Annotated in this window: 57 protein-coding genes; 33 read left to right on the top strand and 24 right to left on the bottom strand. The window is 37.3% G+C overall.

The features are described 5' to 3' along the window. Positions 1-331: 331 nt before the first annotated feature. The 5 genes from H4J56_RS13355 to H4J56_RS13335 all read right to left on the bottom strand — a co-directional run bounded on the left by H4J56_RS13355 (position 332) and on the right by H4J56_RS13335 (position 4,202). Complete coding sequence (locus tag H4J56_RS13355; protein WP_182215796.1) at positions 332-820, bottom strand: chemotaxis protein CheW; 489 nt, start codon at positions 818-820, stop codon at positions 332-334. Positions 821-835: 15 nt separating this feature from the next. After that, on the bottom strand, positions 836-1,360 hold the full coding sequence (locus H4J56_RS13350) for a chemotaxis protein CheW (RefSeq protein ID WP_182215795.1): 525 nt from the start codon (positions 1,358-1,360) through the stop codon (positions 836-838). After that, positions 1,360-3,480 carry a chemotaxis protein CheA gene (locus H4J56_RS13345; protein ID WP_182259460.1) on the bottom strand — a complete coding sequence of 707 codons (2,121 nt, stop codon included), beginning with the start codon at positions 3,478-3,480 and terminating at the stop codon, positions 1,360-1,362. Before H4J56_RS13345 ends, H4J56_RS13350 begins: the two co-directional genes overlap by 1 nt. Before the next feature lie 5 nt (positions 3,481-3,485). Continuing rightward, the gene (locus H4J56_RS13340; RefSeq protein ID WP_070373857.1) at positions 3,486-3,848 is read right to left on the bottom strand and encodes a response regulator; all 363 of its coding nucleotides are present in this window, start codon (positions 3,846-3,848) and stop codon (positions 3,486-3,488) included. A 78-nt stretch (positions 3,849-3,926) separates the two neighbouring features. Next, positions 3,927-4,202 carry a lipid asymmetry maintenance protein MlaB gene (locus tag H4J56_RS13335; RefSeq protein WP_182215791.1) on the bottom strand — a complete coding sequence of 92 codons (276 nt, stop codon included), beginning with the start codon at positions 4,200-4,202 and terminating at the stop codon, positions 3,927-3,929. 220 nt (positions 4,203-4,422) lie between these two features. Between H4J56_RS13335 and H4J56_RS13330 the strand changes: the two genes are divergently transcribed. From H4J56_RS13330 to H4J56_RS13310, 5 genes are all read left to right on the top strand, one after another. Further along, a complete protein-coding gene (locus H4J56_RS13330) occupies positions 4,423-5,250 on the top strand; it encodes a tetratricopeptide repeat protein (protein WP_182215789.1) in 828 nt (275 codons plus the stop codon). Positions 5,251-5,381: 131 nt separating this feature from the next. Then, positions 5,382-6,614, top strand: a complete 1,233-nt coding sequence (locus H4J56_RS13325; protein WP_182215871.1) for a Xaa-Pro peptidase family protein — start codon at positions 5,382-5,384, stop codon at positions 6,612-6,614. Between the two features lie 166 nt (positions 6,615-6,780). Next, positions 6,781-7,347, top strand: a complete 567-nt coding sequence (locus H4J56_RS13320; RefSeq protein ID WP_182215788.1) for a septation protein A — start codon at positions 6,781-6,783, stop codon at positions 7,345-7,347. A 42-nt stretch (positions 7,348-7,389) separates the two neighbouring features. Then, positions 7,390-7,692: a YciI family protein gene (locus tag H4J56_RS13315; RefSeq protein ID WP_182215786.1), complete on the top strand. Its 303-nt coding sequence runs from the start codon at positions 7,390-7,392 to the stop codon at positions 7,690-7,692. A gap of 71 nt (positions 7,693-7,763) precedes the next feature. Then, positions 7,764-8,165, top strand: a complete 402-nt coding sequence (locus H4J56_RS13310) for a lysozyme inhibitor LprI family protein (protein WP_182215784.1) — start codon at positions 7,764-7,766, stop codon at positions 8,163-8,165. A 206-nt stretch (positions 8,166-8,371) separates the two neighbouring features. Here H4J56_RS13310 and H4J56_RS13305 read toward each other — a convergent pair whose 3' ends face one another. From H4J56_RS13305 to H4J56_RS13280, 6 genes are read right to left on the bottom strand one after another with little or no spacing between them, the layout of a single operon-like run. Beyond that, positions 8,372-9,115, bottom strand: a complete 744-nt coding sequence (locus H4J56_RS13305; protein WP_182215782.1) for a DUF1461 domain-containing protein — start codon at positions 9,113-9,115, stop codon at positions 8,372-8,374. Continuing rightward, positions 9,115-9,819, bottom strand: coding sequence for a hypothetical protein (locus H4J56_RS13300; RefSeq protein ID WP_182215780.1), 705 nt, complete (start codon positions 9,817-9,819; stop codon positions 9,115-9,117). The genes H4J56_RS13305 and H4J56_RS13300 overlap by 1 nt, the downstream gene beginning before the upstream one ends. Next, positions 9,816-10,613: a hypothetical protein gene (locus H4J56_RS13295; RefSeq protein ID WP_182215778.1), complete on the bottom strand. Its 798-nt coding sequence runs from the start codon at positions 10,611-10,613 to the stop codon at positions 9,816-9,818. The genes H4J56_RS13300 and H4J56_RS13295 overlap by 4 nt, the downstream gene beginning before the upstream one ends. Next, a complete protein-coding gene (locus H4J56_RS13290) occupies positions 10,613-10,987 on the bottom strand; it encodes a cupredoxin domain-containing protein (RefSeq protein WP_182215869.1) in 375 nt (124 codons plus the stop codon). Before H4J56_RS13290 ends, H4J56_RS13295 begins: the two co-directional genes overlap by 1 nt. A 32-nt stretch (positions 10,988-11,019) precedes the next feature. Continuing rightward, the gene (locus H4J56_RS13285) at positions 11,020-12,435 is read right to left on the bottom strand and encodes an ATP-binding protein (protein WP_182215776.1); all 1,416 of its coding nucleotides are present in this window, start codon (positions 12,433-12,435) and stop codon (positions 11,020-11,022) included. Next, positions 12,435-13,094, bottom strand: coding sequence for a response regulator transcription factor (locus H4J56_RS13280; protein WP_182259459.1), 660 nt, complete (start codon positions 13,092-13,094; stop codon positions 12,435-12,437). Before H4J56_RS13280 ends, H4J56_RS13285 begins: the two co-directional genes overlap by 1 nt. A gap of 527 nt (positions 13,095-13,621) precedes the next feature. On the opposite strand from H4J56_RS13280, the gene H4J56_RS13275 reads away from it, so the two are divergent. Continuing rightward, on the top strand, positions 13,622-14,113 hold the full coding sequence (locus H4J56_RS13275) for a hypothetical protein (RefSeq protein WP_182259458.1): 492 nt from the start codon (positions 13,622-13,624) through the stop codon (positions 14,111-14,113). Between the two features lie 95 nt (positions 14,114-14,208). Further along, positions 14,209-14,718 carry a YchJ family protein gene (locus H4J56_RS13270; protein ID WP_182215771.1) on the top strand — a complete coding sequence of 170 codons (510 nt, stop codon included), beginning with the start codon at positions 14,209-14,211 and terminating at the stop codon, positions 14,716-14,718. A 298-nt stretch (positions 14,719-15,016) separates the two neighbouring features. On the opposite strand, the gene H4J56_RS13265 is transcribed toward H4J56_RS13270, so the two are convergent. Further along, positions 15,017-15,562 (bottom strand): VC2046/SO_2500 family protein, encoded by a 546-nt coding sequence (locus tag H4J56_RS13265; RefSeq protein ID WP_182215769.1) that lies wholly within the window; start codon positions 15,560-15,562, stop codon positions 15,017-15,019. Between the two features lie 204 nt (positions 15,563-15,766). Between H4J56_RS13265 and xthA the strand changes: the two genes are divergently transcribed. Beyond that, positions 15,767-16,573, top strand: a complete 807-nt coding sequence (gene xthA / locus H4J56_RS13260) for an exodeoxyribonuclease III (protein ID WP_182215767.1) — start codon at positions 15,767-15,769, stop codon at positions 16,571-16,573. A 16-nt stretch (positions 16,574-16,589) separates the two neighbouring features. Beyond that, positions 16,590-17,405, top strand: coding sequence for a 23S rRNA (guanine(745)-N(1))-methyltransferase (gene rlmA / locus H4J56_RS13255; RefSeq protein WP_182259457.1), 816 nt, complete (start codon positions 16,590-16,592; stop codon positions 17,403-17,405). 23 nt (positions 17,406-17,428) lie between these two features. On the opposite strand, the gene yfbV is transcribed toward rlmA, so the two are convergent. Next, positions 17,429-17,860 carry a terminus macrodomain insulation protein YfbV gene (gene yfbV, locus H4J56_RS13250; protein WP_182259456.1) on the bottom strand — a complete coding sequence of 144 codons (432 nt, stop codon included), beginning with the start codon at positions 17,858-17,860 and terminating at the stop codon, positions 17,429-17,431. A 191-nt stretch (positions 17,861-18,051) separates the two neighbouring features. On the opposite strand from yfbV, the gene H4J56_RS13245 reads away from it, so the two are divergent. The 7 genes from H4J56_RS13245 to H4J56_RS13215 all read left to right on the top strand — a co-directional run bounded on the left by H4J56_RS13245 (position 18,052) and on the right by H4J56_RS13215 (position 24,764). Then, positions 18,052-19,266, top strand: coding sequence for an acetate kinase (locus H4J56_RS13245; protein WP_182259455.1), 1,215 nt, complete (start codon positions 18,052-18,054; stop codon positions 19,264-19,266). Between the two features lie 4 nt (positions 19,267-19,270). Continuing rightward, positions 19,271-21,394 carry a phosphate acetyltransferase gene (gene pta, locus H4J56_RS13240; RefSeq protein WP_182230798.1) on the top strand — a complete coding sequence of 708 codons (2,124 nt, stop codon included), beginning with the start codon at positions 19,271-19,273 and terminating at the stop codon, positions 21,392-21,394. 546 nt (positions 21,395-21,940) lie between these two features. Then, positions 21,941-22,321, top strand: a complete 381-nt coding sequence (locus H4J56_RS13235; RefSeq protein WP_182215761.1) for an ACT domain-containing protein — start codon at positions 21,941-21,943, stop codon at positions 22,319-22,321. Positions 22,322-22,335: 14 nt separating this feature from the next. After that, the gene (locus H4J56_RS13230; protein ID WP_182230797.1) at positions 22,336-22,683 is read left to right on the top strand and encodes an arsenate reductase; all 348 of its coding nucleotides are present in this window, start codon (positions 22,336-22,338) and stop codon (positions 22,681-22,683) included. Beyond that, on the top strand, positions 22,680-23,843 hold the full coding sequence (gene dapE / locus H4J56_RS13225) for a succinyl-diaminopimelate desuccinylase (protein ID WP_182230796.1): 1,164 nt from the start codon (positions 22,680-22,682) through the stop codon (positions 23,841-23,843). Before H4J56_RS13230 ends, dapE begins: the two co-directional genes overlap by 4 nt. A 5-nt stretch (positions 23,844-23,848) precedes the next feature. Next, complete coding sequence (locus H4J56_RS13220) at positions 23,849-24,541, top strand: M15 family metallopeptidase (protein WP_182230795.1); 693 nt, start codon at positions 23,849-23,851, stop codon at positions 24,539-24,541. Next, positions 24,534-24,764 carry a hypothetical protein gene (locus H4J56_RS13215; protein WP_182215754.1) on the top strand — a complete coding sequence of 77 codons (231 nt, stop codon included), beginning with the start codon at positions 24,534-24,536 and terminating at the stop codon, positions 24,762-24,764. The genes H4J56_RS13220 and H4J56_RS13215 overlap by 8 nt, the downstream gene beginning before the upstream one ends. A 174-nt stretch (positions 24,765-24,938) precedes the next feature. On the opposite strand, the gene bamC is transcribed toward H4J56_RS13215, so the two are convergent. Further along, positions 24,939-26,024, bottom strand: coding sequence for an outer membrane protein assembly factor BamC (gene bamC, locus H4J56_RS13210; RefSeq protein WP_182215752.1), 1,086 nt, complete (start codon positions 26,022-26,024; stop codon positions 24,939-24,941). A 356-nt stretch (positions 26,025-26,380) separates the two neighbouring features. Between bamC and H4J56_RS13205 the strand changes: the two genes are divergently transcribed. The 4 genes from H4J56_RS13205 to H4J56_RS13190 are packed head-to-tail and all read left to right on the top strand — an operon-like array spanning position 26,381 to position 28,636. Beyond that, positions 26,381-26,908: a glycine cleavage system protein R gene (locus tag H4J56_RS13205; RefSeq protein WP_182222245.1), complete on the top strand. Its 528-nt coding sequence runs from the start codon at positions 26,381-26,383 to the stop codon at positions 26,906-26,908. Between the two features lie 22 nt (positions 26,909-26,930). Next, positions 26,931-27,404 (top strand): thioredoxin-dependent thiol peroxidase, encoded by a 474-nt coding sequence (gene bcp / locus H4J56_RS13200; RefSeq protein WP_182222244.1) that lies wholly within the window; start codon positions 26,931-26,933, stop codon positions 27,402-27,404. A gap of 60 nt (positions 27,405-27,464) precedes the next feature. Continuing rightward, on the top strand, positions 27,465-27,974 hold the full coding sequence (locus H4J56_RS13195; protein WP_070373884.1) for a YgjP-like metallopeptidase domain-containing protein: 510 nt from the start codon (positions 27,465-27,467) through the stop codon (positions 27,972-27,974). 59 nt (positions 27,975-28,033) lie between these two features. Beyond that, positions 28,034-28,636 carry an AAA family ATPase gene (locus tag H4J56_RS13190; RefSeq protein ID WP_182242465.1) on the top strand — a complete coding sequence of 201 codons (603 nt, stop codon included), beginning with the start codon at positions 28,034-28,036 and terminating at the stop codon, positions 28,634-28,636. A 21-nt stretch (positions 28,637-28,657) separates the two neighbouring features. On the opposite strand, the gene H4J56_RS13185 is transcribed toward H4J56_RS13190, so the two are convergent. Next, entirely contained in the window at positions 28,658-29,731 is a 1,074-nt protein-coding gene (locus H4J56_RS13185) for an AI-2E family transporter (RefSeq protein ID WP_182216115.1), read from the bottom strand. Positions 29,732-29,740: 9 nt separating this feature from the next. Continuing rightward, the gene (locus tag H4J56_RS13180; protein ID WP_182216117.1) at positions 29,741-29,986 is read right to left on the bottom strand and encodes a sulfurtransferase TusA family protein; all 246 of its coding nucleotides are present in this window, start codon (positions 29,984-29,986) and stop codon (positions 29,741-29,743) included. 153 nt (positions 29,987-30,139) lie between these two features. On the opposite strand from H4J56_RS13180, the gene H4J56_RS13175 reads away from it, so the two are divergent. The 5 genes from H4J56_RS13175 to H4J56_RS13155 all read left to right on the top strand — a co-directional run bounded on the left by H4J56_RS13175 (position 30,140) and on the right by H4J56_RS13155 (position 35,053). After that, a complete protein-coding gene (locus tag H4J56_RS13175; RefSeq protein ID WP_182216119.1) occupies positions 30,140-30,775 on the top strand; it encodes a hypothetical protein in 636 nt (211 codons plus the stop codon). A 5-nt stretch (positions 30,776-30,780) separates the two neighbouring features. Then, positions 30,781-32,250 (top strand): M48 family metalloprotease, encoded by a 1,470-nt coding sequence (locus tag H4J56_RS13170; protein ID WP_259364976.1) that lies wholly within the window; start codon positions 30,781-30,783, stop codon positions 32,248-32,250. 98 nt (positions 32,251-32,348) lie between these two features. Further along, positions 32,349-32,687 (top strand): arsenate reductase (glutaredoxin), encoded by a 339-nt coding sequence (gene arsC / locus H4J56_RS13165; RefSeq protein ID WP_070373889.1) that lies wholly within the window; start codon positions 32,349-32,351, stop codon positions 32,685-32,687. 64 nt (positions 32,688-32,751) lie between these two features. Continuing rightward, positions 32,752-33,150, top strand: a complete 399-nt coding sequence (locus H4J56_RS13160; protein ID WP_182216121.1) for a DUF2069 domain-containing protein — start codon at positions 32,752-32,754, stop codon at positions 33,148-33,150. 52 nt (positions 33,151-33,202) lie between these two features. Further along, entirely contained in the window at positions 33,203-35,053 is a 1,851-nt protein-coding gene (locus H4J56_RS13155; protein WP_182259454.1) for a hypothetical protein, read from the top strand. On the opposite strand, the gene hda is transcribed toward H4J56_RS13155, so the two are convergent. After that, positions 35,045-35,761 (bottom strand): DnaA regulatory inactivator Hda, encoded by a 717-nt coding sequence (gene hda / locus H4J56_RS13150; RefSeq protein WP_182169642.1) that lies wholly within the window; start codon positions 35,759-35,761, stop codon positions 35,045-35,047. The genes H4J56_RS13155 and hda overlap by 9 nt on opposite strands. Then, on the bottom strand, positions 35,761-36,933 hold the full coding sequence (locus tag H4J56_RS13145; RefSeq protein WP_182222241.1) for a DUF2066 domain-containing protein: 1,173 nt from the start codon (positions 36,931-36,933) through the stop codon (positions 35,761-35,763). The genes hda and H4J56_RS13145 overlap by 1 nt, the downstream gene beginning before the upstream one ends. A gap of 159 nt (positions 36,934-37,092) precedes the next feature. Here H4J56_RS13145 and purM point away from each other — a divergent pair, with 159 nt between their 5' ends. The 3 genes from purM to H4J56_RS13130 are packed head-to-tail and all read left to right on the top strand — an operon-like array spanning position 37,093 to position 39,583. After that, positions 37,093-38,139: a phosphoribosylformylglycinamidine cyclo-ligase gene (gene purM / locus H4J56_RS13140; protein ID WP_070373894.1), complete on the top strand. Its 1,047-nt coding sequence runs from the start codon at positions 37,093-37,095 to the stop codon at positions 38,137-38,139. Between the two features lie 4 nt (positions 38,140-38,143). Further along, entirely contained in the window at positions 38,144-38,815 is a 672-nt protein-coding gene (purN, locus tag H4J56_RS13135) for a phosphoribosylglycinamide formyltransferase (protein ID WP_259364965.1), read from the top strand. 27 nt (positions 38,816-38,842) lie between these two features. Next, complete coding sequence (locus tag H4J56_RS13130; protein WP_182216127.1) at positions 38,843-39,583, top strand: DUF3108 domain-containing protein; 741 nt, start codon at positions 38,843-38,845, stop codon at positions 39,581-39,583. On the opposite strand, the gene H4J56_RS13125 is transcribed toward H4J56_RS13130, so the two are convergent. Continuing rightward, on the bottom strand, positions 39,580-40,380 hold the full coding sequence (locus H4J56_RS13125; RefSeq protein ID WP_182216129.1) for a class II glutamine amidotransferase: 801 nt from the start codon (positions 40,378-40,380) through the stop codon (positions 39,580-39,582). The genes H4J56_RS13130 and H4J56_RS13125 overlap by 4 nt on opposite strands. Before the next feature lie 157 nt (positions 40,381-40,537). On the opposite strand from H4J56_RS13125, the gene fadE reads away from it, so the two are divergent. From fadE to H4J56_RS13110, 3 genes are all read left to right on the top strand, one after another. Next, on the top strand, positions 40,538-42,967 hold the full coding sequence (fadE, locus tag H4J56_RS13120; protein ID WP_182251306.1) for an acyl-CoA dehydrogenase FadE: 2,430 nt from the start codon (positions 40,538-40,540) through the stop codon (positions 42,965-42,967). A gap of 226 nt (positions 42,968-43,193) precedes the next feature. Continuing rightward, positions 43,194-43,907: a TetR/AcrR family transcriptional regulator gene (locus H4J56_RS13115; protein ID WP_070373898.1), complete on the top strand. Its 714-nt coding sequence runs from the start codon at positions 43,194-43,196 to the stop codon at positions 43,905-43,907. A gap of 112 nt (positions 43,908-44,019) precedes the next feature. Beyond that, positions 44,020-45,387 carry an aldehyde dehydrogenase family protein gene (locus H4J56_RS13110; RefSeq protein ID WP_182216133.1) on the top strand — a complete coding sequence of 456 codons (1,368 nt, stop codon included), beginning with the start codon at positions 44,020-44,022 and terminating at the stop codon, positions 45,385-45,387. An 848-nt stretch (positions 45,388-46,235) separates the two neighbouring features. Here the strand turns inward: H4J56_RS13110 and H4J56_RS13105 are convergent. After that, on the bottom strand, positions 46,236-49,019 hold the full coding sequence (locus tag H4J56_RS13105) for an AAA family ATPase (RefSeq protein WP_182216135.1): 2,784 nt from the start codon (positions 49,017-49,019) through the stop codon (positions 46,236-46,238). 245 nt (positions 49,020-49,264) lie between these two features. Here H4J56_RS13105 and H4J56_RS13100 point away from each other — a divergent pair, with 245 nt between their 5' ends. Further along, positions 49,265-50,350 carry a hypothetical protein gene (locus H4J56_RS13100; RefSeq protein WP_182216137.1) on the top strand — a complete coding sequence of 362 codons (1,086 nt, stop codon included), beginning with the start codon at positions 49,265-49,267 and terminating at the stop codon, positions 50,348-50,350. Further along, positions 50,350-51,753 (top strand): hypothetical protein, encoded by a 1,404-nt coding sequence (locus H4J56_RS13095; protein WP_182216139.1) that lies wholly within the window; start codon positions 50,350-50,352, stop codon positions 51,751-51,753. Before H4J56_RS13100 ends, H4J56_RS13095 begins: the two co-directional genes overlap by 1 nt. A gap of 213 nt (positions 51,754-51,966) precedes the next feature. Here the strand turns inward: H4J56_RS13095 and H4J56_RS13090 are convergent, their stop codons facing one another. The 4 genes from H4J56_RS13090 to H4J56_RS13075 all read right to left on the bottom strand — a co-directional run bounded on the left by H4J56_RS13090 (position 51,967) and on the right by H4J56_RS13075 (position 57,287). Next, the gene (locus H4J56_RS13090; protein ID WP_182216141.1) at positions 51,967-52,218 is read right to left on the bottom strand and encodes a hypothetical protein; all 252 of its coding nucleotides are present in this window, start codon (positions 52,216-52,218) and stop codon (positions 51,967-51,969) included. 624 nt (positions 52,219-52,842) lie between these two features. Beyond that, positions 52,843-53,295 carry a hypothetical protein gene (locus H4J56_RS13085; RefSeq protein ID WP_182216143.1) on the bottom strand — a complete coding sequence of 151 codons (453 nt, stop codon included), beginning with the start codon at positions 53,293-53,295 and terminating at the stop codon, positions 52,843-52,845. A 438-nt stretch (positions 53,296-53,733) separates the two neighbouring features. Then, the gene (locus tag H4J56_RS13080; RefSeq protein ID WP_182259453.1) at positions 53,734-54,747 is read right to left on the bottom strand and encodes a M23 family metallopeptidase; all 1,014 of its coding nucleotides are present in this window, start codon (positions 54,745-54,747) and stop codon (positions 53,734-53,736) included. Positions 54,748-55,466: 719 nt separating this feature from the next. Continuing rightward, positions 55,467-57,287, bottom strand: coding sequence for an acyl-CoA dehydrogenase C-terminal domain-containing protein (locus H4J56_RS13075; protein ID WP_182216149.1), 1,821 nt, complete (start codon positions 57,285-57,287; stop codon positions 55,467-55,469). Positions 57,288-57,671 lie beyond the last annotated feature (384 nt).

Below are 57,671 nucleotides of genomic sequence, written 5' to 3'. Positions count from 1 at the left end.
AATTTTTAACATCATTAATAGTGACTGATGTATTAATTTTTTCTTTAGTCAGTTCAATTGGCTGTAATAAATTTATTTCATGGCTTAATAAACAGATAAAGTCTTTATTAGCCCGGATTTTATCTTGCTTATCATTTTTAATAATGCTGCTAATTCCGGTCGTAATACAAATAATTGTTGATAAAACAAATCGCCAACATTGGGTGAAAGTGTCAGTATTTTTTGCCAACTTTGCTGAACTAAATTGATCTGTTTACCTGTCATTATATTAATGCTCTTATTTATTGAGATTGTCGTTTATTCAATAACTATCAACAATTAACGCTGCTTTCTATGTGTTTTGCTGTGAACTTTTTAGGTGATTGTCTACGTCGTAGAGTTCGTCCTGATCTAATAAACTATGACTATCAAGTAAAATAATAAGCCTGTCGTCAATTGACACTAAGCCCTGTAAAAAACAACGATCTATTTTATTACCAAAAGTAGGAGGGACCCGTATTGATTTTTTGTCAAACTTGTACACTTCTGACACGGCGTCGACCACAATACCGACTACCATGTTTTTTTGACTATTTGGCTTTCGTAAAATAATGGTCACTGTTTGCTCATTATATACGAGCGGTTGTTGACCAAAACGTTGGCGTAAATCTATGATAGGTACAATAATGCCACGTAAGTTAATGACCCCTTTGATATAATTTGGCTTGTTCGGTAACTCAGTAACTGAACTCCACACGCGTATTTCTTGTACGCATAAAATATCAACACCATACTCTTCGCCATTTAACATAAAGGTGAGATATTCTTGCTCTTGTTCCATGGTATCTTCCTTTATTTATATTAACTGATGTTTTTCAATTTCTTGTAAAACGTTAACATTGAGTAAAATGACAACATTTTCGCCAACATTTACTAAACCTTGTAAGTAATTTTGTGGTACATAGCCACCAAATGCTGGGGCAGGTTTTATATCGCTAGCTTCTACATTGAGCACATCTGAGACGGCGTCAACCACAAAACCTATAGTGCGCGTTTTGTCTTCGGTTTCCACAGTTAAAACAATCACTACCGTTGTTTCACAATAAATAGCACTACCGATATTAAATTTCATTCGTAGATCAACTATCGGTACAATAATACCGCGCATATTTATAACCCCTTTAATATAACAAGGTGAATTAGGGATGCGGGTTGGGTTTTCCCAACTACGTATTTCTTCGACACATAAAATATCAACCGCATATTGTTCATCGGCTAATAAAAAAGTGAGGTATTGGTCACCACTGGTTATAAAGTCGATGCCCTCTAAGGAATACTCTCCCTCAACTGGCACCTCTGCTGCTAACATTTGAATATCCATTAAGTGTTCACTCCTGTCGATATTGACTGGGTAATTTGAGATTGAACACTTGACTGGTGGTGTTGATTTATTTGTGCTTTTGTTAACGCCATTTCAATAATACCTGGTACATCAAGAATCATAGCCACAGAACCGTCACCCAAAATAGTGGCTCCTGAGACACCTTGAACTTGTTGATAATTATCATTTAAGCTCTTAATGACGACTTGCTGCTGGGCAAGTAAATCATCAACCATTAAACCAATTTTTTGTCCGTCTGCTTCAACCACAACCAACAAACAACTTTCGATATGTTCAAATTCACAAGGAATATTAAATAACTGATAAATAGGGATAACCGGTACATTATCTTCCCTGAGTCGATAAAGCAGCATGTCACCTGAAACACGATTAATAAGCTCTTTTTGTGGCTGCAGAGATTCAACAATAGTAATTAAAGGAATGATATAAACTTCCTTACCCACCCGAACTAACTGACCATCAAGTATCGCTAAGGTAAGGGGTAGGTTTACCCGAAAGGTACTCCCCTTGCCTTGTTCAGACTCGACTTGTATTCGTCCACCTAATGATTGAATATTCTTTTTTACCACATCCATACCGACGCCACGACCAGAAATATCACTGACTTCTTTAGCAGTAGAAAATCCAGGTTCAAAAAGTAAATCAAAAACTTGGCTATCAGACAAGGTGGTTTTTTCATCAACGAGGCCTTTTTCAAGTGCCTTATTAAAAACAGCTTGGCGGTCAATGCCGCCACCATCATCACTAATTTCAATACAAATACTGCCACCTTGATGAAAGGCATTAAGCACAATAGAACCCTTTTCAGGCTTACCATTAGCGAGTCTAACTTGTGCAGACTCAATACCATGATCAACGGCATTACGCACTAAATGTACCAGCGGATCGCCAATTTGTTCCATAACAGTTTTATCGAGTTCTGTTTGCTCACCTTTAAGAATAAGCTCAATTTCTTTTCCTGTTTTTTTAGACAGGTCATGTACTAACCTTGGAAAACGATTAAAAACGAAACTAATCGGTAGCATGCGAATTCGCATAACACTTTCTTGTAATTCTTTAGTATTTTGCAGTAACTGCTCCAACCCCGCATTTAGGCGCTCAACTTTTGATAAGTCAAAATCATTGCCTAACTCAGACAGCATAGATTGAGTAATTACTAATTCACCAACCAGGTTAATTAAACTGTCAACTTTATCAACACCGACTCGAATAGAGCCGAGATCATTTTTAGACTTACCTGCCGGCTTATCTGGGGTGTTTTTTGGCGTAGGCTCAGGAAAGCTGTCTTCGATTGGCGTTGTTATATTAGCCGCTTCATCTTGGCTTGACTCGTCAAGGGTATTGGCTTCAATCACCTCTTCAACGTTGACTTCTGGGATGTGATCTTCTTTGGTAATAATTAATTCACATTCATCTTCAACCCATTCAAAGACTTCTTTTATATCCGCTTCACTGACATTTGAGCACAATGTTAACTGCCAACTTAAATAGAGTTCTTCGGCATCAATATCACTTAATGCTGGTAGGTCTTTAGCATCAGCCACTAAAGAAATTTCTCCTAAATCAGCCAAGGCATTAAAGAGGAGTAGAGGATCATTACCGGTTTGCACTAAATGATGCTCTGGTATAAATTTTATCTGCCACCTTGTTATATCATTGTTATTGTCTGTGGTGTCATCAACATTTATAAGTAGTGCTTCAGTATTCCCATTGCCACTTGAGGCTAATGTTTCCTCTAAGCGCGTTGAGTTTTCAGCTATTTTTTCACTATCACACTCTTGTTCATCTCTTATTGCCTCAATTAACAAGCGCATACAGTCAACAGACTCTAATAATAATTCAACGTCATCTTGTTCAATATTACGCCTGCCATCACGCATTTCATCAAGAAGTGTTTCAACCAAGTGGGTGAACTCTGTGACATGATTAAAGCCAAAAGTACCAGCACCTCCTTTAATGGAATGGGCAGCACGAAATATTGAATTAATCGTTTCATCATCACCTTGCTCTAAATTTAGCAAGCTCGACTCCATTAATTCGAGACCTTCAAAACTTTCTTCTAAAAAGCTTGGAATAAACTGTGTGAGATCTACGCTCATAATAGCTACCTAACAACCCGTTTAATGGTTGCTAATAATTTTTCAGGATTAAAAGGTTTAACTAACCATCCGGTAGCACCAGCTGCTTTGCCACGCATTTTCATATCACCAGAACTTTCGGTCGTTAGCATCAAAATAGGAGTAAACTTAAAAGGGGGTAACTTACGTAACTCTTCGCATAAAGTAATACCATCCATAATCGGCATATTTACGTCAGAGATCACTAAGTCAAACGCCCCACCCTGAGCTTTGCTCAAACCTTCTTGTCCGTCTCTTGCTTCAACGGTTTCATAACCGGCACTTTTTAATGTAAAACTAACCATATCGCGAATAGAGTTAGAATCATCAACAACCAAAATTTTGGTCATAGGTATTTCCTTTTTAAGGTAAATATAAACAGCAAAAGCTTAATAATATTTAGAGGATATCTCACTAAAAAATTGATTCTAAGCATTTAGATATTGATTTAAAATGGCTTCATTAAGCCCTAATTGCTTAACGCTTTCTTGAATAACACGGGAGGTAGAATTCCAATTGAGTACTTTATTTTGTGCTGCGATGTAGGTTACCGCCGCTAATAATAATTGCACACCAACGGTATCTATATGGGTAACAGCGCTGTCGTCAAAAGTTATAACATCATTTTTAGCAATTTCATCGAGTAACTGATTTTTACAGTCATCCACTTGAGCAATGGTTAGCAGAGCCGGTAATATGAACATTTAATCCCTTATAAATTCGTATAAAAATAGAATTCTTAGCAATAAAGATAAACCATAAAAAATTAACTGCAAGTTTATTTTAATAGAAACCCGCCATTTTTTAGGTGTTTAGCATAAATTTATTGCTTTTTTTTTAAATAAACATAAATAAAGTGAGCTTTCGTAATGAATATATTGCTTTCCCTGTTTACAATTATTATGGTTAAAAAAAGGATATGTTTTGAGAACAGCTATGCCAGAAGATAATCAAAAAGTGCCCAGCCAAATATTTCGTTGGTTTGAAAAAATGAAAACTAACTACGAGCAGAGTGTTCAAGGTGTATTAGAGCGATTCGAAAAATATAGTCATAGCCAACAATTAAGAATTGATCTCGCTAATCAATCAAACATTGATAACTTAAAGCAGTCTCATCAAAAACATCTTGACCAACAAAATGCTCATATCAAACAATTAACTGAAGATGCAAGCTATTACAAAAAACAAATCAGTAAACAACAACAAACCATAGAGCAACTTAATAGTCGCTATGATGCAGTGATGAGTTGTTTGTTAACTGAAAAAAGAAAAGACATAGACATTAAAGATATTTTTTCAGACGACGAAGATGAAAACAGCGAGCTTATTGAAGACTTATACTTAGAAACTCACCATAACAAAGCTGTTGATGACCCCTTTAAACAGCAACGGCAAAATGAGTTAAATAATGAGCCCGACATAACGACTTCGCCCTTAAGCGAAAGTGATAACGACTTGTTTGATAAAGCTCTCATAAAAAGACAGTCTGGCGATGTTGAACAAGCGTTTCAATTGTTTGAACAAGCGGCAAAGCTTGGTCATGCAAAAGCGATGGGCGCGATGGGCCGTGCTTTTTTCTTAGCTGAAGGCACAGAAGAAGATCATGGCCTTGGACTTGCCTGGCTTATTCATGCGGCAAATCAAGATCTACCGCAAGCGGTTGCTCGGGTAAAGTTTTTTCAAGACAATAACCCTGAGCTTTACTTACAGGCACTTAATCTATCAGCAGACCCAATATTCCTTAAATATTAATAGCGCGATAACTTGGCTTTTATAACATGTAAAAATAGCCACTTTAGCAATGTATATTGTATAAAATAAACAATTCATGTCATAATAACGAAATAATATACATTACTTTTGGGACGCTAATGACACAAAAAATGACTATAGGTGTAGGAGGCTCTGATGCACAAACAGAGCTAGCCAAACTTAACAATATGACCGGCGATGTTGAGCCTATTTCTTCAAACGAGTTTCAGTTACGTATCGCTAAAGCTCAGCAATTAATGAAAGATAATAATATTGAGGCAACTTACTTAGATGCTGGCACTAACCTCTATTATTTTACGGGCACAAAATGGTATGCCAGTGAACGTATGGTTGGGGCAATAATCCCACAGCAAGGCGAAATTCAATACATTACCCCCTTCTTTGAGGTCAATACCTTACGTCAGTATATGACCATTAAAGGTAAAGTTAATGGTTGGCAAGAACATGAAAATCCTTATCAATTATTTATTGAAACCTTAAAAAATATGGGGATTGACTCAGGCAATATTGCGCTTGACGAGTCAACCGCATTCTTCATTGCTGATGGTATTAAACAATGTGCCGACAGTAGCCCAAACAATTACCAACTGATCAATGCAAAAGCAATTACGGCTGGTTGTCGTAGTGAAAAATCGTTAGCTGAAATAGCGTTGCTACAACAGGCTAAAAATATGACGATGGCAGTACATCAAGCCGTCGCTAAAATATTATATCAGGGGATCAGTACGCAAGAAGTTACTGACTTTATCAATCAAGCCCACATAAAGGTTGGCGCCGCTGCAGGATCTTACTTTTGTATTGTGCTCTTTGGTGAAGATTCATCTTTTCCACACGGGGTAAAAAACCCAAAAACTTTAGACATTAACGATATAGTGCTTATTGATACCGGTTGTCAGTTAGAAGGATACAATTCAGATATCACCAGAACCTATGTTTTTGGTGAAGCTAACCCACGTCAGCGTCAAATGTGGTTGATTGAAAAAAATGCCCAAGCAAGTGCATTTAACGCAGCAATACTTGGCGTACCTTGTGGTGATGTTGATATTGCCGCTCGCGATTATTTAGCCAGCCAAGCAATGGGACCTGATTATCAAACACCGGGTTGTCCCCACAGAACCGGCCACGGCATAGGTTTAGATATTCATGAATGGCCTTATCTAGTTCGCAGTGATAAAACCCCCTTGTCGGTAGGTATGTGTTTCTCTAATGAACCGATGTTAGTGGTGCCAGACGAATTTGGTGTTCGCCTAGAAGATCATTTTTATATGAGTGAGCATGGAGCAAAATGGTTTACTGAACCATCATATTCTATCGATGACCCGTTCGGATTAATGAAGGGTTAGTTAATTTTAATTAAAAAAGTTAATCCTTTCAGTTAATAATTTGTAACGTTTTCGCTTGTATTTCACGTTATTAGTTCACATTAGCCAAATAATTGTTTGGCTAATGCTTAAGCATTGAGTAGAATTAACTCACTTATAAACGAAGGTTGGTTGGAGATTTAATACTATGCACGCTCTGTTTGAATATCTCCCCCTCGTTGTTTTTTTTATTGTTTATAAATTTGTTGATATATATTGGGCAACTGGCGCTTTAATTATCCTTGGCGCCGCGCAAATAATTTACTATCTTTACAAAAAAGAACCCATCCCTAAACGTACCTTAATATTTTTTGTCCTTATTGCGGTGTTTGGTGGGCTAACAATATTTTTACATGACGATACTTTTCTCAAATGGAAAGTCACCATCATCAATTTATTGTTTGCAATCGCACTTATGGTCAGTGATAAGATTTTTAATAAAAACATCATCAAAGACTTCCTCGATGAGTCATTAACTTTACCTGAGAATATTTGGCGTAAATTAAACTTAGCTTGGGCGCTCTTTTTCACATTTTGCGCGATATTAAATTTATACGTCGCTTTTAATTTTGACCAAGACACTTGGGTCAACTTTAAAGTATTCGGTTTAACCGGCTTAATGTTTGTTTTTTCAATCGCCTCAATTTTATTATTATCAAAACATTTACCCGATGATGATGAAGAAAGTGACAGACCAATTGAAGAAAAAAAGTAATCACTTAACCTATATATAATCCTCAAACTTTATGGAAACGACATGTTTTATCTTATTTATTCAGAAGACGTAGAAAATAGTTTAGCTTTAAGAATGTCAGTACGTGAGCAACATTTAGCACGTTTACGAGAATTACAAGACCAAGGGCGATTATTAATGGCAGGTCCTTGTCCCGCAATCGATAATGAAAACCCTGGTGATGCAGGCTTTACAGGTTCGCTTATCGTTGCTGAATTTGATAGTTTAACGCAAGCCCAAGTATGGGCAGATAAAGACCCTTATATTGGCGCGGGTGTTTATAAAAAAGTGACCGTAAAACCTTATAAAAAAGTACTACCCGCATAAAGTTGAGCTATTATTACTTTACCTATGATCCGATGATTAACTATAAACTTATAAATATAATGAAAAGTATCATGAGCAAAACTTCTTTCTATTGTTTAACCTTAGCCCTTTGTTTTTTATCCAATGTTAGCTACGCAAAAAAGTCTATTGATGAATGTGAGCTGACCCAAAAAACAACCTCAGGCTTATCAGGCTGTCTAGACATAGTTAAACAAGCGGTAGATAGAGAGTTACAAACATGGATAAACAATCAAGTGTTCATCCTTGAAGAGTTTGCCTCTGTAACCGGAAGAAAAGCGGCATTAAACATGTTTAAACGCTCACAACGTAATTTTATTACCTTTAGAGAAAATGACTGTCGATGGCAGTACCTTGCTATTTCACCGGGAACGGGTGCGGCTTCTGCCTACAAGAAGTGTTATATTTTAGTGAGTCAAAGCCGTATTAAAGAATTAGAATCAATTAACCCCTAGTACTACTATTTCAGCCCAGTACACTGTTATATAAACAGTTGCTTGGCTGAAATATAACCCGCCTTACCACCAGCGGTAATCGTCTGAACATTGATGATTTTATGCTCGCCAAAACTTGCTTTTAGTTACTGACTTTCAAACAATTCACTTCAATGCTCATCATCATTTATTCCATATATAACCTGTCAACGCACCGACGAACACGATTAGCTGCTAAAGATTTTTGTCATTAATAATCGATAAATTAACATATAAATCCCCGCTGCGATAACACTGAGCGACAATGCTATTGCAGCAAATAAGTCGGGTGCTTTCATTAGGCTACTCATTAATGACTCTTGATAATAAAAAAACCATTGATGATTATCAGGAAAGACCACCGTATGCAGATAGTAAAAGACATCGGTAAAACCAAACAGTGAAAACACAGCTATAAATAAAAAAGTGGGAATAATTACCGCCATATAGCGCTCTTTTTTAGCTGGCTTTGGCTGTTTGAAACGAGATACACCAGCAATCGTAATCAGTAGTAATAAGACATTAATCACTGATATTGTACGTAATTGGTTAATTAAAACACTGACATCTTGTAAATGTACGACCTCAGGTTTGGTCAGTAAAGCGCGACGCTGGTTATCGTTATTGAGATAACTTAACCTTGCCAGACCCTCGCCGTTATTATGAATTTCATCAACTATTTCGTTAAAGCTTTGTAAATGTTGCTCACGACTTGTCTGGGCAAAGTCCTGTTTACCTTGTGTATTCTGTGGTGCATAAGTTTTTATCGTTTGTTCAATATTTAATGGTGAGTACCAAAACTTATAAAAAAAATTAACACTTTTATTGACTTGCCAACTTAGCCCCAGCGAAAAAAGCAATAAGAAACAACAACAACATAGCCATAAGAAGGTCGCTGAGTGGCGTCTATTTAGTGGTAAAATGCGGTTCATTAAAATTCAAACTCAATAGCCGCGCGCAAAATATGATCTTTGCTTTCGCCATTCAGTCCAGTGATAAAGGCGAGTTCCCATTTCAACTGCTTTTGTCGGTCAAAGCGTTGAATTCCCATGAAAGCTGGACCAATACCGACATAATCTTCACCTGAATATAACTCAATTGCGGGTTGAAATTGCGGTAGCCAGCGATAACGATACTGAGCGCGAAACTCCATTTCTATTTCATTTTTAATGTCATTTCCCCACTCGTAAATCAAAAATGCATTAATACTTAAACTGGTCCGCCCTATTTCTTTCTCAAACAGCAAGCCTGAAGTCACTTCCCAACTGTCTTTATTATGTTCTTTTTCAAATTCAAAAAGCATGCCCCAATCCGCCCAATACTGACCTTGCTCCGTTAGCATCCAACGGGTTTCTATTTCGTAAGCAGATAAACCAAAATTTCCATCAATATCGCGTTCGCCAACGATATAAAACTCTACCATCAGGTTGTCAAGTACAGACTGCCCGTAGGCAAAGCGCTGCGCTAAGTCATTGGTCTTTTCCGTTTGGTGAGACAGTAACCGCCATTCAACTTCTTTTTCATTGGGTAACACGTACGGATGATACACTTTATCCACCACTACCCCATCAGCAAAAGCAATAACGCTGTAAAGGTTGTACAAGAGTAACGTTAAAACATAAAATATTTTTTTCATGATACAACCTGCTTAAAGCGAGGGATCCGCCAAAGTTTTTGGGGAAACTGACACCAATAAAGTGCGATAAATAAAGCGCAAAGATAAAGTCCAATTTGTAATAGGGTTGGGCTTGCATCGTAACCAAATAAAGCTTTCAAAAAATGTCCTAATTCAGACTTTTCTCTAACAATAAAATTAACATCAAAAATCATACGACTACTGGGTAAAAAATCAATTTGTAGTAATAAATCGCTGGTTTTATTAAATAAACCACAAGCAAAGAAAACAAAAATAATTTCGGTGCTTCGACCATACAAACGCTCATTGAGAAACAAGCAAAAAAAGTACAATAGTATACTGATACTAATACAAATTCCTGTTCCTAAAACAACGCCAATAAAAAGTGAATTAACCATATCGGTTTGCGACCAATATCCAATAAAGTAAATGAGGAAGTTAGTACCCTGTAGCATAATAACTAACGCGAGTATTGCGCCAGCATACCAAGATAGCTGACTGTTATTGGCGGTACTAACGCTGATATGGGAGCGATGAATAAAATGTAAAATTAGAATATATACAAGAACATGTATACTCGCATAGAACCATTCAAGCCCGGTATCATCAAACATTTGGCTGATCACATCGATATAAATCCAAAGTAGTAACATAAACAAAATACCCAATAGCGCACCACTTATAAGGGTAAGACCACAGAGTTGAAACTTATTTTTAATCGATAACAACAAGGCTAACACCATAAAAATAACTAAACTGTTACTCAAAAACAAAAGCACGGTATTAATTAACATTAAGCACCTCCTGTTATGTTTTGAACAGTAGCTTTACTTGCTTTTTTACGCTCAGGCAACGGGGTAACGATAATGGTCCCTTTGGCACTATTAGGATTAAACTCACCAAAAAAGTTATATTTTCCCTCGGGTAATGGACCAATAAAAATCACCGCTCTTTTATGGGGGAAAATAACCTTTTCTCGATTTAAGTCAAAACTGTCAAACTCTTCAGGGGTTGTATCTCGATTATAAATAACAAGTTTAACTTTTTTGTTTGGTGGAATTTTTATAACCGCAGGAAAAAACAAATGATCTTTCAATTCTACGACATACTCAGCTCGTTCAGCCCAGACACTTGGGCTAAAGATTAAAGAGATAAAGAGGCTAATAATGCTGGTTTTTTTTATAAAAATAGCAGGTGCTTTCACTTATTGTCCTCCCATTCTTGTTCAAACTGATGTAAATGTAAGTCAATCGCTTGAGTCTTTTGTGGAAACCTTACTGACACGCTAAGGCCACCTAATTTCGTCGATTTTGCTAAAATAATACTCGCATGATGTAATTTAACAATATGCTGAACAATCGCTAAACCTAAGCCACATCCTACCACAGTAGAGTGATGGCTATCTCCACCCACACGATAAAAACGATCGAAAACTCGCTGGTATTCGCTGGAGTCAATACCGGGGCCAGAATCTTCAACAATCAGGGTGAAACTGTCTTCATCAATCAACGTTTTTACCAAAATATGCCCGCCTTTAGGAGTATATTTACAGGCATTACCAATTAAATTTTTCACTAAGGTCAATAAAGCAAATTCATTAGCATAAATAATTGTGGCTTCACTTTCTAACGAAATATCATGCTGATGCTGCAATATTTCAGGGTATAAGTCGCTGATCACTTGTTGCAACAATCCTTGTAATTCAAGCTTAGTGACTGCCATGGTGAGTTGATCAGGATTAGTACGATTTAACGTTAATATTTGATCGACAACATGAGCCATTCGGTCAACACTTTGACCTAATTGCATTAACGAAGCCTGCCCGGTGCTGTCAAGGTTTTCACTTTGGGTTATTTGTAAATTGTGAACATTAATTTTGAGCACACTTAACGGCGTTCTTAATTCATGAGCGGCGTCAGAAGCAAAATAACGTTCCCTTGAAAAAGCTGCCGACAAGCGTTCAAATAACAGATTTAGTGTCTGAATAACCGGTTGTAGTTCTTTTGTTGATGTCTCACTAGAAAGCTTTGATAAGTCATTAATTTTCTTTTCTGACAATTCTCGGCGCAAAACAGTTAACGGTTTTAAGCCTTGACGAATCGCCATAAAAATAAACAAGGCAATCAAAGGGATAACTAAAATAATAGGAGTCACAGCAGATAATATAACTTGTTCAGCCAGTGAAAATCTTTGTTCAAGCGGTTGGGCAACCAGCACTCTTAATTGACTTCTTTGCGCCTGTTCGTTTGTTGATGTTTCTATATATACTCGCCAACGCTGTCCAATAAAATTAAGGTCCGTAAACCCTGCAGGTAACTCAGTAATTGACTGTTCAGGAGCATTATCTGTGCGTAGTAATAAAGTATTATTGCTAAAGACTTGATAAGCAATATGGTTAGAAGGGACCACTGTTGCTGCACTTAATCGATTTTCGGCACCCTTGTCAGAAAGAGTCGCAGAGGTCGCTAACAAGGTTTTACCGACAATAACTAATTGCTCATCAAATAAGCTAGTTGCTTGTTCCATACTGGCTTTATAGCCCTGTATGGCAGCAAAAAATGTCATCAAAGTGATGATGGATAGTAAAATAAGGACTAAGTAGCGACGAATCGACATTAGGTTTTATTAACCGTATAACCAACGCCTCTGACTGTTTTTATAAATTGTTCTGGCAATTTTTTTCTTAAGTTGTGTATATGTACCTCAACAGCATTACTGGCCACTTCTTCTCCCCATTCATATAAACGCGATTCAATTTGTTCCCGAGATTGGATTCGACCGGCATTTTCCATCAATGCTTTTAATACCATGTACTCTTTTTTTGACGTTTTTAATTCTTCATCTTTAATAAAGATTTTATGAGCTGCGGTATCAATTGCCACGTCTGAGCAAATAATCAATGCCGACTTTGCCGTGCCTAAACGCCGTTCAATCACGCGAAGGCGTGCTAACAATTCGCTAATTTCAAAAGGCTTTACCAGGTAATCATCTGCACCAAAATCTAAGCCTTTAACTTTATCTTCAAGCGCATCTCTTGCGGTTAAAATAATAACAGGAATACCAAGCTTACGATCACGAGTACGCTTTAGCACTTCCAATCCGTCAATATCAGGCAAACCCAGATCAAGAATAACTAAGTCTTGATCTGACACAGACAATGCTGAAATTGCCGTTTTACCATTATCAACATGGTTAACAACAAAGCCTTCATGACGAAGTGACTGCTGTAATCCCAAAGCCAAGGGTATATCGTCTTCAACTAACAATATGCGCATATTTTTCCTATAACAATTTAAAATGACTATTAACGGTTTTTATATTATCTAGCCTTTTCCAAGGCCGGTTATTAATACTTGACGGTCGAAAACTATCAACAGTGAAGATAAGACTTAACAATGCCATAGGTATGATCGACTCAAGGTGTTTTATCTCAAAGTTATTGTCGGTTATTACAGAAATATTCGCCATAAATAAATGAACGTTAGTAGCGGTTATTCATCAAATGACCTGTTTATTCATAGCGGGGTATTTACCTTAAATATTTAGTGAATGAAAATAACAAACTTTTATTAAGGAAAGCTTAAGAGCTAACAATTGTTTGTCGCTAAGATCCCCTAGCATAGCATTGGGCCAACAAATACTAGCGGTATCTTCAATACTGTTGGTGCTATTTCCCTCATTTACTGGCGTTCATTACATTAGATCCTTCAGTAGGATCAATTAATATTAATCATAAAAAGTGCTTGAATAAACACCAAAAACGATATACTGTACATACGTACAGTATATCGAGGTTTTAAAAATGAATTCAATAAATCACATTAATACCAACAACTTAGCGTTAAAAACTACAAATATGGCTATCAAAAAACACAAATGGTGTGATGTTAGAAGTATTGCTAATGCCATAGAACTATCTCAGCAGTATACTGAAATCTTCAAAAATCATGATTTAGATAACAAATGGATCCTGATGATAAACCCTGAAGAGAAGCCGCTTCAGCAATTGTCTGTTCAAGGAAAAATAGACCCTAAAAGAATCTTAAAAGTTAATCTTCATCAACGTAATATCTCACTAAATACCATTAAAGATGCTTTAGAAAAAGGTCACTGTTCGGCTGTTATTTTGTGTAATGCCACCTTAGATAAATCACAATTAAGCCAACTCACTCAATTCGCAGAAAAAGGACAAACTCAATGCATTATTTTAACCAAGCAAACTCAAAAACGTTTAAACCAGCAACGACTAAAAAATTACGTCACTCTTTCGGATTCTTCTTTATTGTTACATTAATTGAGTTTGAAGCGATTTTGCCGTTATTAAAACAGAAAATAAAATTTTGCTCTGCTAAAATAGATCAACTACTTTTCTAAAATAATGTCGACTTTATGCAATGTCCATGTGGTTCAAATATTAGTTTTCAGCAATGCTGCTGCTTATTAATAAATCAAGAGACCTGTGCACAATCACCAGAGCAATTGATGCGTTCTCGCTATAGCGCCTATGCAACAGAGGCTGCTGATTATATTTATCAGACTTATGCTCAAGCTAGCAGAGCTTTACAATCAATCGCTGATATATCAGCATGGGCCAAAGAAACCAAATGGTTAAAACTAACCATTAATGCTGCCAGTGATTATACCGAGCTTAATGATCAAAATGCTGTAAACGCTGACAATAAAGAGCAACGCTTACCGACGGTTTGCTTTTCGGCTTATTACCAACATCAAGGTGAGTATTTTCTGATGAAGGAAACATCACGCTTTGTTGTTGAAAAGGGGCAATGGAGATATTTAGATGGTGAAGTCAGTAACAATGAAGCGCTGATAGCACCAAAAAGAAACCAAGCTTGCTTTTGCGATAGTAATAAAAAATTTAAACAATGCTGTGGCCGGTAAATTCGACAATTAACAATCAAGTTCTTCCCAAAAGAAACCAGCGATGCTTTTGTCATAGTAATAAAAAATTTAGGCCATGCTGTGTTTGGTAAACTCAACAATCAACAATCAAGTCTCCTGCAAAAGAAACCAGCGATGCTTTTGTCATAGCAATAAAAATTTAGACAATGCTGTAGCAAGTAAACTCAACAATTAACAATCAAGTTTAAACATTGCTCAGGCCAGTAAACTGAAAAAGTTAATCACAAATAACGTCAACACAAACGCACGATTTTATTACTATGCTAATGCAATAACCTTATGCTATAGCATCAAGTAACGGCGCTTTAACGATAGTGTTATGCACGGCGTTAAGCCAACCTTTAGTATCGAATGATAATCTTGAACTGTCGGTGTCTTGCGGCGTATTATTCTTTGTATGATTAAATTTTTTCTGGCAGTACAGCGAGGTATTATTTAATACTTCTTGTCTGATATGCTTTTTATCATCTCGAAAAGCAAGCGGTTTAGGCAACAAAGCATTTGATAAACGTAATTCTGCTAAGTTATTCTGCTGAATAAGTTCTGCTTGATCAAATATTGCTGTGTTGTGATTTTCATTCAGAGATAAAGGTGCTTTATCAGGAAGGTCAAACTCTTTACGTAAGCTTGCATCATTAATCGTTTTAGTGCCAACGACAGTTTTTGGCAAAGAAAATTGACTATGGCTAGGTACGTCATCACTTAACATTGCCAATAATAGTGAAAAGTCAGCTCGTCGAGCGCTGTGCACACTTACATTAAGTTGTTCACCTAATTGTAATTCGTGTACCAGAATTTGACTGTCAACTGACTCTGTAAGCAATGTACTTCAACTTTATTATTTTATCTAAAGCTTATATCGGCAATCCTTTAATTTAGTTGAGTTTAATTTCTATTTATTTACACATTTACCTGTCTATTAAAAAGTTGATGTTAATAAGTACCTAATTCACTTCACTAGCAATTAATAATAACCTTCTCTGATAACTTCTGGTAGCATGTGGAAAAAATCAATATCGAGTCTTTTATGAAAATCATTAGCTTTAACATTAACGGCCTTCGTGCGCGTTTACACCAACTTCAAGCCATCATTGATAAGCACCAGCCTGATATTATTGGCTTACAAGAAATCAAAGTTCATAATGATGCTTTTCCCGTTGAAGCTGTTGAAGCTATGGGTTATCACGTTTATTTTCATGGTCAAAAAGCACATTATGGTGTGGCTATGTTATGTAAAAAAGCAGCCAATATTGTTAAAATGGGCTTTGCTAGCGATACTGAAGAGTCTCAAAAACGTATGGTGATGATTGAGACCACCAATGAACAAGGTGAAAAAGTAACGGTATTAAACGGTTATTTCCCGCAAGGCGATAACATCGCTCATGAAACAAAATATCCCTATAAGCGTCAATTTTATAAAGACTTGATGACCTATTTAAATGATAACCATACCCCAGATGAGCACGTAGTCATTATCGGCGATATTAATATTTCACCTGCTGATTTAGATATTGGTATTGGTGAGCCTAACCAAAAGCGTTGGTTAAAGACTGGCAAGTGTAGTTTTCAACCAGAAGAAAGAGAATGGCTTGCAACTTTAATGGCTTGGGGATTTAAAGATACGTTTAGAGAATTGCATCCAACAAAAGCGGAACGTTATTCTTGGTTTGACTATCGTTCTAAAGGTTTTGTTGATAATCGTGGTTTACGCATCGATGTGGTTTTGGCAACGCACAAGATGGCGGCAACGTGTATCGAAGCCGATATTGATTACGAACTACGTGCTATTGAAAAACCTTCAGATCACGCGCCGATTTGGTCTACTTTTAAGTAGCTGTTGAGTAAATACTATGTTCCTTGCTCAATACGTTTGCCCCATTTGTAAAAAATCATTAGTGTTAGCTAACCAAAGCTATCGTTGTCAGAACAACCATAGCTTTGATGAAGCAAAAGAAGGTTATGTAAACTTATTGCCCGTTCAACATAAACATTCAAAAGACCCTGGTGATAACAAAGCCATGGTTAACGCACGTCGTCAGTTTCTAGATAAAGGCTTTTATCAACCGCTCGCTGATGAATTACAATCTCTATATCAACAATACGGTGATTTAACAAAGCCGGTATTTGATGCTGGCTGTGGTGAAGGTTTTTATACTCAACAGTATGTAAGGCCTACCAACCGTGTTTATGGTATTGACATTGCAAAAAATGCGGTTAAAAATGCCGCTAAAAAATATAAAGATTGTCAATTTAGTGTTGCCACCTTGTCGCAGTTACCTTTTAGTGAAAACTACTTTTCTTGGATCAACTCTATTTACGCACCAATTCTTGAAGAAGAATTCACTCGGGTATTAGCTAATAATGGCTATTTAGTCACAGTAACGCCGGCAAAAAATCATTTAATTGAACTAAAAGCATTAATATACCGAACAGCGCAACAACATGATATGACTAAAAGTCCTATTGAAAATTTAACATTGATTGCACAAAAAGAAGTGAACTATGAGATGAAATTTGCTGAAGGTGAAGATATTATTAACTTATTAGCAATGACCCCTTTTGCCTTTAAAACAACTGAAACCTTACTTAACGATTTAAGAACAAGAAATAGTTTCACTTGCCAAGCTGATTTTTTGATACGTATTTATAAAAACACGGTCAATTAACGTTTAACTCAATTGTTAAGCGGTTAGAGTTTAGAATTTTGTGACTGATGACTGATGTTAAGTAGTTTTGCTAAATCAATAAAACGTGGCTTGTGCAGTGATAACTTTATCGAACCACCCGCTTCGTTGACTCTAGCAACACTTTCTTTGTACCAAGAGGCGAGTGCCAGCGGCAAAAACTTATCGGCTTTAACGCCAAGCATTAACAATGCCTGTAGCGGAATACTTAAAATAAATAAGCTATAAACTAACGCTTGTGGTAATAATGTTATCGATCCTAGGTAAAGTTGCATAATAAAAGAAAACAACGCAATACCCGGTAAATAGCGAAAAGCCAAACGGCAAATTTGAACAGCTTGATACTCGGCAAAATAATTGCCTAACTCTGCTCGCTGCGGCCAAAGTCGCATATATTCTCGACCTAGCTTAATTAGTTCTACTAAACTCATATTCATAAACGACACACTATAACAACGGTTATTTAAAAGATAGCACAAAGTTGTAACTAGTTTTAATGAAGTCTCCCTAAAGTTAACTTCCTTAGTTCATATCAATATTTTAACGCTATATTTGGTCTATAATCATTCCAAATAACGTATTGTAATAAAACAATTAACCACCTAATAAATGAGCATTAAATAAAGCCATGAAAAAAAATCTAATTTTAGTGTTAAATTGCGGTAGTTCATCCTTAAAATTTTCTTTAATTAAACCAGAAAACGGCGAAACATTACTATCAGGACTCGCTGAGCGCTTATTGTCCGAACAAGCAAGCATCAAGATTAACGTTAAGGGACAAAAAAAGCACACGGCTATACCTCATCCATTTGATCATCGAACAGCGATAATGGCTTTAGTTGACAGCTTAGTTTCACAACAATTAAATTTACAAATATGTGCCATAGGCCACCGCGTTGTCCATGGTGGTGAACACTATTGTATGCCAACGTTAATTACTGATGAAGTAAAAAACACCATCAGTAACTTGTCTCAGCTTGCCCCATTACACAACCCAGCAAATTTGATGGGTATTAACGCCGCGGAAACGGTTTTTACTGATGTGCCGCAAGTTGCCGTTTTTGACACAGCTTTTCACCAAACGATGCCAGAAAAAGCTTACATTTATGGTATCCCCTACGCTCTCTATCAAGAGCATGGTATTCGACGCTATGGTTTTCATGGTACAAGCCATTATTTTGTTGCACAACAAGCGGCTAAAACACTCGATAAATCCATTAATGAAAGTAATTTTATCAGTGCTCACTTAGGCAATGGTTGCAGTGTTACTGCGATTAAAAATGGTAAGAGTGTCGATACTAGCTTAGGTTTAACACCGCTCGAAGGAGTGATGATGGGCACACGCAGCGGCGATGTTGATGCGGGTATTATTTTTCACCTAATCAATCAACTCGGCTATACCACAGCGCAAGTGAGCCATTTGTTACATAAAGAAAGCGGCCTATTAGGGGTTTCGGGGTTAAGCAACGATTGTCGTGAAATAGAAGAAGCTTGGTTAAAGGATAAAAATCCACGAGCAAAGTTAGCATTAGATATATTTTGCTACCGTGTTGCAAAGTCCGTTGCTTCTTTTACTGCCAGCTTAACATCAATCGATGCCTTAATATTTACCGGCGGTATTGGCGAAAATTCGACGCTAATTAGAGCCAATATTATTGATCAATTGAGCCTACTTAATTTCTTTGTTGCAACTGATAAGAATAATGCCTGCTGCTTTGGCAAGGCAGGTAATATCGGTACAAAAAACTCTCGTCCTATTTTAGTCATTCCAACAAATGAAGAGTGGGTTATTGCCGAGCAAACCTCACAACTTTTATTTAATAACAGCTCAACTAAGGAATAAAGTCATGTCACATAGAATCATGTTGATCCCAGTAGGTTTTGGCGTTGGACTTAGCAGTGTTGTGCAAGGCTTACTTCATGCGTGTCAGCAAAAAGGTATAAATGTCGGCCATTTTAAACCAATAAGTCAACCCGCTCGTCGTTTATTAGCTCACAAAAATAATACGGTTCAAAGTAAGCTCAATACTCCAAATTTAGGGACTTCGGTATCATTAGCTTATGTTGAACAACAAATGGGCGATGGCAAGCATGATATTGTTTTAGAAAAGATTGTTGGAGATTTCAATCAATTTGAAAAACAACATGATGTGGTGATTATTGAAGGACTGATACCAACGACACGCCAACCTTACGCGGGCAGAATCAACCGAGATGTTGCTCAAGCCCTATCAGCAGATATAGTCTTGGTGGCAGCGCCCGATAACGATAGCGCTGAAGAGTTTGAGGACCGTTTAGAAGTTAGTGCGGAAACTTTTGGCGGAATAAAAAACAAACGCCTTATTGGTTGTATTATTAATAAGATTAATAGTCCCGACAAAGATGAGTATGGATTACTGCCTCGTGAAAGTGATTTTAATAGTGAGTTCGATCTTGCTACGCTAATTAATTTATCGATATTTAAAAATCGTCATTTTGACTTGTTAGGTACTGTCTTATGGGAAATGGACTTAATCGCGCCACGGGTCATGGATATTTGCAATTATCTCAATGCTGAAGTGTTAAATGCAGGTGATATGTCGCATCGCCGTATCCGCAGTATTAGTTTTTGTGCACGCAGCGTTGGCAATTTAATGAGCCATTTACAACCAAGTCGATTAATTGTTACTCCTGGAGACAGAACCGACATTATTATCGCCACCTGTTTATCGGCTTTAAATGGTACAAAAGTGGGCGCATTATTATTGACTAACGGCTATAAACCCAACGAACAAGTGATGACACTTTGTCAACAAGCTTTAGACGCTGGCCTACCGGTGCTTTCTGTGCCTTGGGATACTTGGCAAACGTCTCGTCATTTAATGAACTACAACCCAGAAACCCCTGCAGATGATATTCAACGTCATGAAAAAGTAAGAGAATATATCGCTGATAACTTGTCTGCGAATTGGTTACAGCAACTGTCTGAAAATGTAGCACAAAGTAGCCAAATGTCTCCACCAGCATTTAGGCATAAGCTCACAGAACTTGCTCGTAGTGCAAATAAACTCATTGTTTTGCCAGAAGGCACAGATATCAGAACCATTAAGGCTGCTGCAATATGTGTTGAACGTGGCATTGCTCGTTGTCAGTTACTGGGCGATAAAGAAAGTATTTTATTGATTGCAGAGCAACAAGGTATTCAATTACCAGAAGGACTATTAATTACCGACCCCAACTTAATTCGAGACCACTACATTGCTCCTTTAGTTGAGTTGAGAAAACATAAAGGATTAACCGAAGTGGTCGCAAAACAAGAACTACAAGACAACGTGGTCTTAGCAACAATGATGTTGCAACTCGGTGAAGTGGACGGTTTAGTCTCTGGAGCTATTAATACCACTGCAAATACGATTCGCCCTGCCCTGCAATTAATTAAAACGGCTGAAGGAAGTTCATTAGTTTCATCTGTTTTCTTTATGTTATTACCTGAGCAAGTTCTAGTATATGGTGATTGTGCAATAAACCCTGAGCCAACTGCGGAACAACTCTCTGAGATAGCGATACAATCTGCCGACTCAGCAATAAAGTTTGGCATTGACCCTAAGGTAGCCATGATAAGTTACAGCACGGGCAGTTCGGGGGTTGGTGCCGATGTAGAAAAAGTAGCAAAAGCAACCAAACTCGCGCAAGCAAAACGACCTGATTTGATCATCGATGGACCGCTGCAATATGATGCCGCCATTATGGAAAATGTTGCCAAGAAAAAAGCGCCTAACAGCCCTGTTGCGGGTAAAGCCAATGTCTTCATTTTTCCTGATTTAAATACCGGTAATACCACCTACAAAGCGGTACAACGTTCTGCACACTTAGTCAGTATTGGGCCAATGTTACAAGGCATGCGAAAACCGGTTAACGACCTTTCCCGTGGTGCTTTAGTCGATGATATCGTCTATACAATTGCCTTAACAGCCATTCAAGCAAAAGTATAGTTTACTCAGCTAAAAGGTTAGTTTATTAACCTTTTAGCTTATATTTTTATTGGCTTGAGACTGCTTTTATATACAGTTGACTATTTTAATAACTATTTATAATTCAATCAATTTTTAGCCACTAGACAAAAAACAACCAGCTAAAATTAACCTTTAAAAACATAAAGATAACCATTAAAGCAATAGTTACCCACAATGATACCCACAGCTTTTGTGGATATCATTAATAACTACTGATGAGGATTTAACAGGTTAACCAGCAAGAATACATTAACTTTTCCACGTTTGATGCTGTTTTTATAAATAACAAGTTATTATTGCCATAAAATACAATAAAATCTAAATAAACATCATATTATTTATCTATTATCAAGCGATGGGGAGTCGCGAGACAAGATCAAGTAAACTTGCTTTATCTTATTAATATCTGCTGTTCATTGCTAAAGCAAGGCATTGACGATACTTAATCTGTTTAAGATAACTATCCTTGCTTTAACAATTAGCCAGTAAACGCTATAGTGACCTTTTTCCTAATGGTCACGTTCAATGAGCACTCTTACCCTCAAATTACTTGAAGAAACGTTTGCTATTCATAGTTTAGCCAGCGATATCGAAATACCAAAAGCTGTGTTTGATGCGCCAATCTTTTTTATTGCAAAAACCTATGAAGAAACATCCATTGTATTACCTCAAAGTATCAACATTGTGAGTGATGAGGTTGAAAAAGACTGGCAAGCACTTGAAGTTGTCGGCCCATTGGATTTTACGCTAACGGGTATTCTATCGAAAATATCAACAATTTTAGCCAAAGAAAAAATCAGTATTTTTGCTATATCTACTTTTGATACTGATTATATTTTAGTAAAATCAAATAATGTATCTCTTGCAACCACTGCATTGATATCTAACGATTACCAAATAATTTAGTTTTAGGGATGTTCATGACCACTATTTACGGCATAAATAATTGCGACACGGTTAAAAAAGCAACGAAATGGCTTGATAAACAAGATATTGAGTACACTTTTTTTGATTTTAAGAAACAAACATTAACGCCTGAGTTACTCAATGAATTTGTCAGCAACAGCTCTTGGGAAGTTTTACTCAATAAACGTAGTACCACTTTTAGAAACCTACCCGAAGCGATTAAGAGCAATTTAACTGATGATGTTATTTTCCAAGCAGTTTTGGCTCAACCGACCTTACTCAAAAGACCTTTAATCGCTCATAACAACGCCTTTGAAGTGGGTTTTAAAGAGCCAGTATATCAAGCACTATTTTTATCATGAGTAACTTAAAGGCAGAACATGACGTTATCATGTTAGCGAAAGACTTAATTGCCCGCCCGTCAGTAACCCCTGAAGATTTTGGTTGTCAAAAAATGATGTCAGAGCGTCTAGGCGTTTTGGGATTTAACAATGAAACCATGGTTTTCGAAGATACGACCAATCTATGGTCGAGACGCGGCACGACTGAGCCAGTATTTTGCTTTGCCGGTCACACTGATGTTGTTCCCGTAGGTAACTTAGCGCTTTGGCATACTCCCCCTTTTGAGCCAACCATTATTGATGGCATGTTGTACGGGCGCGGTGCTGCAGATATGAAAGGCAGTTTAGCCGCAATGCTAATTGCTACAGCACGCTTTGTAAATGATCATCCCGACCATAAGGGCTCAATAGCTTACCTTATTACCAGTGATGAAGAAGGGCCTTTTATCAATGGCACCACGCGTGTTATCGATACGCTTGAAGCTCGTCATGAGAAAATTAACTATTGTATTGTTGGTGAGCCAACCAGTTCAGATAGGGTCGGTGATATCGTTAAAAATGGTCGCCGGGGCTCTATCTCTGGTGAACTAATCATTCACGGTAAACAAGGCCATGTTGCCTATCCTGACCATGTAAAAAACCCTATCCATTTAGCTATGCCTGCTTTAGCCGAACTTAGTCAAATGCACTGGGATAACGGTAATGCCTATTTTCCTAAAACGAGTTTTCAGTTATCAAACATCGAATCGGGTACTGGCGCAACTAATGTTGTACCTGGTCATTTAACCGCATGGTTTAATTTACGTTTTAGTACCGAATTAAATTTTCAAAATATTATCGATAAAATTGATGCTGTCCTTATTAAACATCAATTAACCTATGAAATTAAATGGACATTTAATGGTAAGCCGTTTATTACTGAACCTGGCGCTTTGCTTGACTCTGCGGTAAAAGCTATAAAGACAGTCACCAATATTGATGCTGAATTATCAACATCTGGTGGCACTTCAGATGGCCGTTTTATTGCCCCTACGGGTGCACAAGTGATTGAACTTGGGCCGTGCAATGCCACTATTCATCAAGTCAACGAGAGTGTCAGCTGTAATGATTTAATTTTACTTACTGATATTTATTATCATACACTGGTTAATGCACTCACTGACCCAACAACCACAGCTTAACTTTAATGACTGAAATATTAACTAACAGACAATTAACTGGCCACGACAATAGCCATATTACTTGGTTAGATGACCAGACAGGAATTCATCACCAAGCGTTAACTGCATGGCAAGCTATGTCTGATGAAGCAAAGTTAGCAGGCTTTGATCTGAAAATTGCCAGTGGATATAGAAACTTCACTCGACAATTAACTATTTGGAACCGAAAGTTTTCAGGTCAGCTCGCGATTAAAGATAAGCAAGGGTCAACCCTAGATATTAATAAAATAACGGAACAAGAAATTATTCAGGCTATTTTATACTTTTCGGCACTTCCTGGGGCAAGCCGTCATCATTGGGGATGCGATATCGATATCTATGCTAAAAATTTATTAGCTGACGATGAAAAGCTACAGTTAGAACCATGGGAGTTTGCTGTTGGGGGGCCTTTTTATGCATTAAACCAATGGCTCACTCAACATGCTAGTCGCTTTGGCTTTTACTTTCCTTACGATAAATTTCGCGGTGGAGTCGCTATAGAGCCTTGGCATTTATCTTATTGGCCAATAGCGCAACATGGAGAAAGGTTATTAACTGAGAACCTGCTTAATTCGGTTCTTTTAAGCTCAGATATCTTGGGGAAAGAAGAGATTCTTCAGAACCTATCAACTATTTATCAGCAATATATTCAAAATGTTGGGAGTATTCACTATGGATAATTGGTTAGTCATCGTTATTATTATTGCAGCTTTCGCCTTAATAATTGGTAATTTTAGTGTTGTTCAACAAAATGCTAATACACCTTTACGAAAGCAAGGCTTAAATGATTTAGAAGAAACACTGCCGCGCAGTCATAACAAAGCCCATAAAATGCCAACTATCGTTTCAGCTGAACCGATAGAGTCAAAAGAAAAAAAGCGAAATAGCCATTTAAATCGATGAAATAGCCAAGCAGTCTATTTTAAGAAAGATTAAGTCTTGATAAAGACTGACTTGAACAACTACCTTTATAATTTCAAATACCATTAAGATACACTGTAGATAATTGACTTGTAAAAAAAACGCCGCTAAAAAATTTAGCGGCGTTTTATTTTAAATAAGCACGATTAAAGCAAGTTAAAAAGCATCTCTAAAAGATAAGCCTCTTTCCATTACTGGAAAAATACGTTCTAGTACTTCAACGGGTAAAGGATTACCATCAGCATCATAGATAGTTACTGAGGTCTTACCTTGTTCGTCGTTAAGTACAAATTGGTACTTAGCTTGGTCAAGATCAATAACAGGAACGTCATCTCCCCATATAACTGACCATAAGCTATTTTCAGGCTTCGCAAAATCAACAAAGTATATTTTCTTACTTTCATTAAGATCTGTTATCTCAAAGCCATAATCTGTAAAAAACAATGGCATATTTGACCAAAGCATTTCAATATCAATTTCAGCAATATATGCTGGCTCTGCTTGAGCGTTTTCACCAATAGTGACAAATTTTTGATTAGCTCGCATTAAACGGTTTTCACGTTGCTGCAATCGATATTTAAAATCAACCTGAGCAACAACCTCATTAAGCATCGCCATTTCTGCGCGTTGTTTGTCAATGATGTCCATTGTTTTACTTGCGCCGTTCTTGTCGGTACGCATGTAATCAATTAATTTAACACTTAAAGCGACACTTCGACCATGAGGTTTACTTTCAAACTGATAGTTAAAGCGCATGCTCTCACTGCTATCTACCGTTTTAAATAACCAATAACCAGAAACGTCTTCTTCATGGTACCAAGCCGACTCAAATACATTATCATCAGTACCGATAGCCGTTAACTCTACACCATCACTCGCGAGTTGCTCACGCAGTGCTTCAGTGATGAAGTCTTTCAAATCGGTATCTTCTAATATTTGGTCAAACCAAATTTTAGCGTTCATTGTACCTGGAACAACACGTGAAGATGAAGCGACAGGAAGAACCAATGAAGGCGCTCTAACATCAACATCTTGGCCAATTGGCCCTTTATTATTGATGGCGTCTGAGATAAAAAACTTTGCATTAACTTCAGGCTTATTCAAACCTGTAGGAACACCTATTTGTTTAGCTTCTTTAACTTTGGCGTATTCAAAATCGCCCATAGCGCTTTTGTTATTAACACTGCCACAACCTGTTACTGCAAGACTTAACAAGGAAAAATAAAATATACGACGATTCATTAACACTCCTGAGGATACAATCTGAATCTTTAAAAGTTGGTTCTTATATTGAACTGACCATAAAAGTTAACTTTGAAACCATTAAATGTAGATTAAATGTAGACAACGAAAACTTTAATCTGCTCTTTGAGTAAATTATCTGTATTAAGTTCCAATATTATCTATAGATTTTATTGATCAGCATATACAAGTATACTATCAGACAAATTAATGGGCACCATGGTACTTGGCTGTTTTTACAAACACAAGAATTCAACTCGAAAAATAACAAATAAATATATTCTCGCTTTAATAGCGGTTTTTATCTGCTTTAAATACGTTACAATAGCCACTTTTTTAAACTACTTAGGCTAACTATGTCTCAATATTTAGTACTCACAGCAATGGGCGCAGACAGAACAGGAAGTGTAAGTGAGCTCACTAAGCTGGCGAGTAAATGCGGCTGTAATATTATTGACAGTAGAATGGCGATATTTGGCCTAGAGTTTTCTTTGATTATGTTATTAAATGGTAGTGCGAAAGCGATTAATCAAATTGAAAATAAGTTACCTGCCGTGGCAGTCAAGCTTGAATTAACCACCATGATGAAAAGAACCTCTGGTTATAAAAAAAGAGAGTTCACCCATCATTATCAAGTTGATTATGCCGGTATCGACCAACCTGGTTTATTAAAAGCGGTGACCGCATTTTTTGCCACCCGCAATATTGACTTATCATCGTTAAAATCAGAAATTGACCCCGTCACTAATCAAATGCGCGCGACCATTTTAATAGCCTTAACCGAAGACACAAGTATTGCACAGCTAGAAAGCGACTACTTTGAACTCTGCGAACAAGTTGATGTGCAAGGCTGCATTAAAAAAGTGAATTCAAACCTTATATAAACTACATACAAGCAGGATACCCATGAAAACAATAACTGTTGGCGAAACCGCACCACTATTTACTTTACTTGATGAAAATAGCGATAAAGTCGCTTTAGCTGATTATATTGGTAAAAAACAAGTACTGGTCTATTTCTACCCTAAAGCCATGACCCCAGGCTGTACTGTGCAAGCACAAGGCCTAAGAGACAGTAAAAGCGAACTTGAACAATTAAATACAATAGTCTTTGGCATTAGTCCCGACGAACCGAAGAAGTTAGTTAAGTTTTGTCTGCGCGATGCATTAAACTTCACGTTATTGTCAGATGTTGATCACAGTGTTGCTGACGCCTTTGGCGTATGGGGATTAAAGAAGTTCATGGGAAAAGAATACGACGGCATCCACCGTTTAAGTTTTTTAATTGGCTTAGATGGCAAAATTAGCCACGTATTTAATAAATTCAAGACAAAAAACCACCATGAAGTTGTTTTAGACGTTTTAAACACTAACGACTAAAAATTAACCGTAACGGTTAGCTTATTTGTTTTAGGCTAGCCGCATAAATAGAATGCTATAATGCCTGCTCCTTTAAAATACCTTTCAGCCTATTCTTTAGATATTCAACATAAAGTACAAGCAATGATAACGGCCAAGAAGTTATCTGCCTATTTGTTGGCAAAATACCCTGTTACCCATCAAATATATAATGATAAAGCCCTACGCAGCTATGTAATGGATATTAAAAATCAGTACTTAAAGAAGTCTGAACCATTAAGCCAGATAAAGTACGACGATAAAATTCATGTTATTAATAACGCATTAGGCCTGCACACTTATGTATCAAGGGTGCAAGGCAGTAAGCTGAAAAGTAAAAATGAAATACGCATTGGCGCTTTATTTAAAAAAACGCCAGAAACATTTTTGCAAATGATCGTTGTTCACGAACTTGCCCATTTAAAAGAAAAAGATCATAACAAAAATTTCTATAAACTTTGTCAGCATATGCAAGCAGATTATCACCAAGTAGAACTAGATTTACGCATTTACTTGACCCAAGTAGAGTTATTTGGCGATATTTACAATTAAGCTTGAAGCCTATTTTAACGCAAGCTACAGTATTGAAAATATCCTTATAATAAATGCTAATGAATATTACTCATGTAAAAAAACGTATCGTTCTTACTGGCGGCCCTGGCGGCGGTAAAACCACAGCGATTGATCTTATTCGCCGTGAATTTTCAGGAAAAATAGCGACCGTCCCCGAAGCAGCAACGATGATTTTCAGTGGCGGCATTGCTCGTTCAAATAATAATCATGTACTAAAAACACAACAAACTGCTATTTTTAATTTGCAAAAACATTTAGAAGATATTCAACGAGCGACTTTTGAGCACAGTATTATTTTATGTGACCGAGGCTCTTTAGACGGCCTAGCTTATTGGCCAGGCAATGATGATGAGTTTTTCCAAGCGATGGATACCACGCTTGCTGATGAGTTGGCACGTTACGATGCGGTCATTTTTTTTGAAAGTGCAGCAAAATCAGGTGAAAGTATCAAAAGTAATAATCCCATTCGCAATGAATCAGAAAAAGCGGCTATCATTCTTGACGATAAACTACAGACTATTTGGTCACAACATCCTAATTTTAACTTAATCCACAGTGCTGAATCTTTTATCAATAAAGTTATGTTTGGTATCACGACCATTGAAGAAATTATCGAGCAGTATCAAAAAGACTCAGGGTAAAGTTTACCTTAGAGCACCTCTTTAAGCGGTACCCTGTTCAGGAAAGTCACTATTTGATGGCCAAGCATTTAAAACGGCCTTAACTAAAGTTGCTAGGGGAATAGCAAAGAATATTCCCCAGAAACCCCACATGCCGCCAAATAAAATAACAGCAACAATAATCGTTACTGGATGGAGATTTACCGCCTCTGAAAATAATAATGGCACAATAATATTGCCATCAATAGCTTGAATAATACCGTAAGCTATCATTACATAACCGAATTCGCTACCGGTGCCAAATTGAAATAAAGCCACCAACAAGACAGGAAAAGTGACGATAGTAGCGCCTACATATGGCACAAGTACAGACAACCCCACTAAAACACCAAGTAATACCGCATAATTTAGGCCGAGGACGATAAAGGCTATGGTCGATGCAGCACCAACAATAAGGATTTCAATCACCTTACCACGAATATAATTCATGATTTGTTGATACATCTCATCGCCTACTTTCGTCGCCATTAAACGTTCTTTAGGAAGAAATGAGGTAAAATTTGAAATTAATACTTTTTTATCTTTTAGAAAGAAGAACACCATTAACGGCACTAAAATTAAGTAAATCATCAAAGCAACAATATCAGAAATAGAATTAAGAGACGCTTTTAAGGCAACTTGTCCCCATTCAATTAACTTATCATTGACGGCAGAAATTAATGTTTCTATTTGTCCGGCATTAATTAAATCAGGATACAACTCGGGAAGCGTCAACAAATAGGTTTGTCCCTGAGACACCATTTGCGGTACTTCTTGTAATAAATTACTACTTTGTTGCCAAATAACGGGCATTAGCCCAAGAATACCGACTAAAGAAATGCCGATAAACCCCGCTACAACGATACCCACGGCAAATGTTCTTGATAAGCCAAGACGGACTAGACGATGGACAGGTAAATCTAATAAAAAAGCGATCGCAATAGCAACAAAGACCGGCATAAGTAAGTTATTAAATAAAAAGACAAAAAGAAAGGCACACAAAAGAATAACCATTAAAGTTACTGCGTTTGGATCAGAAAACTTACGTTTATACCATTGAGAAAATAATGAAACCATTTATATAACTTACCTGTTGGATGAAAGGGGTTGAGGGGCTTTACTAATAAAAAGTTCAAGGGTGTCTTTTTCAAGCCAAGACTCTTTATAGTGGTAACCTTGTTTCGTTAATAGTTTAGGAATATCCTTGATAGAGCCTTGGTCAGATATTCTCAGTAAACAAAAATCAGCATTCGACATTTTTTTTAACAATAATCGCAATTGTACTAATGGCACAGGACATTTTTCCGAACTGGCATCATATTCATAGATCATCACTACATACCACTTAAAAAATCATCAGATAACAATAATTGTCACCAATAACAGTAAACAAACCTTTTGTTTGATTATCTAATTTGCGACAATTGATTACAATGTTATTGTATTATTTATTTTGATTTGTTGGCAAATAAGTACTGAGGTGAAATGAAAGAGTTACCGATAACAGCTAGTTTAAAAGAAATTACTGCTCATAAAAAGAAACTTAATTGGGGTGATGTACCTGCTATCTATCATATGGCGGCATCTTCAATTAGTGATATGGACGGGATTTTAACGCATGGTTTTGATAGTGCCTATAAACAATTATTTGATAAACGTAATTGGAACTATGCCTTTTTAGAGGCGACGGCTGATAACGATGGCACTATTAACGTTACCCAAAAGCCAAAAATAGCCTTACGCCATTGCTATGATGAACAAAATTATGAACTTCACTGTTATCCGATAGTCAAAGGTGAACGACTCTATACACCATTATCACAAAGTGCCTTATGTCCATTTGTGCAATGGTCACCCGAAAACATGCAAATGCTATTTAGGATCAGTAGTTTAATTTCCTTTATCGTTTTTACTTTTAAAAGTGGTGATCCAGCAGATTTAGCGTTAATAAAGTACTCACATAAACGTGTGCAAGAGCTAATAGCTCAACTGAGCCAATCATTTGAAATAGTCGATGTAGTGGGTTATTCCATTGCAGATTTTTGTAAAGAGTTATATCGAGGAAAACCAAATTTCACGATAGCTGATTTACTTGATACACCGGATATAAATACGGAATAATTAATTTGCCTTATAAACGTAAGCTTAAAATAAAATCATTATTATTTACCTGCGCATTAACAACATTAGTTGCTAGCCCATACGGCTTTTCCCAAGAAAATAATAAAAATAAACTTCCTGAAATTGGCACGGCTGGATTTAGCGTTCTATCTGTTGATAAAGAACGCCAGATAGGTAACGCAATGATGCGTCATATTCGCGCTTCTCAGCCGTTGGTCAATGACCCTGTTTTAATCGAATATATTAACGATTTAGGCAACCGTTTAGTCAAGAATGCCCAAGATGTTAATTACAGCTTCGAATTTTTTATCATTAGAAATAAAGAAATCAATGCCTTTGCCTTTTTTGGGGGCCATGTTGGTATTCATAGTGGCTTAATTACCCTCGCTGATACAGAGAGCGAACTAGCCTCAGTAATCGGTCATGAAATATCTCATGTAACCCAGCGTCACTTGGCCCGAAGGCTTGAGGCTCAAAGTAGAAATCAACCACTAGCCACTGCAGCATTAATTTCAGGGGTATTACTGGCATTAGTTAACCCATCTGTTGGTATGGCTGCATTAACCACAACAATGGCGGCGTCAAAACAATCAAGTATTAATTTTACCCGTGGCAATGAGCAAGAAGCCGACCGTGTTGGCATTGCCCTACTCGCACAAAGCGGTTTTGATCCGCAAGGTGCCCCCGATTTTTTTGGAAAAATGGCAGTGAAATATCGTTATACTTCAAAGCCACCAGCAATGCTATTAACTCATCCGGTGCCTGAATCTCGCATTGCCGAAGCGCGTGTCCGTGCTCATGGTTTAGAAAGTCGTCCTTCAGCTCCTAGTTTAAACTTTGCGCTCGCAAAAGCGCGTATTCAAGCGCGTTACGAATCAACGGCCCTGGAAAACATTGCAACTTTTGAAGATAGTATAAAAAAACAAAACTACACTTATAGAGCCGCTGTTGACTATGGCTTAGCTTTATCATTATTTGAAAATAAAGAGTATCAAGCGGCTAAAAAAATACTTGAAAGATTGCTCATTGAAGATAAAAACAATCTATTCTATGCAGATGCACTAACCGATGTTTATATTAAAACAAAAGAAGTAAATAAAGCGCTGACTATGCTCAGTGCCCTTAATTTATTGATGCCAAATAACCAAGTTGTTACCTTAAACTTTGCCAACGCTCTCGTTGAAAACAGTCAATATTCAGAAGCTGAAGTACTTTTACAAGACTACCTGTTAGTTAAACCAGGTAATTTTATCGCTTATGATATATTAACGACTGTCTATGAAAAACAAGATAAAAAAGCACTGATGCATGCGACAAAAGGCGAAATCTTTGCACTTTTAGGGGCATACTCTCGTGCGGTCGACGAATTGCAAACAGGGTACAATTTTACAGATAATCAACCGTTAGTCGAAAAACGTATCAAAGCACGAATATTGCAATTTCAAGATCAAGAACAAAAACTTAAAAGACTATAATCCATATTACAGAAACGTTTAGAATAGGTGCTATAACGGCCTACTCTATCGATTAACCCGTAAAATTATTTAATTTTAGCACCCATTGAGATCTAACCATGTTAACGATTTATCATAACCCTCGCTGTTCTAAAAGCCGCCAAACCTTGGCGTTGATTGAAGAAAACAACCAAGAGGTTTGCATTGTAGAGTATTTAAAAAAACCACTGGATGAAAGCACTATCCAGTCACTTTTATCACGTTTAAATGTTTCCCCTATTCAAATGATGCGCACTAAAGAAAGTGAATTTAAAGAACAAGCATTAGCTCAAGCAACTGACAAGCAACTCATTGAAGCTATGGTGAACACCCCAAAACTTATTGAGCGACCAATTGTTACTACGCAAACGAAAGCCATCATTGGCCGACCTCCTGAAAACGTTTTAACACTCTTTTAATTTCAATTTAAAATTTAATTCAACAAGTTAGTGAAACAATTTGCTAACCAGCAGGATACCTTTCATGACCAAGCCACAAAGATTTTCAACATCAACATTTAAAAAAATAACCTTAATTGGCTATTTTTCTTTATTATTTTTTATGCCGCTTTGGCTAATCTATTTAAACCCTTCACAAGGTTTGTCGCCGATATTAAGCTTATGCTTATTCACAGTACCACTGTTATTTCCTCTAAAAGGTTTGCTGGCAGGTAATCCTTATACCTATGCTTGGTCGAGCTTTGTCGTTATGATTTATTTCCTACACAGTTTAACCACGCTGTGGGTATCTCCAGCAGATGTAGTTTGGGCATCATTAGAGCTTATATTTGCAACAATGATGTTTATTGGTGGCAGTTATTACGCGAAATATAGAGGTCAAGAACTAGGCTTGAGTATTAGAAAAGCTAAAGATAAAGCGTAACGCTTCAATAAGACTTTTATAACGTAACCACCATTATAGTTAAGGGCTGAAAATGAAAAACATTCTGCATATATTACTGCTAATACCTATTTTATTTGCTTGTAACAATAATGGTGAGGTCACTAAAATTATCACCGTCGACGATGAAGTGAAAATTTCTCAGGCGGTCGAATTAGTTTTACTCGCTCCCTCGAGTAAGGTGACTGACATTATTTGGACGCAGACGACTGGCGAGCCAGTGGTGTTCTTGGCCTACACCAGCAAGGTTATCGCTTTCACACCTAACACCGCAGGCGCATATAGTTTTAATGTTTCATTTACACTAGAAGATGGTAGCAGAGAGTCACTTAACCACTCTCTTAGTGTAACCAATGAACAAGGAGAGATTTCTGCGCGTCTGGGTCATGCTGCTCTAGAAGGTAGTAAAGTGTCATTGCGCGCTTCGTTAACAAATAAGCTTTTAAGCGATAGTTTAGTTTGGCAACAAACTGCCGGTCCAGAGGTCAATTTTACGGCTGAAAATACCCAGGGTGATTATGCAGTATTCTTTAATGCGCCGGAAGTTACTAGGGATACGGTAGTAGAATTCACCGTATCCTCAGGGAGCTATTCTGACAAAGTAGCGGTACTTATTGAAAATGCTGAACCTGTCCCAACTTCAGATAATACCGCTTATACTGAGCGTTTAGCACGGGTATTCCCCTTTGTTGCAAACTCGTCTTATGCCGATGTACTCGTCGATTGTGTTTATAGTAATAAAATTAACTTTGCGCGAACATGTGCATTTAATACCTTACCATTAATTGCACATGATACGACCACACCAACGGTTGATGACATAATGGACCGAGTGATCGTTTCTCATTATTGGATGGGAAAAAGATTTCGAGAATTCCTTGAAAATTATGACCCCTACAATGATTTCAAAAATTTACTAAGAGCAAATACTGCCATTGTAATTTCTTATGACATTAGACCCTCATATTACTGGGTGGTCAGTGGCGCGATTCACTTAGATGCTAATTATTTTTGGTTGACCCCTGATGAGCGAGATACCATAAATCAAGCACCTGACTATAGAGCGTCCTTTGGTGGAGATCTTAATTTTGCTATGCCTTGGCGTTATGTAAAAAATAATAATTACACCACTACTTTTATATCTGAAAATGACCGGGTTACTCGCCAACCTAACGATGTTTTATACAGTTTAACGTCTTTGATGTACCACGAACTTGCCCATGCCAACGACATTTTCCCGAGCACTAGTTGGTCAGCTTTAAACCCAGACCAAACAATATTATCAGCCGCACAACAGATAGCAGATAATAGTGGCTTTAAATCTGATCAGCTAAACAACACCCTTCCCTTACTGGGTGAGGAAATGTACGCCTTAGCTCAGGTACGTTTTCAGGGGGTTGACGCATCAAAAACACAAAACGCTTATCAACCCAGCGATATTAAAACGTTTTTTAGTGGCGAAGCTGCGCCTCAGTTTTATAATTACTCAAGTATTCGCGAAGATTACGCTATGCTTTTTGATGGTTTTATGATGAAAACTCGCTTTGATATTAGTCGAGATGTCGCTATAACTAACGCCCCTAAAATTGCGAATGAAAATTATATCGTTAATTGGGGACAGCGCGGCCGTATTGGCGATGAAAATATTAAACCTCGAGTATTATATGCCGTAAGTCATATATTGCCGGAAGTAAGTGACATTGAAAACTTAGTAAATAATTTACCGAGTCCAATCATGATGAACGCTGGTGAAAGTTGGGCTAATAACTTAAATATAAGCCCCGTTAACAAAGAGCAAGCAGGATTGCAAAACGTTTCTGCTCAACCCAAAGATAGACGCTTTATTCAGTATGAGTTTTATGAAAAGCCCAGCCCTTTAAAATAAAATAGCTTTAATAAATGGGATGGTGATTTTTCGTTGTTCTCTTATTGATGCTTCGTCAAGCTCGGCTAAAGCTAAGATCAAGTGACTCATTTCACGTGATAAGTGACTCAGTAAGTATTTAGCCACTTCATCACTTAATAATAAACCTCGTTGTTGCGCTCTAAATTTTAAGGCGATTAACTTTTCTTCATCATCTAGGGGTTTGATTTGCTCTGTCATTCCCCAAGATAATCGAGAGACTAAATCGGCTAAGCCAAGTTTCAATTGTGAAACACTTTGATCTCCAGTAATAATCAAGCGTTTATTATGCTCAATAACACGGTTAAATAAATCAAAGACCGCTTGTTGCCAAAGCTTGTCCCCAGCAATTAATTGCACATCATCTAAGCAAATCAAATCAATATTTTCTAAACCATCAAGTACTTCAACCGACAACTGTTTTAATTCAGAAAAAGATAAACAAACGGATGATAGACCTAATTTCTCAGCAAAAGTACAACTGGCATGAAGTAAATGTGATTTACCAACACCTGACAAGCCGAATAAGTAAAAACTATTGACGTGCGCAGACTCTACCGAATGTTGACTGGCTTTAATAAACGACTTTAACTGCTCAGTTGCCGAATAATTAGCAATACTTTGGAAACTTGAAAACGTTTCATCATCGGGTAATTGAACTGACAAGGTTAATTGAGAAGTGACTTTCACTAGGGTTTCCAATAAAAAACAGGGACAGCACCGACCACTTTTTCGGCAAGCGGGTCATCAAAAAGGTCTAATTGCTTATTCAGCTTTAATGAAGCGAGAAAGGCTTGTCCTGAACTTTTTAAAACCAATTCAAAACGGCGATTTTTCCCCGAAGCGCTGAGTAATTTTACCGATTTAACTGATGATAATTGTTCAAGAAATCGCTCTAATTCAATAAAGCTTTTTAGTGATGATATATTGGCAACATCAATAATATAATTGTTATCAATATCACTATTTAAAGCATATTTTTGATAAATTATATCACTAATAAGAGAAAGCGCAGTTTTTAATAACTGGTCAGGAGCGTCACCGTAGCTGATTTCACCAAAGATTTGTCCGGTGATTGTATCGCGATTGTAGCCTTGGGCATCGGCGATAAAACTCCAGTCTAGTGCGTATTGTTGACGTTCTTTTTGGCATAAAAAACAATCATCAACCTGTTCATCACTTTCTTGTTGAGGTAATAAACTACTGTTTGATAAACGAATAATTATTATAGATTCTGGATTATAGCGCAGTGATGCCATTTGTACTTGTTTGGCAAAGCGTCCCCAAACATCAAAAGTAGAGATGGTATTTACATCGGTTAAGTCCATTAAGGGCATTAAAATAGGTAAGCCCCTTAACGCTGAAAATTGTTCGACACTATTAGGTAAATTGTAACTCACTTGTGGTGTTGCATTATTGGAAAAAGACGAGTGGCTTGCATTAGAAATAGTCGTACGGCGTAAACCATTCTCTTCAACGAGCCACAATAAAATTTGTGGCCGTAAACTTCCCCAAATTGGGGCGTTGGCATCTTCAAACAACTGATTAATTTTGCTTTCGTCAAAAGTAACTAAAAGCTCAGTCTGCTCAGCATTACGTTGATAACGGTATTTTACAACATAGCCACTGACATTTCTAAGGCCACTTTTTATGGTTGAGTTGGACAACAGCGCTTGTTGTCCCCCCACTTTAAGCACCACCGCGCTCATTGCTTGTTGCAAGGCGAGCTTTCGCTCTGAGTCGGTTTGTGAGTTAACGATAACCTTTGCGTTGTATAAGTTTTTAACTTCAACAGCCAAAGCGGTCATTGAAGCAAAGAAATTACTTAAAACAACAACTAATACAATAAGATATCTAAGCATATTTTTTAAGTTGATTATTTTTATGTATAAGATCTTATCATAGTGTTAATCATTTTAAACACTAATAAAAAATAATTTATTATAAAGATTTTCACCACGCCATTGCGCTGGTAGAATGCGCCATTAAAGTTCTTATGCTAATTAATTGAGGTTTCCCCCGTGAGCGAACAAAAACAGTCTCTAAGCTATAAAGATGCTGGCGTTGATATAGATGCAGGTAACGCCCTAGTAGAAAACATTAAAGGTGCAGTAAAACGTACAACTCGTCCTGAAGTGATGAGTGGCTTAGGTGGTTTTGGCTCAGTATGCCAATTACCAACCGGTTATAAAGAACCTGTAATGGTTGCGGGAACAGATGGCGTAGGTACAAAACTACGCTTAGCAATTGATTTAAACAAGCACGATACCGTAGGTATTGATTTAGTGGCTATGTGTGTCAATGATTTAATCGTTCAGGGTGCTGAACCTTTGTTCTTTTTAGATTATTACGCGACAGACAAACTTGATGTAGATGTTGCTTCGGCAGTTGTTGCTGGTATTGCTGATGGTTGTGTATTATCAAACTGTGCTTTAGTTGGCGGCGAAACCGCTGAAATGCCAGGTATGTATCACAAGGGTGATTACGACATCGCTGGTTTTTGTGTCGGTATCGCTGAAAAATCCCGTTTAATTGACGGTACAAAAGTAGCATCAGGCGACCAATTAATTGCCTTAGCTTCTTCTGGCGCGCATTCAAACGGCTTTTCATTAATTCGTAAAGTATTAGAAGTTAATAAGACTGATACCAACGAATTATTAAATGGTAAGTCAATCGGTGATCATTTAATTGAGCCGACTAAAATTTATGTTAAATCTGTTTTAGAATTACATAAGCAAGTTGACATCCATGCCTTATCACATATCACTGGCGGTGGTTTTTGGGAAAATATTCCTCGTGTATTACCAGAAAGCGCTCAAGCCATTATTGACGGTAACAGCTGGGAGTGGCCAGCGATCTTTAACTGGTTGCAAGATAATGGCAACATTACTACCCACGAAATGTACCGTACCTTCAACTGCGGTGTTGGGATGATCATTGTTGTACCTGCTGCTGACCTTGCAAAAAGTATTGAAATTTTATCGGCTCACGGTGAGAATGCATGGCACATTGGTGAAATCGCTGATATGCAAGCAGGCGCTGAACAAGTTGTGATTAATAAAGGTTAATTCTATGCCATCAAGTAACATGCAAGACAATAATTTAACCAGCAATATTGTTGTGCTAATCTCTGGTGGCGGCACTAATTTACAGGCGATTATAGACGCCTGTAAAGCTGCAGATTATCCAGGAAAAGTGGTTGGGGTTATTTCAAATAAAGCCGATGTATTCGGCTTAACTCGCGCTAAAAACGCTGGCATAGCCCATTGCGTACTTTCTCATAAAGATTTTAGCAGTAGAGAAATTTACGACCAAGCGTTGATCAAGCAAATTGATTTATACCAAGCTGATGTTGTTGTTCTGGCTGGTTTTATGAGAATATTAACACCTGAGTTTGTGCAACACTACCAAGGTAAGTTAATCAATATTCATCCCTCTTTATTACCTAAGTATCAAGGTCTACATACCCATCAACGGGCGATTGATGCCGGTGATACTGACCATGGTGTTAGTGTACATTATGTTACAGAAGAACTTGATGGTGGCCCAGTAATATTACAAGCGAAAGTACCTATTTTTGCCGGTGATACCGCTGAGGAACTTGCGCTAAGAGTTCACGAACAGGAACATAGAATTTATCCCTTAGTGGTAAAATGGTGTTGTAATCAGCGCATTTCTATGCACAATGATACTGTACTTTTTGAAGGTAAAGCGCTCCCTGCTTCTGGCTATGCGAGTGAATAAATAAAATATTAAATGATAGGTAATTAAATGCTGAATAAATTATGTTGTATTGCTCTAGTATTAGCCTCACAGAGTAGTTTAGTTTTCGCCAATGAAGCAAAAACCACTCAAGCAGAGCAACATGTTATTCAGCCTTTTACTGCTAAATATAATTTGATACGTTCTGCTGATATTTTAGGTAGTGCGACAAGAACGTTAGAATACTTAACACCTGAACAAGCTAAATATAGTTATAAAACAGATATTGAATGGTTAATATTTTCAGATAACCGTCAAGAAGTATCACTCGTTAAACTCGATCACCATAAGGTGACACCTCAGCAATATAATTTCCAACGAGACGGCACCGGACCTGATAAAGAATATGCTTGGCAGTTCAATATTCAGAATAATATTGCGAAGAACCTCAAAGACAATTCAGAGGTTAATATTGATTTTCCTGTCAATATTCAAGACTCACTCAGCTATCACTTGCAGAATCGTTTAAATTTAATTAAAAATCCTGAGCAAAAACTTTTTGTGTATCCGGTGATGAATCATTCGGGTAAAGTTAAAAATTATGTTTACCAGTATGATGGTGAAGATGAATTAATGCTGCCTTTTGGTATGATAAAAGCGGTTAGATTAAAAAGAGAAGTCATTGAAAAGAAAAAAATCACCTACGCTTGGTTCGCTCCAGAGTTAAATTACTTGTTGGTTAAAATACAACAAATAAAATCTGATGTTGAACAGTTTGATGCACAATTGACTTCACTTGAAGAACATTAATATTCAACCTTCAACACTTCTTGCCCTGAAGCAATAGACTCACCCAGACAAAATAAGTGCCACTGCCCTTTGGTCATTTTGTGCCAAGTTTCATTATCCGTTAATGGCTGAGTGGCGATAACCGTAACTACATCATTTTCTGTGGTTTCTTCGGTGAAATTAATAACTACTTCAGCATCAATCAAACTGGCTTTACCAAACGGCGCTCTACGTGTTATCCAATGTAGGTTATTTGCACAATAAGCAAATAAATACTGGCCATTGGTGATATTGACATTAAATACACCCAGCGCATTTATTTTGACACTCAACTCGGCGATAAATTTAAAGAGTACCGTTGCTGCTGGTTCTTTATCCGCAAACTTAAAATGAAGTTGGTCTAAGATCCAACAGAACGCGTGTTCGCTGTCGGTAGCGCCAACAGGAATGTGTAATTTAACAGGCAGTTCAACCTGGACATTCTTCAATTGTCCATTATGTGCATAAGTCCAATTTCTTCCCCACATTTGACGGGTAAAAGGATGAGTATTCTCCAAAGAAATACCGCCAGAGTTTGCTTGTCGAATATGACAAATAACCGCTTCACTTTTTATTGGATAATTGGTGACTAACTCGGCAATCGGTGATTGTGAACTTGGTAAAGGGTCTTTAAAACTTCGACAGCCTTTACCCTCATAAAAAGTAATGCCCCAACCATCCTTATGCGGCCCAGTATTTCCACCACGCTGCATTAAACCACTAAAGCTAAAGCAAATGTCAGTGGGGACGTTCGCACTCATTGCCAGTAATTCACACATAAATTAATTTCCGAATAGATAATTAACGTTATTATCCTATAAATAAGGTTACAACGATAAATATATTTGTAATTTATTGTACATAGATTTAAGCTAAATACATGGTCAGACCTCTTTATTTTTATCTTTAGGTTTTTATTTTTTAAAAGGAAAATTAATGGAACAATTTACATGGTTCATTTATGCCGTTATTTTAACCGGCTTCATGGCATACACCCGTGCCGCGCTCTCAACTTTTACCTTAAGTTTTGCCGCATTAATGGCGGTAGGTACTATCTTTGATGCACTGTCATTTTTCAGTTGGATAATATTTGCAATCATTGCATTGCCCTTGAATATATCTGACTTTAGAAAACAGTATATTACTCACCCTTTACTAAAAATGTTCAGATCTATCATGCCGCAAATGTCGAGAACTGAGCAAGAGGCTATCGACGCTGGTACTACATGGTTTGAAGCAGAGCTATTTCGTGGTAACCCTGATTGGAAAAAACTGCATAACTATGAAACACCCCGCTTAAGCGTTGAAGAGCAAAGTTTCTTAAATGGTCCCGTAGAAGAAGTTTGTAAAATGACCAATGATTGGCAAACGACTCATGTCGATGCTGATTTATCACCAGAAGTTTGGCAGTTTTTGAAAGATAATAAATTCTTCGCAATGATTATCAAAAAGAAATATGGCGGCTTAGAGTTTTGTGCCTATGCACAGTCACGAGTTTTACAAAAATTATCAGGGGTGAGTGCCGTACTAGCAAGCACCGTTGGAGTTCCTAATTCTTTAGGCCCAGGTGAATTATTACAACTTTATGGCACAAAAGAGCAGCAAGACCATTACCTTCCTCGTTTAGCGGTTGGTGATGAAATTCCCTGCTTTGCGTTGACTAGTCCGGAAGCCGGTTCAGATGCTGGTGCGATCCCCGATGAAGGCATTATTTGTCACGGTGAGTTTGAAGGTAAAGAAGTGCTTGGTATGAGATTAACTTGGGACAAACGTTACATTACGCTAGCGCCCATTGCCACAGTACTAGGTTTGGCTTTTAAACTAAAAGACCCTGACCATTTACTGGGTGAAACGGTTGATTTAGGCATTACCTGTGCATTGATCCCTACAGACTTAGAGGGTGTTATCACTGGCCGTCGTCATTTCCCACTTAATGTTCCTTTTCAAAATGGTCCAACACAAGGTAATGGTGTCTTTGTGCCGCTTGACTATATTATTGGTGGCGCAGAAATGGCAGGTCAGGGCTGGCGCATGCTTATGGAGTGTTTGTCTGTTGGGCGTGCTATTACACTTCCTTCTAATAGTGCTGGTGGTATAAAGTCACTTGCACTTGCTACAGGTGCTTACAGTAGAATTCGTCGTCAGTTCAAGATCCCTATCGGTAAAATGGAAGGTATTGAAGAACCCCTTGCTCGCATTGGTGGCAATGCTTATTTAATGGATGCGGTAACTACCATGTCTACAGGTGCTATCGATTTAGGTGAGAAACCTTCGGTAATTTCAGCCATTATCAAATATCATTTAACTGAAAAAATGCGTATTTGTGTTAACGATGCAATGGACATTCACGGCGGTAAAGGTATTTGTATGGGCGAAGGTAACTACCTTGCTCGTGCCTATCAAGGTGCTCCGATTGCAATAACCGTTGAAGGCGCAAATATTCTGACACGTAGTTTAATTATTTACGGACAGGGAGCTATTCGTTGTCATCCTTACGTTTTAGCGGAGTTAGCCGCAGCAAACCAAACTGATGATGTTATTGCATTAAAAGAATTCGATCACGCCTTGTTTGGCCATATTGGCTTTGCCATTAGCAATGTTGTCCGCAGCCTTTGGTTTTCATTAACTGGCGCTAGAATTTTAAAGGCACCTTTTCGAGACGAAACCTCTCGTTACTATCAGTTGCTCACTCGCTTTAGTAGTAACTTAGCTATGCTATCAGATATATCGATGCTGACACTGGGTGGCGATTTGAAGCGCAAAGAGAGAATTTCGGCGCGTTTAGGTGATGTACTTAGCCATTTGTATTTGTCTTCGGCAACCTTAAAGCGTTTTAACGACGAAGGTCGTCAGCAAGATGACCTACCGCTTGTACAATGGGCACTTGAAGATAGCTTGTATGAAACACAGCAAGCTATTGACGCGTTGATCAGTAACTTTCCTAATAAGATAGTGGCACTGTTTCTAAGAGCTATGATCTTTCCAGTGGGTAAATGGTTGAAAAAACCTTCTGATATTACTGACCATAAAGTTGCACAGATATTACAAACACCTGGTAAAGCTCGAGAACGCTTAGGACAAGGTCAATATTTAAGCCGAGATCCAGAAAATGTTTTAGGTCAACTTGAGCAAACGTTAGATGACATTATTGCTTGTGAACCAATATTTAAGAAGGTTTGTCAGGCTATTGGTGAAGATCTGCCTTTTTATGCCCTCGATGAAGTTGCTAAAAAAGGCTTAGCCGTTAATGTTATTAACGCTGTAGAAGCCGAGTTGTTATGCAAGGCTGAATTGGGCAGAAAAGTCGCTATCAATGTAGATGACTTTGACTCTGACGAATTAAGAGCACAGTCCGCTAGTCATTAATTTATCAACACGCCATAGAAATCGCCTACAAGGATGTAGGTTTCAATGTGTTTAAAGCCGTATTATCATCATAAATGAGCCCAGCAAACGTGTTGGACTCATTTTTTTTATCGTTAATGTCTTCACAAACTTTATAATTCTAGCGCCCACCTATTACTTTTTGTAACAAAAAATGCTGATAATTTTCCTGCCTAGATTGAAATACCATTAAAAATAAGTTAACTTTATGTTAACTAAAATTATACGACAAAATAATATGTTTTCTACTAAGGAAAGCCCCACTGTAAAAAGACGGAGCAAAGGTGAACAAACACGTTTACTGATATTACAATCAGCCATTGAAGTATTAGCAAAAAATGGAATAAAAGGCACGACTCATCGAGCCATAGCGAGTCATGCAAATATTCAACTCTCTCTTACCACCTATTATTTTAAAGATATACAAGAGTTAGTTCATCAAGCATTTACCTTGTGTTCTTCACAAATCACCACAAAAACAAGCTTAGCTTGGCAGCCTGCCGTTGAACTACTCGCCAATGTAAATAAAACAAGTTTACGTAAAATAAGTGAAAAAGAAAATTTACGTAATAAACTTGCCATAATGGCGACCCAATACTTAGTAAAAAGAATAATAGACTCACCCGTAGAGCTCGCTGTTCAACAATTACTCTTTACCGAAGTACGCGTAAACCGTAAATTAGCCCCTTTAGCTGAGATACACCGTGCGGCCTCGTTAAAACCCATTATTAAGTTATGCGAATTTTTTAATGCTCATGACCCACATATCGATGCTGATATTATTGCGACGGTTTTTACGCAAATAGAATACCGCAATATCAATGTGCCTGTTGAGCAATTAGATACTGATAACATTCAAGCCATCGTTAGCCGAGTCATTGGTTATGCAATGAACTTAAAAAGTTTAGCACTTACCTCTTAAAAGATAATTATCTGATTGTTTTGTAGATGAGCTGTAAATGTTGTAAATTTGTTTCTATATCTGGTCGTACCAATAAAGCTATAAGACTCAATAACAACAATAAGGTTTAAATATGCCCTACCAAGCATTACTCACAAAACACAGTCAGTATTTTGATACTAATGTCACTCGAGATATTTCATGGCGTAAACAGCAACTACAAGCTATAAAAAAACTTGTTATTGAAAACGAAAAAGATATTTTACAGGCTTTACAAGATGACCTTGCAAAACCGACTCTAGAAGCTTGGATCACTGAAATATCATACATAACCAGTGATGTTGACCACACGTGCAAACACCTCAATAAATGGGCTAAACCAAGGGGCGTTAGTACCCCAATTGTGGTACAACCGGGGAAATCATTTATTAAACCCGAGCCACAAGGCACTGTATTAATTATTGGCGCGTGGAATTATCCTTTACAATTAGTATTGGCCCCTTTAATTGCCGTTATTGCTGCCGGTAATTGTGCCATCATCAAGCCTTCAGAGCTTGCTCCTGCTATTTCTGCACTTATTGGCCAACTTATTCCTAAGTATTTAGATAATAACGCCGTTAGTGTGGTTGAAGGCGGTGTTACAGAAACAACCGCATTACTTACCTTAAACTTTGATCACATTATGTATACTGGCAATGGTCAAGTCGCTCGTATTGTCATGGCCGCAGCCGCAAAGCACTTAACGCCAGTGACATTAGAGCTTGGCGGCAAAAGTCCTGTTTACGTCGATGAAAGTGCAGATTTAACAATAACAGCACAGCGTATTGCATGGGGCAAGTGGATGAATGCAGGGCAAACCTGCATAGCGCCTGATTATCTATTAGTAAAAGAAAACCTAGTTGAGCCATTAACACTAGCGTTGAAAGCTCAAATAACCGCTATGTTTGGTGAAAACCCAAAAAATAGCGACAGCTATGGCCGTATAATTAACCAGCGCCATTGTCAGCGTATAGCCACTTATTTTAACGATGGTAAAATTATGGTTGGCGGTGAAAGCGATATTGAAAGCTGCTATATCGCGCCAACTATTATCATTAATCCCGCTTTAGATAGTCCTTTAATGACAGAAGAAATTTTTGGCGCCATTTTACCTATCGTCACTATTGAAGATTTTGATCAAGCAAAATCATTTGTCAAACAAAGAGAAAAACCACTTTCTGCTTATATCTTTAGCCGTAACAACGAGCAAGTAGCACAATGGGTAAATGAAATAAGTTCGGGGAGTCAATGTATTAACGATGTAATCATGTTTAATGCAGTACCTGACTTACCTTTTGGTGGCACTGGCCCTAGCGGTATTGGCCAATATAGTGGCAAAGCCGGTTTTGATAATTTTAGTCATCTAAAGTCAGTACTCAAACGCCCTTTTATTAAAGATATCCCGGTACGCTTCGCACCTTATTCAAAATGGAAACTTAAATTCTTACGTTTCATCCGATAAAAATCTCCCTAAATGTTTCTCAGAGGATGAAATATCTTACATCCTCTGCCACCATTTTTAATCTATCTACTCACTAAAGATAATAAAAAAAAACGCTTTTATCTGCTCGTATCTAGTTTAGCTAGCTGGTTTAATTACCCGAATTAGATGATAGTGTGAATAGACATGACTAATTAGATTTTCAGACACTAAATGAGATTGAAGAATTTTTCTTATATTCACTAATGCCACTTTGAAGACCTAAGGTTTTAGTACCATAACGACAGCTGATGGACAGTAAGCGGTCATAAATTGAGAGTAGAATCACTATACCTAGCGGTCACAATGAGCCTGAAGCAGACCTCCAAAGGTGCCATTCGTATTATGCCACTCATTAACGGTTATGAGTCCAGTTGTAGTGGCTAATGATAAGTACCCTGTTTTAGTATTAATAAGTGATCCCATAACTTTCTCTTAGTCGTTGGTAAGGTAATTGGTACTTATGTAAATGTTGATAAAAAAAAATGCGAACAGCTTGTGTTTACTGGGGTATCGCAAAATTCACATTAAAATTAACAGCTACATATACAGTTACATTAGCCGCAGCTTAAACCGTGTCATTGGTAGAAAATTAACCAAGTGTCACAAAGTACCAAGTAAGCCGTAATTTTTGCAACTCAACTTAATGATCCTATTATCATTTTTATCGCGTTGTGACTCAATGCGACAAATTTTCACACTTAGGTTATTTTAAGCTAAGCACAGTCATTCCCGAGGTATCTGATCGAGTTCTAGGCTTTACGTTTGTGTTTTAGCTTTAATTTTTGCTTTAAATAACGGGCCTCGATAAGCCCATCCGAGGATGGTAATTATTTAGCTAACAAGTCCATAAATTGCATTTCAGACAAGACTTCCTTATCAAGCAAAGCCTTCGCTACAGCGTCAATATGCTGCCAATGCTGCTCTACTAATTGTGAGGTTTTTAAGGTCGCGTCTTTCACCCATTGCTGAATCAGTTTTTCGGTGTGTACTTGAAAATATGTATCTCCGCCCCATTCTTGCAATGCGGTCACGTCCATATTATAGCTATCGGGATGCATACCATATTTTGCAATAGCCGACCAAGCCGACCACATGGCATTTTTTAAATCGCTACTGGCGCCAGTATCTAACCCTTCATCACCAAATTTCTTAACCTGAGCTGCTCGACCTGCTAATGCTACACAAGTACGAGAAAACCAAAATTCCTTGGTATAATCTATATGCTGATCTGTACTGTATGCCACCATTCCCAATGATTGTTCTCGTGGTACGACACTAATTTGCTCAATAATTCGTTCTGGCATTAAAAATTTAGAAATAACCGCATGCCCCGCTTCATGATAAGCGGTTTCTGCTAGCGTTTTTTCACAAGAGTCCAGTGAGCGCTTAGCACCATATTTCAGAATATTAACTTCTTCAACTAAAGTACTTTGATCTATTTTACGATTCCCTTCGCTCAATGCACGTAATACGGATTCTCGGTGAATCTTTTCTAGATCAGCACCACTTAAACCGGCCGTCAACGAGACGATTAATTCCACGTTGATAGCGTCGTCATAGCCCTCATAACGTAAAAATTTATTGATAAACCAACGACGGGCATCTTTATCTAAAAAGGGTACATGTACATGTAAGTCGAGTCTTCCTGAGCGCAATAAAGCATCATCAAGTTTTTCTAATCGGTTAGTGGCGGCAACAATAAAGACAGGTGCACTGGCTTGATTAAAACCATCAATTTCGTTAAGTAGCTGATTTATCAAAGCATCAGCTTTAGGACCGGCATCACCTCGTTTAGGCAGCGCATCAATTTCGTCAATAAATAAAATACACGGTGCATATTTACGCACCCGTTGAAATAAAGGTTTTATAAAACTACCCGATAACAATTCATTGCCAGAGCAAGTAACCATAGGTAAACCGGCTTCACTTGCTAATGCGCGAACTAATGTGGTTTTTCCGGTACCAGGCGGACCAAAAAGCACCATACCTTTAGGTGGTGAAACGCCAGCTTGGCTGAGCTGTTCACTATGACGGAGAATATTAATAGTTTCTTTTAGTCGGGCTTTAATGGTGTCATGACCGGCAATATCAGCAAATTGGATCTCTGGCATATCCAGCACAATCCCCCCACTTTCACCAACATCTTCTATGTGTAGCAATCGCTCACGACTTGGTTTAGAAAAGGTGAGCGTTAAAGTTTTGTCAGTTAAATGACAAGATGACTCTAAGAATAAAACTTCGTGACGAATTTTTAACGCTTGAATTTGTGCTTCGCAGGTTTCATTCCTAAGCAAGGTAGCGATATCATTATCGAGCACTATAGATACCTGGTTAAACTCTGTTTGTGGGTTTAATCGAACAAAGTCTGTTATCGGATCAAGTACTTTTCCGGTTATATTAGCTTTAATATCACGAATATCAAAAAATGGCGCAAAAGTTGTTAGTAACACTCTAACAGTATTGTCGTTAACCGGTTGAAATTGGATCTGACTTTTTTCATTGAAGTGTTTAAGATCAATCGCGAGTTGTTTTTCTACTACCTGTGTTAGCTCTGCTACACCAAGTGTTTTAAATAAAACAATACTACCTTGCGATAATCTAGACAGTAATTCAGCGGGAATAGCTTTTACTTCTCTACCCTGTTCAATTTTTATTTCGCTACGCAACTGTGTGATCATCGCCCCACGCGCTTGTTCGGGGTTGTTCTTAATACTGCTAAGATAATCTGGCTTGTTATAAACCGCACTGCCTAAATTAGAAGTAAACACGACAATCGTTTGCCTAAAATCAATATCTTCTTGTGAGTATTCGTCGGTAATAAAACCGGCAGATAACATACGTAATAACGCTAACAATACCTGTATGTGAGCTTTTTCAAATTCGTCAAACACTATCACAGATTTAGGGTGTTTTTTGACAAAAGCAGTGAGATCACCGGGTGCAGAATCATCGTAAGTTTTCTTTGCTCCTACCAAGCCAAAACTTTCGTTACTATTAGTATATTGAGTCATATCAAACACTTTACATTGATAGTCATCTTTTAGGTGGTGAGCAAAACGCTCAGCTAAGAAGGTTTTGCCACAAGCTGGAGGCCCCGCAAAAAAGAACAAGCCTTGTGGTCGGCTTTGTTGAGGTTGCCATAATCCTTTAACCATACTATCGATTAAATATTCTATAACGTGCTCTTGACCATAAACTTCGGCCTGCAAGGTTTTTTTAAGTTGTTCAAGCGCTTTAAGGTTATCACGATAATCAGAAGGAGCATCCGGTAAACTAAACAACTCAATATCATTTATCCAGCTATCGCTTGCTGCTATGGGTTTAATTTTATCAAGTAGTGATGAAACCTGTGAAGAAAAAGGTATAACAGGGTGTTTCATCATCTCTTTTATTACCCCTTGTCGTAAATTACTTCGGTTTTTATCCGTTAACAGCTCAACAGTAGGGGCTACCGGTAACAACATGTTATTAAATTTTTTATATATTTCGTTTTTATTATCTATTGAAAAAGGTATAAGGCACTGGAAAGCAGATAAAATGTGTTCACGATTTATCTTGTCACTCTTTTCGTTGAGTGAGATATATTTGGTAAAAAAAAGTAATGTTCTCACGAGGTTCTTCCCTGTTCGTGTATATCAAGCATAATTAATGCTATCACGAACTGGGGGGTTTAACAGTACTTGCCTGCTATCCGGCGATAAACTTTGTTAATGAGGGGGAGAATCATATACTTTAAGTTAGTGCTGTTATTTTTATTAGTAAAATGAAATACTTATTGTACATCTGGTATTCCTCAAAGGAATTCACCATTTTGTTGTCACTAATGGCATAACTTTATTATTGAAAGGATTCATTTATGAATTTAAAAAAAACTTACTCTGATCTTCTAGCCGATATCGCAGAACAACATGAAGATTGGTCTGCGACCTCAGAATCTCCCTTCACCATCTCTCGCCAAGCTGAAGAAAAAGTGCGACCACTGTCAATCTCTGTATTTGGTAGTGAAAGTAAAGCCCACTTATTTTTTAACTTATATAACGATAATGCACTATCTGAATTAGCTAAGAAATTTTTACGCGTTCAAAATAAAGATAAAATTCAAACGAATGATGAAGAGTCAGGCTTGGTTATTATTATTGATTCTGATGGTTTTGCCGTGGTTTACGATGCAACCAAAACCAATATTGAAGATTTTACACCACAATTTGAAAACATTGCTGAAACAGCTGATGCTCTATTAATGACGGTTGTGGCTGACGCGTACCAAACAGTTGAAAATGCTGATGTTCCTTCAATAGAAAACACTCAAACGGAACAAGTTGAAAAACCGTCAATAGAACATGTACTTAAACAATATTTTACCGAAAAGGATTATAAATACAAATACCAAGAAGATAAACAACGGTTTGTTTTAGGCTTTAACACAGAACATTACCTAGACGATAACGGTGATCCTAGTTTTAATGTTGTGCTTGATTATTCAGACAAAGGGCTATTGCGCTTTTTAACGCCTTTTTTGTATAAATTTGATTTAAATAAAACCCAATACAGTTTAATTGCTTCGGCGGTTGCATGGTTTCAATTTAGATACAAATTTTTGTCAATGTCACTTGATCCTAGCGATGGTGAACTAAGAATTTCTATTGATATTCCTCTAGCAGACGGTGTTTTACACAAAAGCCAAGTTCATAGAATTATGTCTTTCATTTTACAATTTACCGAAGACAGCTATCAAGAATTATTTTCTTTGATGTTAAGTGAGCCCAATGAAAGCGAGAAAAAGCTCAAAGAGATAATTGCTAACTATAAGCAAGAAATAGAAACAGGCCGTTGGTTAAAATCACTTGAAGATAAGATGCAAGGGATAACTGAAGCACAAAAACAAGCTATTGAGAATATTCTAAATCAAAGTGAAAGTTCGACGGGCAAAGGTGGAATATAATGACGAGCATTCCCAAAAAAAACACCTTTCATATGTTCAAGCGGGCGCTGTTTAATCCTGTTGGTGAATTAATATATCTAACACTATTTTTTGGTGCTGTTACCTTTGCTTTTTTCTGGTTGACGATAAAGTGGCAACTGTTACCTACATCGCTCCTACAGCCTTATTTAACCCAAGAGAGTACTGGTCTTTTTGATGCGCTTGGTGGATGGGCGTTAGGTTTTGCCGGGGCATTGGTTGCTATTCGTATCGCCGGTGTCGCAAAAAAAATTCAAGAGAATGATTCTATACGAGAGCACGTTAACCTTTGGGAAAAACATGTCGACCGTATTTCAGAGTTAAACTCAAAATTAACCCGCTCTATTACTGATACTAAAAGAGCTTGTGCCGCGGTATTACTATATACCAAGGAAGTGAGCAGAGTAAATAATACACTGACGCTAAATAATGCTTTTACGTCGATAATAAAGCAAACAAAAAAACCTGAAGACATAGCAGATCAACTTCAAAAGACGCTTGAAGAAAAGCTTGAAATACTGATAGAAACTATTGAAGAGGCTTTTAAAGATTCCGTCTATCGTTCTGTATTAGGCCTTATTTCAAAGACTAATCCATGTTCTGATAAATCAAGGATCCGTGATGAAGATTTTGCCTCACGATATTTTCAAGACCAAGCAACACGAGAAGATTTGATCAATATAGTCAGTAAAGACACCGAGTTTTTTAATATATTAGAGATTATTAGTAGTCTAGGTGCAAAAAACTTTGGTATAGGCTTGATGGAATTACGTGCTATGCCATTGTTTGAGCACTTCTATAAAGATCTTATGCGTATTACATCTTTTCAGAAAGAGGATAGTAAACAAGATAACAACCATCTTGAAATAGCTGATGCTGCTTGGATATTACTTGGTTTATTGCTTTCTAGAAATAAACCAGATAATTCATATATTAGCCAAAATGATGGTTTTGTGATTCTGGCTTTAATTCTTGGTTCTCTTCCTACGGAAGAGGTCATAAAAACGTATCTAGATACGAAAAAGCCCGAAGTATTTGACGATTACTCTGCCGAAGGTCGAGCCTTTATGCAAAGGGAGATTAGCGAATTGGCAAAGCGCTTATTTTACGTAAAAGCGGAAGAGTTATCAGAAATCAGTAGCTTGATAGAAAAATGTAATAACAATTTAAGCTATTTAGATGTAATGACAAAAAGTACAGGGGTGAGCTCAGAACAGAATAAAGCTAAATTGATAGATGAAAATAGCGATCTAAAAGGTACAGCATCAACACTTGACAGCTTCGAGCAGTCAAAAGACAAAAGAATCCCAACAAATACGAAAAGTTCATCGGCAGACAGTAAGAGTAATGACTCAAAAGACAGCAACTCTTCAGAAAAACAATAATTAAAATACATTATTTTAGAGGTCTTATTTAAAATGAATAATACAGCCAACCATTGGGTTGGCTGTATTTCTTTAGAACACATATTTAAAATCCGCAAAAATACTAAAAACCTAGTTCAGGGTTAGGTTTTAGCTAAACTTTCAGTTTAAGCTCAGGTTAAAAAAAGATTATCTAACCCTAAATGATAGGTCATGGTGGATAACACTATTTGACTAAAAAATAGCGTAGAAAATCCAACGATTACTAAAACACTTGCATAACCTTTTCAGCCCACATGCTCTTGGGGCTATGGAAGCAGATAAAAAGTTGATGCGTTTATGAATAATATCTTTATCACTTGCATGCTTGACCTGTTCCGATAATGCGGCATATATTTGAATGGTATTTTTTACTTGTATTACACTAGCACCATTTTCAATGGCATATAAATCACAAGTTGGCTCGCAATCTAATGCAAAAATCATCGCGTAATTTATCTTTATTAATAACCCACACTTTACTAAACCATTGCACAATTAACTTACGTAAATTATCACGATGTAAGCCGTGCCATCTTTCATAGGCAACAATGACCGCTATGTCGGAGCAGAAGTCATAAGGGCATCAAAGATGCTAACGACTGCTTTAAGTCTTGGAGCTGCACTTAGCAAAGCAAACTCTAACGTCAACGATGCGCACTTTTTTGACGTTAGCTTTTGGTGAGGGCAAAGCTACCAGTGATCATTGTTCTAAGGTCACTAGTTGCCACATTACAGACATTAGGATTCAATCTGCAACGTTAATTTGGATTAGATTTTTGCATGGATAGCGCCCTGTAAAGGGGGAAATTGTAGCTGGCTAAGGTGTGAAGCGGAGCGGTACCTGCCAACTGTAATTTGTCCCACTTGAATAGCTTATAGTTCTACCAAGCCACTTAATAAAGTAACTTGCTTTTATATTAAGTGGAACATGCTTCTATTGGTTACGAATATTAAACAAAAAAAAGCCCCGCAAATTGCGAGGCGAAAGGTTTAATTGGTTGGGGAATCAATCAAACTACGTGTTAATAAAAGTCAAAACCGATATTACACATTTAAAAAATAAAAAAATTAGCTTTTGTATTTTTTAGCAAAGCGAACTATGTTTTGGCCATTACAAACTATGTATCTAACATCACTGTAATTTTCATTAACGAAGTTAAAGCCATTAATCGCCGCATCTGCACAAATTTTTGACGCCTTATTTTTATTTGTTGTAACAAATTTATATTGTGGTTTTGTTACAACTAATTCTATTTCTGCAATTTTAGCTACTTTTTTAGGCGTTTTTGAAAACTGAATTAATGATTTACCGTTACATTGGATAATGTATTGAAGGCCACTATAGTTAATACCTAATTCTTTGGCTTTATCTTCTGCTGAAGTTAAGCCATTTTGCGCTGCAGCTAGACAAACTTGAGTTTCAGCTGAATAGTCAGTTGCGATAAACTTTACATTAGACGTTGTCGCAAATGTGTTTAAAGAAACAATGGCAGTAAGTGCTGGTATAAGTAAAGTTTTCATAAGTACCTCAGAAATTTAAAAAGTTTGGAATGCTTTAATTACCGACGAGTGTATAGAGCTAAAACTCTAATGTAAATAAATTTCGTAATAAAACCACTATTTCGTGATTTTATTTGTGTTTCGCTGTGCTTTGTTCTTTTTTTACGTCATTTAATTACAATACGGTGTTAATCTAACTATATTTAAAGGGATATTAGTAAAGGCTATCGTTTGAAAGGAAGGTTTTTAGCAGGAATTGACTTACCACCGCTTATGTATAAAGTGAAATAAAAGGGGTCAGAGTCGTTTTAAATGAACTATATTGGGGTAGTCGGTTTATGATTACTTTTGCCACACAGCTGACATCAACCTGTGAAGGCTTTAAGTTGATTTGGATTAGATTTTGTATTGGTAACGCTCAAAATCGGCTGCGTTGCACGACTTGTTAGCCCGATAGACTTAAAAAATATCATTTCTTTTATAAAACACTGGTTTTTGTTTACTTATTTTGAAAGATATGGGGACAGGTTTGGTTTTCGGGTCCATAAAATTTATGGCTGTCATTGCTTGTATGTGTAAATGAGGCTGAGAGGTGTTCCCCGAATTGCCTATCTTTGCGATTTCTTGCCCGATTTTAACGCTATCTCCTTCAGCTACTAATAAGCTGTTATATTGAAGATGCGCCATTAGTATAAATATATCAGTTTCTGTTTTAATGACCACATGATTACCCGCAATATTTTGTCGATCGGTCTCACCTATCTTTTGATCTGGAAGTGAATTTTCAATTGATACGATCACTCCATCGACGGGAGAAAAAAGAGATTTACCAAACGTCTTATATTTCTGTAAGTCAGTTATTTGTTCAAATGGTAGCTTTCCATCTTCAGGAGCCAAAATATCCATAGCGTATTTTTGCGACCCTACAAAATGGTGATGGTTTATTAACGGACTATTGCCACCATGAAAAACATACCAATCGCCTTTGAATGGAGGAATCAGTACAATACTATTAGTAGATTTTACCGGAAAATATATTATGGCGAGCTGATAAATTAAAAAAATCAAAAATATGGAAAGGGTAACATTGAGCGACTTACCTATTTGTTTCCGAGGCACCCAATCCAAAAGACAGAGTGTAACCACTGAACCCCATATCATGACTGTGATGACAGTAAAATCAGTAGACGAAAATTGAATCGGTATAACTGCTGTGTAAATACAATAGCCAATAATAATCCAAGTCGCATTCCTTAGAAAACCCTGACGAAGGTAAATGCCCGATCCTTGCCCTCTATATGAAAAACCCCAATCAACCTGTTTTTTTACAAGAGAAACAATAAACGTCACTATCATGGTTATTGCAGATAAGAGCAGGAATACAAATAAGTAGTTCATTAGCATTCCTGATAGCGTAGAAAACGCTAATAGAACAACCGGTAAACACAATACAATCAGTCTAAATTTTTTCATCCCATCTCCTTATGGCAGTGATTTCGTGGTCAACAGCTTATTATGGATACTTCTCAGTAATGTCAGCCCCATAACCTTAATTTAATTCGGAGTAATATCCCACAATTTCAATCCTTTAGATACTAAAAGTGTTTGGTTTTTGTAAGTGCTTGGATATTACTGAGACTCCTTAGTAATATGACAGGAATGATTCATTAGAAAATATATCGCTAAATTTATAACTGTAATGTCCGCTGTGAGCACAAAGTGATCGTTAATACTTTTCAGTCTCGACAATTTCTCAGCGAGCATCAACCCGTTGACTAAAGATAGATTTGGTTCGAAAATATCATCTACTGAAGGTGTTGATTCTAATGGTCCTACTTGTCGAGATAACCTCATTTGTAATGTCTATTCACATAGCGTTTTCTAGTAATCGCTGGATAAATAAAGAGCGACGACTATTATTCGCAGTTTAACCAGTTCGTGTGCCAATAAAAATACAAGCCCAACAGATAGTCGTTCTAATGTATCCCATCTAATGATGAAAAGTAAAATAGCAACAGCCACGGTAACTTCAGAGATACGACAGTTAAAATACTTCTCGATGACATGAAGTTGCCATAATGAAGATAAAGGGTTATCGCTATTTAGAGGTCTTTAGAGGTCATTTAAAATGATAAAACCTTTTACAGAAAACTGTAAAAGGTTTTATTGGTGGTTATCTTAACAGTCAGTGTTTATAAAAATGACAACAACTCTTCGTCTAACTGCATTAACGTTTTAGGGTCTGCCATCATGGTGATTGCTAACGATTTAGTTCTTGGCAACATGCGCTCAAAATAAAACTCTGCGGTTTTAATTTTTGCACGGTAGAAGTCTCTGTTCTCAACATCAGTTGCTAATTTTTCATAAGCCGCCTGCGCCATTTGTGCCCAGAAATAAGCCATAACGATGTAACCAGAATACATTAAATAGTCAACCGAAGCAGATCCGACCACATCGCGGTTTTTCTTTGCTTTTAATGACAAACTTAACGTGTTTTTCTGCCAGCCGGCAACAGCTTTGCTCAATGGCCAAATAAATTGATTCATCTGACGTTTATGAGGGTTACTTGAAATCATGCTTTTTTCTTTACAAAAGCCTAAGACTTCCATGGTAAAGTGTTTTAAATACTTACCGCGATTTAATAAGATTTTACGTCCTAATAAATCAAGTGCTTGGATACCCGTTGTTCCTTCATACAAAGTAGCTATACGTGTATCACGAACAATTTGCTCCATACCCCACTCTTTGATAAAGCCATGACCACCAAATATTTGTAAGCCATGATTTGCACTTTCTGAACCTAGTTCAGTGAGGAATGCTTTTAGAATTGGCGTAATAAAACCTAAACGGTTATCAGCTTTACGGCGTTGCTTATCATCTTTCAACATTTGGATGTCGTCAACTATCTTCGCCGTATAATAAATCATAGCACGGCCACCTTCAGTGATCGCTTTTTGCGTCATTAGCATTTTACGAACATCAGGGTGAACAATAATTGGGTCAGCAACTAATTCAGGTTTTTTAGCACCGGTAAGTGAACGCATCGACAATCGTTCTTTTGCGTAAATTAACGAGTTTTGATAAGCAAGTTCTGCAGCACAGATACCTTGTAAAGCGGTACCAACACGTGCGGTATTCATAAAGGTGAACATACATTCTAAACCTTTATTTTCTTTACCGATAAGTACGCCTTTTGCACCATCAAAATTTAAAACAGCGGTAGCTGAACCTTTGATACCCATTTTATCTTCAATAGAGCCACAAACAACATTGTTACTTTCGCCAATGTTACCTTGTTCATCAACTTGCATCTTAGGAACAATAAATAATGAGATACCACGCGTACCTTTTGGCGCATTGGGTAATCTTGCTAAAACGATATGAACTATGTTTTCAGTTAAGTCATGCTCACCAGCTGAAATAAATATTTTAGTACCACTAATACTAAATGTACCATCATCGTTTAACTCAGCTTTTGTTTTAACTTGACCTAAATCTGTACCACATTGTGGTTCAGTTAAACACATAGTGCCGGTCCAAGTACCTTCGGTAAGCTTAGTTAAGTAAAGCTGCTTCTGTTCTTCAGTACCGTGTAACTGTACCGTATCCATAGCACCGTGGCTTAGACCAGGATACATAGCCCACGACCAGTTTGCCGTACCCATCATCTCTGACTTTACCATGCCTAGCGAAGCAGGAAGCCCTTGGCCACCATGTTCAACAGGGTGAGACAAACTCTGCCAACCACCGTCAACATATTTCTGATAAGCTTCTTTAAAGCCTGTAGGCGTGGTTACTTTACCATTATCAAAAGTACAGCCTTCTTTATCGCCACTTTGATTTATTGGTAATAATTCATTTTCACAGAATTTTGCACACTCTTGGAATATCGCATCAACCAAGTCAGGTGTCGCTTCTTCAAATTCTGGATACTGCTTATAATGGTCATAATAATTAAAGACATCTTCAAATAAAAACTTCATGTCTGTGATCGGTGCTTTATAACTGAGCATGTATCTCTCCAGTGCTTTTTAAACTATTTATTTAACTTCTTTCGAATATAACAGAAAACCAACTGGTCATACCACTGTTTTTTGCTAATAAATATTTATATATTTGTAAATAGAACTTAAGTGTAGAAGACAACTGAATTTATTGAAGGGAATAAGTGTGTGCAATTTTAATTAATAATAAAAATTTAAGCTTTTCTATATAAGAAATAAATAGCATATTAACAATAATATTAGCTCTGTAGCTTGTATTTTAAGCCGTGATAACAACAATCGCTGCAACAGGCTGCTTCGCATATAGGAAGGAAATCAAATTGAACGGTTATATGTTTAGTCATTTGTTTTATAGAATTTGAGGTCTTGAGGTCTTGAGGTCTTGAGGTCTTG

This window comes from Colwellia sp. BRX8-4 (genome assembly GCF_014077345.1).
Classification (GTDB): Bacteria; Pseudomonadota; Gammaproteobacteria; order Enterobacterales; family Alteromonadaceae; genus Colwellia_A.
This window is presented reverse-complemented; position numbering and strand designations above follow the sequence as displayed.

Coding starts and splice junctions, on each gene's coding strand:
- H4J56_RS13100 (WP_182216137.1), top strand. CDS start 49,265: ATGAATTTAAAAAAAACTTACTCTGATCTTCTAGCCGATATCGCAGAA.
- H4J56_RS13320 (WP_182215788.1), top strand. CDS start 6,781: ATGCACGCTCTGTTTGAATATCTCCCCCTCGTTGTTTTTTTTATTGTT.
- H4J56_RS13160 (WP_182216121.1), top strand. CDS start 32,752: ATGACCAAGCCACAAAGATTTTCAACATCAACATTTAAAAAAATAACC.
- H4J56_RS13275 (WP_182259458.1), top strand. CDS start 13,622: ATGAATTCAATAAATCACATTAATACCAACAACTTAGCGTTAAAAACT.
- H4J56_RS13215 (WP_182215754.1), top strand. CDS start 24,534: ATGGATAATTGGTTAGTCATCGTTATTATTATTGCAGCTTTCGCCTTA.
- rlmA (WP_182259457.1), top strand. CDS start 16,590: ATGTTCCTTGCTCAATACGTTTGCCCCATTTGTAAAAAATCATTAGTG.
- H4J56_RS13125 (WP_182216129.1), bottom strand. CDS start 40,380: ATGTGTGAATTACTGGCAATGAGTGCGAACGTCCCCACTGACATTTGC.
- H4J56_RS13080 (WP_182259453.1), bottom strand. CDS start 54,747: ATGAAAAAATTTAGACTGATTGTATTGTGTTTACCGGTTGTTCTATTA.
- H4J56_RS13325 (WP_182215871.1), top strand. CDS start 5,382: ATGACTATAGGTGTAGGAGGCTCTGATGCACAAACAGAGCTAGCCAAA.
- bcp (WP_182222244.1), top strand. CDS start 26,931: ATGAAAACAATAACTGTTGGCGAAACCGCACCACTATTTACTTTACTT.
- H4J56_RS13280 (WP_182259459.1), bottom strand. CDS start 13,094: ATGCGCATATTGTTAGTTGAAGACGATATACCCTTGGCTTTGGGATTA.
- yfbV (WP_182259456.1), bottom strand. CDS start 17,860: ATGAATATGAGTTTAGTAGAACTAATTAAGCTAGGTCGAGAATATATG.
- H4J56_RS13335 (WP_182215791.1), bottom strand. CDS start 4,202: ATGTTCATATTACCGGCTCTGCTAACCATTGCTCAAGTGGATGACTGT.
- H4J56_RS13130 (WP_182216127.1), top strand. CDS start 38,843: ATGCTGAATAAATTATGTTGTATTGCTCTAGTATTAGCCTCACAGAGT.
- H4J56_RS13310 (WP_182215784.1), top strand. CDS start 7,764: ATGAGCAAAACTTCTTTCTATTGTTTAACCTTAGCCCTTTGTTTTTTA.
- H4J56_RS13110 (WP_182216133.1), top strand. CDS start 44,020: ATGCCCTACCAAGCATTACTCACAAAACACAGTCAGTATTTTGATACT.
- H4J56_RS13190 (WP_182242465.1), top strand. CDS start 28,034: ATGAATATTACTCATGTAAAAAAACGTATCGTTCTTACTGGCGGCCCT.
- H4J56_RS13285 (WP_182215776.1), bottom strand. CDS start 12,435: ATGTCGATTCGTCGCTACTTAGTCCTTATTTTACTATCCATCATCACT.
- H4J56_RS13355 (WP_182215796.1), bottom strand. CDS start 820: ATGGAACAAGAGCAAGAATATCTCACCTTTATGTTAAATGGCGAAGAG.
- H4J56_RS13245 (WP_182259455.1), top strand. CDS start 18,052: ATGAAAAAAAATCTAATTTTAGTGTTAAATTGCGGTAGTTCATCCTTA.
- H4J56_RS13185 (WP_182216115.1), bottom strand. CDS start 29,731: ATGGTTTCATTATTTTCTCAATGGTATAAACGTAAGTTTTCTGATCCA.
- H4J56_RS13085 (WP_182216143.1), bottom strand. CDS start 53,295: ATGAAAACTTTACTTATACCAGCACTTACTGCCATTGTTTCTTTAAAC.
- H4J56_RS13180 (WP_182216117.1), bottom strand. CDS start 29,986: ATGATCTATGAATATGATGCCAGTTCGGAAAAATGTCCTGTGCCATTA.
- H4J56_RS13115 (WP_070373898.1), top strand. CDS start 43,194: ATGTTAACTAAAATTATACGACAAAATAATATGTTTTCTACTAAGGAA.
- H4J56_RS13315 (WP_182215786.1), top strand. CDS start 7,390: ATGTTTTATCTTATTTATTCAGAAGACGTAGAAAATAGTTTAGCTTTA.
- H4J56_RS13235 (WP_182215761.1), top strand. CDS start 21,941: ATGAGCACTCTTACCCTCAAATTACTTGAAGAAACGTTTGCTATTCAT.
- H4J56_RS13095 (WP_182216139.1), top strand. CDS start 50,350: ATGACGAGCATTCCCAAAAAAAACACCTTTCATATGTTCAAGCGGGCG.
- xthA (WP_182215767.1), top strand. CDS start 15,767: ATGAAAATCATTAGCTTTAACATTAACGGCCTTCGTGCGCGTTTACAC.
- H4J56_RS13195 (WP_070373884.1), top strand. CDS start 27,465: ATGCCTGCTCCTTTAAAATACCTTTCAGCCTATTCTTTAGATATTCAA.
- pta (WP_182230798.1), top strand. CDS start 19,271: ATGTCACATAGAATCATGTTGATCCCAGTAGGTTTTGGCGTTGGACTT.
- dapE (WP_182230796.1), top strand. CDS start 22,680: ATGAGTAACTTAAAGGCAGAACATGACGTTATCATGTTAGCGAAAGAC.
- purN (WP_259364965.1), top strand. CDS start 38,144: ATGCCATCAAGTAACATGCAAGACAATAATTTAACCAGCAATATTGTT.
- bamC (WP_182215752.1), bottom strand. CDS start 26,024: ATGAATCGTCGTATATTTTATTTTTCCTTGTTAAGTCTTGCAGTAACA.
- H4J56_RS13345 (WP_182259460.1), bottom strand. CDS start 3,480: ATGAGCGTAGATCTCACACAGTTTATTCCAAGCTTTTTAGAAGAAAGT.
- H4J56_RS13305 (WP_182215782.1), bottom strand. CDS start 9,115: ATGAACCGCATTTTACCACTAAATAGACGCCACTCAGCGACCTTCTTA.
- H4J56_RS13175 (WP_182216119.1), top strand. CDS start 30,140: ATGAAAGAGTTACCGATAACAGCTAGTTTAAAAGAAATTACTGCTCAT.
- H4J56_RS13295 (WP_182215778.1), bottom strand. CDS start 10,613: ATGTTAATTAATACCGTGCTTTTGTTTTTGAGTAACAGTTTAGTTATT.
- H4J56_RS13205 (WP_182222245.1), top strand. CDS start 26,381: ATGTCTCAATATTTAGTACTCACAGCAATGGGCGCAGACAGAACAGGA.
- H4J56_RS13155 (WP_182259454.1), top strand. CDS start 33,203: ATGAAAAACATTCTGCATATATTACTGCTAATACCTATTTTATTTGCT.
- H4J56_RS13340 (WP_070373857.1), bottom strand. CDS start 3,848: ATGACCAAAATTTTGGTTGTTGATGATTCTAACTCTATTCGCGATATG.
- H4J56_RS13300 (WP_182215780.1), bottom strand. CDS start 9,819: ATGAAAAAAATATTTTATGTTTTAACGTTACTCTTGTACAACCTTTAC.
- H4J56_RS13270 (WP_182215771.1), top strand. CDS start 14,209: ATGCAATGTCCATGTGGTTCAAATATTAGTTTTCAGCAATGCTGCTGC.
- H4J56_RS13220 (WP_182230795.1), top strand. CDS start 23,849: ATGACTGAAATATTAACTAACAGACAATTAACTGGCCACGACAATAGC.
- arsC (WP_070373889.1), top strand. CDS start 32,349: ATGTTAACGATTTATCATAACCCTCGCTGTTCTAAAAGCCGCCAAACC.
- H4J56_RS13075 (WP_182216149.1), bottom strand. CDS start 57,287: ATGCTCAGTTATAAAGCACCGATCACAGACATGAAGTTTTTATTTGAA.
- H4J56_RS13230 (WP_182230797.1), top strand. CDS start 22,336: ATGACCACTATTTACGGCATAAATAATTGCGACACGGTTAAAAAAGCA.
- fadE (WP_182251306.1), top strand. CDS start 40,538: ATGGAACAATTTACATGGTTCATTTATGCCGTTATTTTAACCGGCTTC.
- H4J56_RS13350 (WP_182215795.1), bottom strand. CDS start 1,360: ATGGATATTCAAATGTTAGCAGCAGAGGTGCCAGTTGAGGGAGAGTAT.
- H4J56_RS13145 (WP_182222241.1), bottom strand. CDS start 36,933: ATGCTTAGATATCTTATTGTATTAGTTGTTGTTTTAAGTAATTTCTTT.
- H4J56_RS13090 (WP_182216141.1), bottom strand. CDS start 52,218: ATGATTTTTGCATTAGATTGCGAGCCAACTTGTGATTTATATGCCATT.